This window comes from Methylobacterium sp. Leaf87 (assembly GCF_001422775.1).
Classification (GTDB): Bacteria; Pseudomonadota; Alphaproteobacteria; order Rhizobiales; family Beijerinckiaceae; genus Methylobacterium.
The window spans coordinates 227,522-268,984 of sequence record NZ_LMMI01000034.1 but is presented as its reverse complement, the minus strand read 5'-3'; the positions used below and the strand labels follow the sequence as shown (position 1 = coordinate 268,984).

Below are 41,463 nucleotides of genomic sequence, written 5' to 3'. Positions count from 1 at the left end.
GTTGAGTGGCCGGGATGGCGGTGATTCCAGAAGGGTGCTGAAGCCTCATCTGGACGTGCCATGTGGACCCCGACCACTCGCCGGCAGCATAGCCGTGCGCGCCTGCGCTACGAAACCGACCTGACGGATACGGAATGGGCGGTGATCGCGCCCATGATGCCAGAGCCTGCCTCGCGTGGYCGCCCGCCCGTCTGGACCATGCGAGAKGTGCTGAACGCGATCTTCTACGTGCTGCGCGGCGGGATCGCGTGGCGGCTGATCCCAAAGGATCTCCCTCCGCGCAGCACGACGTTCGGCTACTTCAGCCGCTGGCGGGACGAGGGATTGTTCGGGCGGATCAACCACACCCTGGTTATGGCCGACCGGGAGCGGGCCGGGCGCGAGGCYTCGCCGACGGCGGCCGTGCTCGATAGCCAGAGCGTGAAGACCACCGAGAGCGGCGGCCCGCGCGGCTACGACGCTGGAAAGAAGGTCAAAGGCCGCAAGCGTCAGGCGCTCGTCGATACGGACGGACGCGCCCTCGTCCTCGATCCGCAGCCCGCCAGCATCCAGGATCGCGATGGAGCCGGACCGGTGCTATGCCTGTCGCGTCGCACTTTCCCGTTCATCGTCAGAGCCTTCGCCGATGCMGGCTATGCGGGTGACAGGCCGGCCACGGCCACGATCATCACCGTCGACATCGTGCGCAAACCCAAGGATCAGGTCGGGTTTGCCGTGCATCCGCGCCGMTGGGTGGTCGAGCGCTTCTTCGGCTGGATCAGCCGCAATCGCCGCCTCTGGAAAGACCCGGAAGCGACCCTCGCCTCAGCTCAGGCCTTCCTCTACGCCGCCGCCATCATGATCCTCGTCCGAAGGCTGGGCCGAGCGTCATGACTTATCGGACGGACTCTNCCGGAAGCGACCCTCGCCTCAGCTCAGGCCTTCCTCTACGCCGCCGCCATCATGATCCTCGTCCGAAGGCTGGGCCGAGCGTCATGACTTATCGGACGGACTCTTAGCGTCACGATGTGTCATCATGAACTCGTCCATGGATTGCGAAAGACTTCCAGAAAAATTTTCCCACGATTGACGAAGCGTAAGGAATCGCAGAACGTACTCAGCGTCCTGCATCTGCTGAAAAGCCGCAGATTTGGGTCCGTCTATTTTTAAAGCAGATCTTAGAAGGACGTTTTCTCCAGCAGTATAGATTGCATCATTTGCGTTTCCTCTAAAGGAAACGTTTCTTATCTCCTGATTGTTTAAGCGAATACCTCCTCGATTCAATCGAATGAAAACTTCATATTTCAATCGAGGGTGGGACTGTTTTAATAAAGTAATCACTCTCAAATAAGGTCGAACGCGAAGGGCGCTTTGAAGCGCTTTTGGGAGATCGCGAAAACGAGCACCGTTTAATTCAGGAAATTCGGTCAGGCCTTTAATTGCAAAGGCATTATTCAAGTAATCTGAAACAGCCGAAATTCTTTGCTTTCCATCAATAATAGAGTAAACGCCATACTCCTCTTCCGCAAGATATATTGGCGGGACGGGAACATTCAAAAGAAAAGACTCAATTAATTCAGATTGTCGTTCAGCTTCCCAGCTTTCTCTTCTCTGATATTTTGGAGACAAATCAATAATATCGCTGTCAACCATCTCTTTCAAGCCTTGGAGCGAGAAGTCGGATGTTTGCAAAACTAGATCATTTTGGGATTGCTCAAATCGACGTTCGATTTCTGACGCGCTTCCGAGTGCCAAAGCTCTCTCCTGCCTATTTGGTTAAAGCATCTTCTAATTGTATTTTCTTAAAAATTCATACCAAGCGAATCATTCGACGACTGAAATAGTGTCAGCCCGTCCTCTCCGCGACGAACGCCCGATACCCCTTCGCCCGCAGGTCGCAGGCCGGGCAGGTCCCGCACCCGTATCCCCAATCATGCCGCGCGCCCCGCTCGCCGAGGTAGCAAGTGTGGCTCTCCTCCACCACGAGGTCGACCAGGGGTCGGCCGCCGAGGGTTTCGGCCAGGGCCCAGGTCGCGGCCTTGTCGATCCACATGAGGGGCGTGTGGAGAACGAAGCGGCGGTCCATGCCGAGGTTGAGGGCCACCTGCAGGGCCTTGATCGTGTCGTCGCGGCAATCGGGGTAGCCGGAATAATCCGTCTCGCACATGCCGCCGACGATGTGGCGCAAGCCCCGCCGGTAGGCCAAAGCCGCTGCGAAGGTGAGGAACAGCAGATTGCGGCCCGGCACGAAGGTGTTGGGCAGGCCGTCCGCCGCCAGGGCGATCGCGGTGTCGCGGGTGAGCGCCGTGTCGGAGACGGCGCCGAGCGCCGCGAGGTCGAGGGTGTGGTCGTCGCCGAGGCGGGACGCCCAGCCCGGGTTCAGGGCCGTCATGCCGTCCCGCAGGGCGGCCCGGCCGTCGAGTTCGATCCGGTGGCGCTGGCCGTAGTCGAAGCCCAGGGTCTCGACGCGGGGGAACCGGTCGAGCGCCCAGGCGAGGCAGGTGGCCGAATCCTGGCCGCCCGAGAACAGGACCAGGGCGCCGTCGTGGCTCACCGGGTCTCGCCTTCGTATTCCGCCCAGGACATCGGCGTCTCGTAGACCTTCACCGAGGACAGGGCCGGCAGGGCCGCCTTGGTGCGGCCCCAGATCCAGGCGGCGATGTGCTCGGCCGTGGGATTCTCCAAGCCTTCGATGTCGTTGAGGCAGTAATGGTCGAGCTGCAGCAGCACGGGGGCGAAGGCGTGCTCCACGTCGAAGAAATCCACCACCCAGCCGGTGTCGGGATCGACGGCGCCGGTGAGCGTCAGCTCAACCCGGTAGGAATGCCCGTGCATGCGGTGGCAGCGATGCGTCTCGGGCACGTTCGGAAGGCGGTGGGCCGCCTCGAAGGTGAAGGCTTGGGTGATCTTCATGGGTCGCAGTCTACACGGCTCGCTAGGGGATTCCGATGATCTTGTGGGTCTGGAGCGAGAGCCGCCAGCGCGCGTCGCTCCGACAGTACGCGACGGCCGCCTGCGTGTTGGCGCGGCGCGCCGGCCCGTCCATGGGCTGGAGCCAATGGTGGCGGAAGGGCAGATCCGCGAAATGCGCGGGATCGGCCGCGGCCTCCGCCTGTGGATAGACGAGCTTGAGTTCATGGCCCGTGCGCTGCACCAGGGGATTGCCGGCCTTGGGACTGACGCAGATCCAGTCGATCCCCTCGGGCGCGGCCAGGGTGCCGTTGGTCTCGACCGCGATCTCGAACCCACGGGCATGCACCGCCGCGATGAGGGCGGGATCGAGCTGGAGCAGGGGCTCGCCGCCCGTGAACACCACGTAGCGATGGTGCGGCCCGCCGGTCCAGGTCGCGGCGATGGCGTCCGCGAGGGCGTCCGGCGTGGCGAAGCGTCCGCCGCCCTCGCCGTCCATGCCGAGGAAATCGGTGTCGCAGAACCGGCAGGCCGCATCGGCGCGGTCCTGCTCGCGGCCGGACCACAGGTTGCAGCCGGTGAACCGGCAGAACACCGCCGCCCGGCCCGCCTGCGCGCCTTCGCCCTGGAGGGTGTGGAAGAGTTCCTTGACCGCGTAAGCCATGCTGTTCCGGGGCGCCCCTCGCCAAGCGCCGCGCCCGATGTTCCCGAATGAGGCCCTGCACATAGGCCCGCCGCGCCCGCGAGGCCACACCGAACCGCGCGGATGCCGTATCGCGGGAAGACGGGCCGGCCGTCGGCCTCACGATCGCTGCGCCTGCTTCATGGAAAACACCCAGCCCATCCACGCGAGCGCGGCTGGCCTGTGCGCTGCGAAACCCTTCGCCATGCTCTCGCCACGGAGGCCGGGTTGGTGGCATCCGAATGGCGGGGACCCTCGCCCGAGCTTTGCCGTTGCCCCCAACATGTCCGCCGGGTTCGATGTCCATCGAGCCGGACTGGACCTTTCCGAGACAGGCCCGATGTCGAACCCGTTGTTGAGGCGTCTCGCCTTTGGTTTCACGGCGTGCGTGGGACTGCTCGGTGCGAGTTCCGCCGGCGCGGTGACCGCGCCGATCCTCGTCGTCGAGGTGGATTCCGGCAAGGTGATCTACGCGCAGGGTGCCACCGACCCGTGGTTTCCCGCCTCCATCACCAAGCTGATGACCGTCTACGTCGCCCTCGACCTCGTGCGCCAGGGCAAGGTCTCGCTGGATTCGCTCCTCACCATCTCGCCCGCCGCCGCCGCCGAGCCGCCCTCGAAGATGGGCTTCCGGCCGGGCACGCAACTCACCCTCGACAACGCCCTGAAGATCATCATGGTGAAGTCGGCCAACGACGTCGCCTGGGCCATCGGCGAGAATCTCGGCGGCTCCATCGACGGCTTCTCCGCGATGATGAACGAGACCGCTCAGCGCATCGGCATGCGCGAGAGCCGGTGGACCAACCCCAACGGCCTGCCCGACGCCCGTCAATGGACCACGGCCCGCGACATGGCGATCCTCGGCCGCGCGCTCATCCGCGACTTTCCCGACAATCGCGGTCTGTTCTCCATCTCGGCGATCCAGTTCGGCAAGTCGATCATGGCCAACCACAACGGCCTGCTCGGGCGCTACGCCGGGGCCGACGGCATGAAGACCGGCTTCATCTGCGCGGGTGGGTTCAACGTGGTGTCGAGCGCCACCCGCAACGGGCGCCGCCTCATCACCGTGGTCATGGGCCAGCCGAGCGCCCGCGAGCGCGACCTCAAGGCCTCCGACCTGTTCGATTACGGCTTCGGCCAGTCCGCCGGCTGGACGGCCCAGACCCTCGACGCCCTGACGACCTCCGCCATCGCCGAGCCGCCGGACCTGCGCCCCTACATCTGCGACCGGAAGAAGCCCATGCCGGTGGACGAGGGCCCGGGCGCCATCGCGGGCAACACCGACAGCTCCAACGCCCAGATCCTCGCCGCGGCGGCGCTCCCCGGTTCGGCCCTGGCCCTCGCCACCCTCAACAACGGCGCCATGCGGGGCCGCGCCCTGCCGGCCCGCGCCCCGCTCCAGCCGATCCCCGTGTGGATCGGCCGCAATCCGGCCGAGGGCGCCATAGCGCTCAACGCCCAGGCGGAAGCCGACAAGGCCGAGCGCGCCCAGACCCTCGCGGCCGCCCGCAAGGCCCGCCTCGACACCCTGTCGGCCCGCCGCGAGGCGGCGAAGGAGGCCCGTCAGGCGCAAGCGAAATCGGACCCGAAGCACCCCGACGCCAAGAAGGCCAACGGCAAGACGCCCGAGTCGAAGAAGGCCTTGGCGCGCGGCAAGTCCACCGTCCCGTCGACGGCGAGCGCCTACGCCCCCGTCGAGTCGACGCCGGTCTTGGAGGGCGCGCCGAAACTCAAGGTGACCACCCCCGCCGGAAAGACGGCGCCGAAGGGGGGCAAGCCCGAGGCGAAGGCCGAGATTAAGCCGGTCGTCAAGCCAGCGGCCAAGCCGGTCGTCAAGCCGAAGCAGGCGGCCCGCCCGGCGAAGGCCGGCGACGACGAGTAACGCCGGGGGCTTCCCCCACGGCTGGGGCCAAGCCCCGGCATCGGAGCGGTCGAGCCTCGGTATCGGGGCGATTGAGCCCCGGCGCGCGCCGGGTTAGGCCATCCCCATGACTGCATCCCCCGCTTCCGTCCTCTCGCCCACCGATCCGCGCGCGCCCGCGCCGATCCCCCTGACAGTTCTCACGGGCTTCCTCGGGGCCGGCAAGACCACCCTGCTCAATCGGATGCTGCGGGATCCCGCGCTCGCCGACACCGTGGTGATCGTCAACGAGTTCGGCGAGATCGGCCTCGACCATCTCCTCATCGAGACGGTGGACGAGGACATGATCCTCCTCGGCGCCGGCTGCCTGTGCTGCACCGTGCGGGGCGACCTCATCGCCACCCTCGAAGACCTGCTGCGCAAGCGCGACAACGGCCGCATCCCGCCGTTCCGCCGCGTGGTCATCGAGACCACGGGCCTCGCCGACCCGGCCCCGATCCTCCACGCCCTGATCTACCATCCCTACCTGGTGATCCGGTACCGCCTGCAGGGCGTCGTCACGGTGGTGGACGCGGTCAACGGCGACGCGACCCTCGACGCGCACCCGGAGGCCGTCCGGCAGGCGGCGGTGGCCGACCGGCTGGTGCTGACCAAGGCGGACCTGGCGGAGGGAGGCACCGACGCCCTCGTCGCCCGCCTGCGTGCCCTCAACCCGGCCGCCCCCATCGACGGCGCCGACGTCGCCCCGGCCGACCTTCTCGGCGGCTTCTTCGGCCTCGCCGGCAAGAGCGCCGATGTGGCCGCGTGGCTCGGGGTAGAGGCCGTGGCGGCGCACCACCACCATGATCACGCGCACGACCACGGGCACGGCCATCGTCATCACGACGTGAACCGGCACGACGCGGCGATCCGGGCCTTCACCCTGACCCACGACGTGCCGGTGCCGCGCGCCCGGTTCGAGATGTTCCTCGACCTCGTGCGCTCGGCCCACGGCCCCAAGCTCCTGCGCCTCAAGGGGCTGGTGGCCCTCTCCGACGCGCCGGACAACCCCGTGGTGGTGCACGGCGTGCAGCACATCGTCCACGCCCCCGTGCACCTCGACGCCTGGCCCGACGACGACCGGCGCTCGCGCCTCGTCCTCATCGTGCGCGACCTCGACCCGGCCTTCGTCACCGGCCTGTGGGACGCCTTCCTCGGCCGCCCGCGCATCGACGCGCCCGACATGACCGCGCTCACCGACAACCCCCTGGCGATCCCGGGCGGCTGAGGCCCCGCGGCCCGATCCGGGGCACATCCGCACGGCATCGATCTTGGAGCGATCGACCAAAGGGCGCCCTGCGGGGTGCCGGTTCGTCCCGAAACGGGACGCCGCGTGGGATCGGTGCGAAATGGTGAAACGGCGCTTCACGGTGATCATGGGCGGGGCGGGCATGGCACCCGAGGCCGGACCCTGGCAGGTCGATCTGTGCCGGCCGGGAGAGGTCGCGCCCGAGGCCGTGGCGGGCTGGCGCGCCCTCCTGACCCGGACGGGCGCGGCGGACCCGGTCTTCTCCGATCCCGATTATCTCCTGACCGCGGCCCGGCACCTTTCCGACGGACGCACGGTGACGGTCGCCCTGGTCTCGGCCGGGGAGGGCGTGCGGCGTACGCTCCATGCCGCGATCCCCCTCACGGTGCCGCATCCGGTTTGGGGCAAGGGGCGGTTCGCCGTCTGGCAGCCGCACGGGCACGCGGGCGCCCCGGCCCTCGACCCCCGGTTCGCCGGGGCGATCCGCGCCGCGTTGGTGGAACGCCTCGGGACCCTGCGCCGCGGCGCCAGCCTCGACCTCGCTTCCACGGGTCCGACAACCGTCGGTCCGGCCCTCCGGCCGGTGGCGGAGGCCGTGCGGATCCCGGCGCACCACATCCTCGCTGTCGGCGGAGCCGGCGCGTCGGTGCGGGAGCGCATCGCCGAGCCGCACCGCATCCGCGACGCCGTGGAGGAATTCTTGGGCCTCGATGCCGCCCATGCGGCGGCGCCGATCATCGGCGACCCGTGCGAGGCGACCCTGGTCCGGGTGGTGACGCGCCTGTTCGCCGAGCGCCGTCAATGCGCCGTCGACCTCACCCGCCGGGACGGCCAAGTCGTCGCCGCCAGCCTGATCCTCGGAACCGGCCTTCAGGCGGTGGTCTGGCGGCGTGCGGCCGAGGGCATGGCGGGGCGCCGGCGCCTCGACCGGTCGGCGTGAGGGCCAAGCCGCTGCAGGCACCTGCTCGTGAGAGCCGGGCGCCGCAGGCGCCTACTCGTAAGGACCAAGCGCCGGCGGCGCCTACTCGTCCTCGCCGAACTTGTTCGCCAGGAGGTCGGTGATGGCCTGGAGGCTGGCATCCGCGTCCGGGCCGGAGACCACCACCGCGATGGTGGTGCCCTGGGCGGCGCCGAGGGTGAGCAGGCCCATGATGGAGCGCCCGCCCACGGTCTCGCCCGAGCGGGTGACGGTGACGACGGCGTCGTAGCGCTCGACGGTCTGGACGAACTTCGCGGAGGCTCGGGCGTGCAGGCCGCGCCGATTGACGATGGGCAGCACCCGCAGCAGGCCGCCCTCGGGGACGGGGGGAAGGGCCGCGTCGGAATCCTCGTCGTCGATCATGCGCTTGGTCGCCATTCCCGATCCGCCGCGCCCCGTTGGCCGGCACCGGATCCGTCACGATGGCCTGTAGGCCCTTGTGAAGGCGTTAGGAAGGCAAGCCGATGTTCGAATCGGCCTCGACCCGTGCTCGGCCTACTTGCCCGCCAGGACCCGCGAGGCGACATTGATGTACTTGCGGCCCGCCTCCTGGGCGTGGAGCACCGCGTCGCCGAGGGGTTCGGCGTCGCGCACGCTGGCGAGCTTGATCAGCATGGGCAGGTTGATGCCCGCCACCACCTCGACCTGACCGCCGTTCATACACGACAGGGCGAGGTTCGAGGGCGTGCCGCCGAACATGTCCGTGAGCACGACGACGCCCTTGCCGGAGTTCACCCGGCCGACGGCGGTCATGATGTCGAGCCGCCGCAATTCCATGTCGTCCTCGGGCCCGATCGTGATGGTCTCGATCTGCTTCTGCGGCCCGACCACGTGTTCAAGGGCAGCCTTGAACTCCGTCGCGAGCAGCCCGTGGGTGACGAGCACCATTCCAATCATCGACGCGGATTCCAACGCCCTGTGAGCGGAGCCGCCATCTTGTGCAGCGCAAGGTCGAGCGCAAGGTGATCGCGACGTTTTGTAGGCCCGAACGTCATGATCATGCCACGATGGTGGCCCCCGCGCTACGGTTCGCTTGGCCTCGGCATCCGAAGGATCGCCCCGGGGGCTCCGATCCCGAGCTCCGCCAGGGCGTCGAGGACGAGGCGGGGGCCGAGGCCGGAGCGCAGGTGCCGCCGGTCGAGGACCAGGCGCGGGAGCGCGAGGCCGAGGAGCCGGGCCGGGGCGGCGGGCTCCGGCAGGCGCGGTTGGCGCGCCACGAGGTCGACCACGAGGCGGACCGGGGCCTCCGTCACCGCCACGGCCCGGCACAGGCCGAGGCCCCGCACCTCGATCCCGTCGCCGAGCGCCGGATGCCGCCGGGCCAGGAGGGTGTCGCCGTCGCGGGCGAGCCGGATGCGGTCGTCGCCGATGAGGGCCGCCGGCAGGGAGAGGGTGGCCGCCCGGTCGAGGAGCAGCAGGGCGAGGGTCGATTTGCCCGATCCCGACGCGCCCCGGACGATCACGCCCGCGCCCCGGAGGGCGAGGCCGGTGGCGTGGATCGTCTCCCCGTCCAACGCGCGGCTCAGCGCACCGCCGGCAGGCGCACGATGAAGCGGGCGCCGCGCACCGTCGGCTCGCCGTCCTCGTCCGCCGGGCCGGGGCGGTTCTCGGCCCGGATCGTGCCCCGGTGCGCCTGGACGATCTGGCGCGAGATCGAGAGACCGAGGCCCGAATTCTGGCCGAAGCCCTGCTCGGGCCGGTCGGTGTAGAAGCGCTCGAAGATGCGCTCCAGGGCGTGCTCGGGGATGCCCGGACCCTCGTCCTCCACCACCAGCTCCACGTCGGCCCGGACCCGGCGCAGGGCCACCCGCACCTTGGCGTCGGGGGGCGAGAACGAGCGGGCGTTGTCGAGGAGGTTGTTCACCACCTGACCCAGGCGCGAATCGTGGCCGAAGATCGCGAACGGCGCCTCGACCTCGCCGGGCGGCACGGCGACGTCGAACAGGATCACCGCGTCCTTCGGGCGTCGGCGCTCGTTGGCCACCGAGACCACGGTGGTCATGAGCTTGTGCATGTCGACCTTGCGGGCCTCGGCGCGGGCGAGCTCGGCGTCGAGGCGCGAGGCGTCGGAGATGTCGGAGATCAGCCGGTCGAGGCGCTTCACGTCGTGCTGGATGATCTGGAGCAGGCGCGCCTTGGACTCGTCGGATTTGGCCAGCGGCAGGGTCTCGACGGCGCTGCGCAGCGAGGTCAGGGGGTTCTTCAACTCGTGGGAGACGTCGGCCGCGAAGCTCTCGATGGCGTCGATGCGCCGGTAGAGGGCCTGGGTCATGTCGCGCAAGGCCCCCGAGAGGTGGCCGATCTCGTCCGTGCGCCCGGTGAAGTCGGGGATTTCCTCGCGCGACTTGATGCCAAGGCGCACCTTCTCGGCGGCGTCGGCGAGGCGGCGCACCGGCCCCGCGATGGCGCCGGCGAGCAGGATCGACAGGACCAGCATCACGGCCGCCGCCACCAGGAACACCTGAAGCAGGCCGAAGCGCTCCGAGGCGATGACGCGGTCGATGTCGCCCCCTTGCGTCGAGAGCAGCAGGGCGCCGCGCACGGACGTGCCGCGCTGGATCGGCACCGCCACGGACACGATGGTCTCTCCGACCTCGTTGCGGCGCACGATGGTGCCGCGCGAGCCGCCCAGCGCCACCTGCACCTCTTTGAGGCCGTGCCCGCTGGTGGGGCCGACCTCCTCGGCCGGCACCGCGCGTTGCCCGCCGAGGATGCGGGTCTGAACGAAGTCGAACGCCTGTTCCAGGGCGGTGCGCTTGCTCTCGCGCAGGACGGACTCGCCGCGCCCGATCTCGCCCCGCCCGATCTCACCCCTTGCCGACAGGGTGCGGGAATCGAACAGCAGGCCGCCGTCGCCGTCGTAGACCCTGGCGCGGTTGCCCGTCGGGGTGATGAGGCGGCGCAGGAGCGGGGCCACGCGCTCCGGGTTCAGGGAGAAGGCCAGGGGCGAGGGGGCCTCCTCCGCCTCGCCGGCCTGGAGTTCCAAGAGCTTGTCGGGGTCGATGCGGATCGCGCCCGTATCCCCGGAGGCCGAGGCCGAGGCCGCGATGGCGCCGGCGATGATCTCCCCCTGGATCAGCAGGCTCTGCACCCGCGCCTGGATCAGCCCCTGGCGGAACTGGTTGAGGTAGAGGAAGCCGAACAGGAGGGCGAAGAGCCCCACGAGGTTGAGCACGACGATCCGTCGCGTCAGGCTCGACGAGGCCCTCTGGCCGATGGCGTTCCACAGGGCGCGGGGCCACTCCACCAGACGGAGGGGACGGTCTTCGGCTTGATCTGTGGTGGCCACGTCTGTCCGGTTCGGTGGGATTGCGGAAGGGGGGCGGCGAGCCGCCCGGTGCCGGGCCGGTCTCAGCCTTCCTTGAAGCGGTAGCCGACGCCGTAGAGCGTCTCGATCATGTCGAAGCTTGTGTCGGTGACCTTGAACTTCTTGCGCAGGCGCTTGATGTGGCTGTCGATGGTGCGGTCGTCGACGTAGACCTGGTCGTCGTAGGCGGCGTCCATGAGGGCGTTGCGGCTCTTCACGACGCCGGGGCGGTGGGCCAGCGCCTGCAGGATGAGGAATTCGGTGACCGTCAGGGTCACGGGCTCGCCCTTCCACGTGCAGGTGTGGCGCTCCGGGTCCATCATCAGGAGGCCGCGCTCGAGGGAGCGGGCGGCGGCGTCGGCCTCGCGGGCGGCGGCCCCCGGGCCGTCCTTCGGGGCGAAGCGGCGCAGCACCGCTTTCACGCGCTCGACGAGGAGGCGCTGCGAGAACGGCTTATGGATGAAGTCGTCGGCGCCCATCTTGAGGCCGAACAATTCGTCGATCTCCTCGTCCTTCGAGGTGAGGAAGATCACCGGAAGGTCGGATTTCTGCCGCAGACGCCTGAGAAGCTCCATCCCGTCCATACGCGGCATCTTGATGTCGAAGATCGCGAGATCGGGCGGGGAATGCTTCAGGCCGTCCAGCGCCGAGGCGCCGTCCGTGTAGGTCTGGATGCGGTAGCCCTCGGTCTCCAGCGCGATGGAGACGGAGGTGAGGATGTTTCTGTCGTCGTCCACGAGGGCGATGGTGGGCATGCGCGTTCCCTACTGCTCGGATGCGGTCCTCGCGGCCGAAGGTTCGCCCGCATCCCCGCATCCCACCCCGAACACACCGGAGCCGGCGAAAAACGCGCTGGCGGCCGGGCCCCGAGGGGCGAGGCCGCATTCGCGCGGAGAGTCAGGCTGTGTAAAGGCTCCCTTCCGAAAAAGCGAGCCGTGTTGGATTGGCGCTTGACTGAGGCCAACGGGCCGCACTCTCTCCACCTCGCAAACCGGACCGTGCCACCGCTATCATCGCGTGTCTGAACGAGAGCCGAGACGGGGACGAGACCATGGCGGACGCTGGCGAGAAGACCGGGGACAACACGCCCGCGCGGCGTGGGCCGGCGGTGCCGCTGCCGGCCGCGGAGGCGCCGTTCGACGCCATCGGCCTCGCCCGCCATCTGCTGCGCACGATTCGATCGGGGGCCCTCGCCACCCTCGATCCGGAGGACGGCACGCCGTTCGTCTCCCTGGTGACCATCGCCACCGACGTGGACGGCACACCCCTGATGCTGCTGTCGCGGCTCTCGGCCCACACCCGCAACCTGCTGGCCGATCCGCGCGCCTCCCTGCTGTTCAGCGCCGGCGGCAAGGGCGACCCCCTGGCCCATCCGCGCCTCACGGTGACCGGGCGGGTGGCGCAGACGGCCGAGCCGCGGGCCCGCGCCCGTTTCATCGCCCGGCACCCGAAGGCGAAGCTCTACGCGGATTTCCCCGATTTCGGATTCTTCGCCCTGGAGCCGAAGGCCGGCCACCTCAACGGCGGGTTCGCCAAGGCGGCGGTGCTGACGGCGGGCGAACTGCGCCTCGACCTCACGGGCGCCGAGGGCCTGGTGGCGGGCGAGGCCGGCGCCGTCGAGCACATGAACGCCGACCATGCCGACGCCCTGGCGCTCTACGCCGCCGGCACCGGCGCCGAGCCCGGGCCCTGGCGCCTCACGGGCCTCGATACCGAGGGCATGGACCTGCTGACGGGAGACCGGACCGCACGGGTCCTGTTCCCGGCGCCCATCCGTGAGATGGGGGGCCTGCGCAAGATCCTGGTCACCATGGCGGCCGAGGCGCGCGCGGGGGCGGCCCCCAAGACCGAGTGAGCGCGGCTCCGGACCGATTCGCAGGAGCGTAAGTCCGAAGGCATCGGCGCGTCGGGGCTCGCCGCGCAGATGCCGCTCCGGTGGCCTACTTCTTGTCGCGGGTGTGGCCGTGGGCGTGCCCGTCATTGGCGGAATGCACCGGCTTGCCGTCGCGGGTCACCTCGCGGTTCTCGCTGACGTGCGGGTCGTCGCGGTGGGCCGGGCCGCCCGAGACGCTGCCGGTGTTCGGGACGGCCTGCGACGGGTTGGCGGCGTTGCCGTGGCCGTCGATGGCGGAGGCCGGGCCGGCGAGCGCGGCCATAATGGCCAGGGAGAGCAAGCTGAGCGTGGTGCGTGTCATGCCGTTGTCCTCGTGTCTCGCAGCCCCATCGGCCGCGTCGAGGATGGAGATAGCGAGGCTGTTCGACTGCCGGATGCCGGCTTCGTGACGAAGTGTGCCGGACCCGGTCCGTGCGATCCCTTCGCGATACCCGCGCCCGAGGAGTCCGGCCCGGTCAACCCGCCGGGCGGGGCAGGCGGATGCAAACCCGTAGGCCGCCGCCGGCCCGGTTTTCGAGGTCGATGCTCCCGGCCTCGCCCTCGATCACGCGCCGGGCGATGGTGAGCCCAAGCCCGGTCCCCCCGGTGTTCCGATTCCGGGAGTTCTCCAGGCGGGTGAAGGGCGCGAAGGCGAGGCCGACCGCTTCGGGCGCGATGCCGGGGCCCTCGTCCTCGACCCACAGGACGAGGGTCGCGGCCTCCAGGGCGAGACGAAGATCGGCCCGACCTCCGTAGCGCACGGCGTTGTCGACGACGTTGTCCAGAGCCCGCCGCAGCGCGACCGGGCGGACGACCGCGAGGGCGCGGCCCGGCCCGTCGTAGCGGACGGCGTGCCCCGCATCCTGTCCCGCATCGGCGATGCTCATCAGGAGGCTGGCGACGTTGGTGACGCGGCGCGCCTCCGGGTCGGCGTCGCCGCGCAGATAGGCCAGGGTCGAGTCGATCATCGCCAGCATGTCGTCGAGGTCGGACGCCATCGCCCGGCGTTCGGCGGCGTCGGCGAGGCCGTCGAGGCGCAGGCGCAAGCGCCCGATCGGCGTGCGCAGGTCGTGGGAGACGGCGGCGAGCGCCTGGGTCCGCTCGGTGAGGAGGCCTTGAATCCGCCCCTGCATGCCGTTGAGGGCGCGCGCGATCGCGCGGGTTTCGTCGGGGCCCGCCTCGGGCACGGCAACCACTTGCCCGTGACCGATCAGCCCGGTCAGGCGCGTCAGCGTGCGAAGCGGACCGGCGATCCCGTGCATCAGGATCACCGCCGCGAGCCCGACGAGGATGGCCATGGCGGTCGCGAGGAACGCCCAGGGATTCCGCAGGGCCAGGCTCGGCGCATGGGCGGACCGGAAGGTCAGCGTCGTTCCGTCCGGCAGCACGAGGCTGCCGGCGAGATCGTTCGCGTGCAGCGGGTCTTCGCCCTCCATCGCCAGGGAGAGGCCGGGGCCGAGGCTCGGGTCGAACGCCCGCAGGCGCTCGCTCAGGGCGAAGAGGGCCGGATCGTTCCGCGCCCCGGCTGGCGCGGTGGCTTGTGACCACCCGATCTCGAAATGCAGATTGGACAGGGCCTTCGCCTCGGCGTCCCGCTCGGCGGGCGGCCGCCGCATCACGGCCTTGCGGGCCAGGGCGAGATGCGTGGCGGTCTGGCTCGCGAAGGCCTCGTCCGCCGCCGCCGCGGCCGACTGGCGGTAGAGCAGCACGGCACCGCCATGGACCGCCAGGATGGCCACGAGCAGGACGGCGACCGTCCGGACCTCCAGGCTTCGCGCCAGGACGCGCCAGCGCCTCATGCGCACGCGACCTGCGCCGCCAGCATGTAACCCGAGCCCCGCACCGTCTTGATCACCGGCACGCCGCCCTCGGGTGGATCGAGCTTTCGCCGGAGCCGGCTGACCAGGGTGTCGACGCTGCGGTCGGACGGCGAGCCGAGGCGGGCACGCGAGAGTTCGAGGATCTGCTCGCGGCCGAGGACGCGCCCGGGATGGTCGAGGAACACCAGGAGGAGGTCGTATTCCGCACCCGAGAGGTCGACGCCGGCGCCCTCCGGATCGACGAGCGCCCGGCTGCGCAGATCGAGCCGCCAACCCGCGAAGGTAAGGATCTCGCTGGCGCGTGCGGCAGAGGGAGCCGGTGCCAGAACGGAGCGCCGCAGCACGGCCCGGACCCGGGCGAGAAGCTCGGGGCGCCCGAACGGCTTGGCGATGTAGTCGTCGGCGCCGAGTTCCAGGCCCAGGACGCGGTCGGCCTCCTCGCCCCGCGCGCTGACCATGATCACCGGCACCCGGGAGCGGGAGCGCAGCGCGCGCAGGAGATCGAGGCCCGAGGCGCCGGGCAGCATCACGTCCAGGAGAATCAGGTCGACGCCCCCCTCCGGCAGCAGCAGCCACATCTCGGCGCCGCTCCGGCAGCCGGTGACGCGGTAGCCGCTCTCGCGCAGGCAGCGGGTCACCAGCAGGCGCATGCCGTCATCGTCCTCGACGAGGAGGACGTGACCCGCGTCGGGGAGGAAACCGGCGCTGTCCATCGGGATCCTCCTTCGGCCTCGGCTGCGCGGATCGGGAGCGCCCGACGAGACGCCGGGGCTGGGCGTGACACCGGGAGCATCGGGAAATCAAGCTCGGCCGCAAGGTCGGGTCGCGCGCGTCCCGTTTGCGGTGGCTCGCCCTCGCGGCAGGGGTGCGAAAGGCCGCGGCCTCCGGCCGGCCGATCCATCGCGGCCGCTCCCCCGCGCTTGGCGCAAGGGGCCCGCACTGCTATCTGCGGCGTTCCAGTTTTCTCAGCCCTTATGACCGTGCGCCGGGTTCGTCCTCAGACGACGCGCCGCGCCGCGCCGGAGATCGCACCCTCGATGACCACGTCCCCCATCGACAACATCCGCAACTTCTCCATCGTGGCGCATATCGACCACGGCAAGTCGACGCTGGCCGACCGGCTGATCCAGACCACCGGCACCGTGGCCCTGCGCGACATGAGCGAGCAGATGCTCGACTCCATGGACATCGAGAAGGAGCGCGGCATCACCATCAAGGCGCAGACCGTGCGCCTCGAATACAAGGCCCAGGACGGCAAGACCTACATCCTCAACCTGATGGACACCCCCGGCCACGTCGATTTCGCGTACGAGGTCTCAAGATCGTTGGCCGCCTGCGAGGGCTCGCTGCTGGTGGTCGATGCCAGCCAGGGCGTGGAAGCGCAGACCCTCGCCAACGTCTACCAGGCGCTGGACGCCAACCATGAGATCGTCCCCGTCCTCAACAAGATCGACCTGCCGGCCGCCGAGCCCGAGCGCATCCGCGCCCAGATCGAGGAGGTGATCGGCATCGACGCCTCCGAGGCGGTGGCGATCTCGGCCAAGAGCGGGCTGAACATCGAGGCGGTGCTGGAGGCCATCGTCACCCGCCTGCCGCCGCCCAAGGGCGACCGCGACGCGCCCCTGAAGGCGCTCCTGGTGGACAGCTGGTACGACGTCTATCTCGGCGTCGTGGTGCTGGTCCGCATCGTCGACGGCGTGCTGAAGAAGGGCATGAACATCCGCATGATGCGGGCCGACGCCGTGCACGGCGTCGACAAGATCGGGGTGTTCCGGCCCAAGATGGCCGATATCGGCGAACTCGGCCCCGGCGAGGTCGGGTTCTTCACCGGGTCGATCAAGGAGGTCGCCGACACCCGCGTGGGCGACACGCTCACCGAGGACAAGCGCCCCTGCAAGGAGATGCTGGCGGGCTTCAAGGACGTGCAGTCGGTGGTGTTCTGCGGCCTCTTCCCGGTGGATGCGGCCGAGTTCGAGACCCTGCGCAGCGCCATGAGCAAGCTGCGCCTCAACGATGCGTCCTTCTCGTATGAAATGGAGACGAGCGCGGCGCTCGGCTTCGGCTTCCGCTGCGGCTTCCTCGGCCTGCTCCACCTCGAGATCATCCAGGAGCGCCTGGAACGCGAGTTCAACCTCGACCTGATCTCGACGGCGCCCTCCGTGGTCTACCGCCTGCAGATGACGGATGGCACCATCAAGGAGCTGCACAACCCGGCCGACATGCCGGACGTGATGAAGATCACCGCCATCGAGGAGCCGTGGATCCGTGCCACCATCCTCACCCCCGACGAGCATCTCGGCGGCGTGCTTAAGCTGTGCCAGGACCGGCGCGGCGCCCAGGTCGACCTCAACTACGTCGGCAAGCGCGCCATGGTGGTGTACGACCTGCCCTTGAACGAGGTGGTGTTCGACTTCTACGATCGACTGAAGTCGATCTCGAAGGGCTACGCCTCGTTCGACTACCACATCTCCGACTACCGCGAGGGGGATCTGGTGAAGATGTCGATCCTGGTCAACGCCGAGCCCGTCGACGCCCTCTCGATGCTGGTCCACCGCACCCGCGCCGAGCATCGCGGCCGGGCCATGTGCGAGAAGCTGAAGGACCTCATCCCCCGCCACCTGTTCCAGATCCCGGTCCAGGCGGCGTTGGGGGGCAAGATCATCGCCCGCGAGACCATCAAGGCCCTGTCCAAGGACGTGACCGCCAAGTGCTACGGCGGCGACATCTCGCGCAAGCGCAAGCTCCTCGACAAGCAGAAGGAGGGCAAGAAGAAGATGCGCCAGTTCGGCAAGGTCGAGATCCCGCAGGAGGCGTTCATCGCCGCCCTGAAGATGGACGATTGATCCGAGCGCGTGCAGATCGATTCCGCGGAAGAGGCGGGCCGGGCCGCCTGGGGTCTCGGCGCCTCCCACGCTCCACCTCTTTGAGCGGGGCGTCCGGCGGGCGGCCAGGACCGCCGATGGAAAATCCCGGTGCATGCCGGGCGGCCGGCCGCTCGAACGCCCAGATCCTAGATTGTAAATCAACCTAAGGTAATGATACTCGGCCTCGCCTTCAGCGGGACAGCCGATGCCGATCGACGCAGACATCCTCGCCGCCATCGTGGCGGAACTGACGAGCCGCCCGGGTCACGAGAAGGTTCGGGCCCTCCTGCACCGGCTCCTCACCGATGCGCTCGGCGCTCGCAGCGAGCAGATCGCGTTCGAGCGAAAGATACCTGAGGTCAACGGGCGCGTGGACGCCCTCCTCGGGCGTACGATCATCGAGATCAAGGCGGACCTGCGCCGGGAGCGGCCGGCCGCGGAGGCGCAGCTCGCCCGCTACCTGCCCGAGCGCGAGCGGGCGACGGGCCAGCGCTACGTCGGCCTCGCCACGGACGGCGCCACCTTCACCGCCTACGAGATGCGCGACGGCGTCCTGGTGGCGCTCACCGGCCACGACGTGCGCGTGGCCGAGGCGGCCCGCCTCGTCGCTTGGCTCGAAGGCGTCATCGCCGTGCGCGACTGGCTGCCCGCCGACGCCATCGGCATCACCGGCGAGCTCGGGCGCGAGAGCGCCGCCTTCGCGCGGACCCTCGGCCTCCTCGCCGCGGCCTGGGACGCCCTGGAGCGCCACCCGGAGGCCGTGCTCAAGCGCCAGCTGTGGTCGCGCCACCTCGGGATCGTCTACGGCCGAACCATCGACGACAGTACCCTTTGGCTCCAGCACACCTACCTGGTGATCCTCGCCAAGGCCATCGCGGCCGGCACCATGGGGTCGGGCCGCTACACCCCGGCCGACCTCCTCTCCGGGCGGCAGTTCCGGGAAGCCGGCGTCCACGGCGCCGTCGAGACCGACTTCTTCGGCTGGGTCCTCGACGCGCCGGGGGGCGAGGCCATCGTGGCGGGCCTTGCGGCCCATGCCGCCCGGTTCGATCTCGGCAGCGTCGACGTCGATCTCCTCAAGGTTCTCTACGAATCCCTCATCGATCCCGAGCAGCGCCACGATCTCGGCGAATACTACACACCCGACTGGCTCGCCCGGAAGGTCGTGCGCCGCGCCCTCGACGCGCCGGCGGACCAGAGCTGCCTCGATCCGGCCTGCGGCTCGGGCAGCTTCCTGTTCCACGCCGTGCGCCTCAAGCGCGAGGCCCTGCTGGCCGCGGGCGTCGAGCCCGGCGCCGTGGCGGCGCGCTGCTGCGCGTCGGTGACGGGGTTCGACGTCCATCCCGTCGCGGTGATCTTCGCCCGGGTGACCTATCTCCTGGCCCTCGGCGAGGCCCTGCCGGCCCGGTCCGGAGATATCTCGCTCCCGGTCTACCTCGGCGACGCCCTGCAATGGAACGTCACCCGCGACGGCCTGATGCGCGACCTCGTCGTCGAGGTGCCGCGCGATCCCCGCGAGGGCCGCAAGGGGGCGCCGCTCCTGCGCTTTCCCCTCGATCTGTGTGCCGACCCGGCCCTGTTCGACCGGGTGGTCACCGCCCTGCACGCGGCGAGCGAGGCCGGCTGGCGGGTCGAGGCCTTCGTGGCGAGCCTGCCCGGCCTCGGCGTGCCGCCCGGGCAGGTCGAGACCCTGCGGGCGACCTACGTCACCTACGACCGCCTGCGCCGGGCCGGGCGCGACCACGTCTGGGGGTTCGTCGCGCGCAACCTCAGCCGGCCCGTGGCGCTCTCGGACGGCGCGCGGGTGGACGTGGTCATCGGCAACCCGCCCTGGCTGTCCTATCGGTACATGGCCCGGTCGATGCAGTGCCTGTTCCGCGACACCGCCCGGCGCCTCGGTCTCTGGGTCGGGCCCGACGAGGCCCGCCTCGTCACCCAGACCGATCTCTCCGGCCTGTTCTTCGCCCGCGCCGCCGAGCTCTATGCCCGCCGCCCGGCGGGACACCGCGCCGGCGGGCGCGTCGCCATGGTTCTGCCCCTGGCGGCCCTGAGCCGGGGCCAGTTTCGCGCCTTCCGCACCGGGGACTGGACCGGCCTCACCGTCGCCTTCACGGAGGGCTGGGTGCTCGACAACCAGGCGGTCGCGCCGGTCTTCCGCGTCCCCACCTGCGTGCTGTTCGCCGAGGTCACCGACGGCCGGGCCCGGGCGACGCCGGCGCGGGTCACGGCCTTCGCCGGCCGCCTGCCGTCGAAGGATGCGCCCGAGGCCCTGGCCGACCGTCATCTTGTCCTGCGCGACGCACCGGCGCCGGAAGCGGCGAACTTCGCCGCCGTCTCGCCCTACCGCGACCGCTTCCGCCAGGGGGCTTCCCTGGTCCCCCGTGTGCTCTGCCTCGTCGAGCGCGTGCCCGTGGGCCGTCTCGGCGCCAATCCGGGCGCGCCCCTGGTGCGGAGCCGCCGCTCGTCCCTGGAGAAGATGCCCTGGCGCGACCATCCGGGACAGCAGGGCGCCATCGAGGCGCGCTACCTCCGCCGCGTCCACCTCGGGGCGACCATCGCCCCGTTCCGCGCCCTGGACCCGGCCGAGGGCGTGATCCCGGTGGCGGATGGCGTCCTCCTCGATGCGCGTCAGGCGGCCGGAGCGGGCGCGCCGCGCGCCGCCGCCTGGCTGCGCGAGGCCGAAGCGGCATGGACCGGGAAGAGCGCCGGCACCATGACCCTCAAGCAGCAATGGGACTATAACCGAAAACTCACGGTCCAGTTTCCCATCGCCCCCCTGCGGGTGGTCTTCGCGAAGGCCGGCACCCGCCCGGCGGCCTGCCTCCTCGACGGTGACGAGATCATCGATCACAAGCTCTACTGGGCTTCCGTGGAGAGCCGGGCCGAGGGCCTCTACCTCCTCGCCCTGCTCAACAGCGAGGCGGTGCGTCGGCGGATCGCGCATCTCCAGAGCCGGGGCGAGCAGGGCGCCCGCGATTTCGACAAGCTCATGTTCACCCTGCCGATCCCGCTCTTCGACGCGCGCCTGCCCCTCCACGCCGAACTGGCGCGGTATGCTGAGACCGCCGAGGCCGTGGCCGACGGGGTCGCGCTCGTGCACGACCTTCCGTTCCAGAAGGCCCGCGCCCTGGTGCGGGCGGCCCTCCAGGCGGACGGCATCGCGGCGCGGATCGACGGCGCCGTCGAGACCCTGCTCGGGCCGGTGGTCGGCGGGCTCGTCGTGCCGGTCGAGGCCAGGCTCCCGGAACCGGCCGAAGTCTGACCATCGTCCGCTCCCCCGAGCGCGGAGCAGTACGGCCAAGCTTTCGCCGGTGCGACTCTGCGATGGGTGGCCGGTTCGGTGCGTGCGGAACGAGGTTTCCTCACGCAAAACGCGATCTTTCGCCGAGAAAGACGTTTGCCGGTCGCACAGAACACTGGCAGCGGCAGACTATTTTTTTGGCGTATTGAACGACATTGCGCCGACTGCGTTGCCAATCCAAGACGAACACATTGGATGGAACGCACCATGCGCACGACGACACTCGCCCTCGCCGCCACCCTCGCCCTGTCTCTCACCGGAGCGGCTCTCGCCCAGACTCCGGCCGGCGGTGGAAGCGCCACCGGCAACATGAACAATCCCGGCAGCGTGAAGAGCAACGGCGAGAAGATGAACGAGCGCGCGACGGGCTCGGCCACGGGCGACACCACCGGTACCGTCGGCGGTGCCCCGGGGGCTGCGGGCGGCGCCGGGAACATGGGTGGCGGCACCGGTGCGAGCTCCAACACCGGCGTCGGCCTCGGTGCGGCCGGAAACACCCAGGGCCCGCGCCAGTAACATCGGCGCAGGTTCGGACCGAAGGGCGAAGCGCCGTTCGGTCCGGGCCGTTCTCCACGAGCGATCGACCGCAAGGGCTGGGGGTTTCCCCGGCCCTTTTCGTTTGGCCGGGGCCGGCTTCGTCCCACCCGTCGTTCGATCCCGTACAGCCCCCGTACAGCCCCCTGATCCGCGTCGGCCTGTACTTGTTGCGTTAGCTATGGGGTGCGCTAGCCACGCGGAAGAGCGTCTTTACATTTGATCAAGCAAGGCGGGGCACGGTTTTTTCATTTCTCTCCGTCAATCAAGAGAAGAACGAGCGACACGTTATTCGGTGCAGGCAACGATGGTTTCGATTTTCCGCACAACAAGAGTTCACACCAACACCGCCGTCGACTGCGCTGACTTGGGCCATGTCTCGCGCACCGTAGAGTTGGGAACATCGACTCGACGGCCGGGCGTCGACTTCGTCGCTGCGCGCGACCAAAGCAGACGGACGCGCGGAGCGGGCGTCCGGAACGCCCGAGTGATGGCCGCCCGAGTCCTGGCAGCCCTGGCCGCCCTGGCGCTTGCGACGCCGCTCGGCTCCGTTCGCGCCGAGCCCGCGCCCAGCGACCTCGAGACCCTGCTGAACTGGTCCGCCGATCTGCCGCCCCGGGGGACCGCGCGCGACGGCGAGAACCCGCTGCACGACCGAGTGGTGTTCGTGTCCTTCGTCAGCGCCGGCTGCACCATCGGGTGCGTCGTCCGAACCCGCGACTTCGACAAGGCCGCCCGCGCGCTCCCCGAGGCCCTGCGGACCCGCGTCGCCTTCCTGGCCATCGGCACCGATCCGGCCGGCGACGACGCCGGACGCCTGCGCGCCTTCGCGGACGGCTTCGTCGGCCGGGAAACCCCCTTGCGCTTCCGCACGGGCGACGCGGCCGGAACGGCGGCGCTGGCGGCCCGGCTGCACTACCCGGCCGCGTCCCTGCCCGAACCGCCCCCGACGATCCTCGCCTTCGACCGGCGCGGCCGGATCGCCATGACCTACGCGGGGGACAGCGTCGACGGGGACCGCCTCCTGCGCGATGCGGCCCTGCTCGACACCTTCGCGGACGGCATCGGCCGCCCGCCGCGCGTCGCCCCCGACGCCGCCCCCTTCTGATCGGCTCCCGCCCCGGCGCGCCGGGGTCCTGCCCGTTCGGTTCCCCCCGATGCGACACCGGTCCCCGCGACGGGGACCGGCGCCCATCGTCATCCAACCTGCCGAGGAGATCTTCGTGACGACACCGACCCTGGACGCGGTTCGAGACCGGGCCTGCGCCCGCAGGACCTCGCTCCTTTCCGCCACCATCCTGGCGAGCTTCGTGCTGCAACCGGCGCAGGCGGCCCGCTTCGGCGTCGTCGTCAACCCGGTGGCGGACCCGCTCCTCGCCGGCTTGGCGATCCCCGACAACGCACCGACCGCCGGGATGTGGTCGGGCGTGCGCGACTGGCCGATGAACGCGATCCACCTCGGCCTGCTGCCGAGCGGCAAGGTCGTCTCCTTCGGCACCGCCGGCGGCAATCCCGGCGTGCAGGACGGCCGGACCTTCGACATCTGGGACCCCTACCGCGGCCTCGCGCGGGAGAGCCACCTCACCCTGCGGGGGCCGGGCGGCGTCAACAGCTTCTGCGCCACTGATGCCTTCCAGGCCGACGGCTCGCTCCTGATCTCGGGCGGCATCTTCGAGGCCGGCAACGACAAGGGCAGCGCCATCCTCAACATCACGGCCAACACCGTGACGGCCGCCGGGGCGCGGCTCGCCAACGATCGCTACTATTCCACCATGCTGACCCTGCCGAACGGGCAGCAGATCATCATGGGCGGTTCGTACCCGTATCTCGGCGGTTACGCCGATCCGCAGGGCAGCATCGACCGCGGCTGGATGACCGGCATGACCCCGGAGGTCTACGATGGCGGGGCCTGGCGCAGCCTGTTCGGCGCTACGAGCCGCGAGGCGTTCGGCCCCGATTTCGGCCGCTTCTGGTATCCGCGTGCCTGGGTCGCCCCCAACGGGCGGATCTTCGGCATCTCTTCCGAGCGGATGTGGACCCTCGATCCGGCGGGGAACGGGGCTGTCACCACCATGCCGTTCCGCGAAGCGCAGCGGAACGCCGGCACGGCGGCGGATGCGCCGAACGTCGGCCCCTCCTCGACGGCGGTGATGTACGAGCCCGGCAAGATCCTCCAGGTCGGCGGCAACAGCTACGACAACGGCAACGGCTTCCTCGCGAGCAGCCGCGCCTCCCTCATCGACATCAACGGGGCGGCTCCCGTGGCCACCGACGCCGCGCCCATGAGCACCGGGCGCGCCTGGGCCAACGCGACGATCCTGCCCAACGGGATCGTGGCCGTGACGGGCGGCAGCAAGTGGAACGACCGCGGCGGCGGCGACGTGGTGCTGGCCTCCGAGTTCTGGGACCCGAAGACCGGCCGCTGGTCCGTGGGCGCGTCCGGGGCGGTCTATCGCGGGTACCACTCCACCGCGATCCTGATGCAGAACGGTGCCCTGCTCATCGCCGGCGGCGGCGCTCCGGGCCCCGTCGACAACCAGAACGCGGAGTTCTTCTATCCGCCCTACCTGTTCACCACGGTCGGCGGCCGAGCGGCCCTCGCGCCGCGGCCGCAGATCATCAGCCTGAGCACCAACCGCCTGCAGCACGGCCAGGCGATGCAGTTCGAACTCGCCTCGCCGAACGGGGTCGCGCAGGTGGTGCTGATCGGCCTGAGTCAGGTCACGCACAGCTTCAACACCACGCAGCGCCGCTACCCGGCGAGCTTCACCCAGACCAACGGGACCGTCACCCTGCAGACGCCCCCCAACACGGCGATCGCGCCGCCGGGCTACTACCAGCTCGTCGCCATCGACGAGAAGGGCGTGCCCTCGCCGGGCGTGATCGTCGCCCTCGGCGCCGTCGCCGCACCGCCGCAATCCGCGGCACCCATCGTCGGCACACCGGCGACCGCCGGGGGAACCGGCACGGCCGGCGGCGGCACCACGGCCGGCGGGGGCGGCACGGGGACTGGCACCGGCACCGGCGGCACCGGTGCCAATCCGGGCACCGACACCGGCGGGGGAACCGGGGGCCTCGGCACCGGTGGGGGCGGCCCGCTCAAGGCGGCGAATTCCGGCCTGTGTCTCGCCATCCCGGCCGGTGACGTCAGTGACGGCGCGCTCGTCACCCAGCAGCCCTGCTCCGGTAAGGCCGAGCAGAACTGGAAGATCCAGGCCGTCAACGGCGGGTCCGCCCTCGTCAACGCCGCCACCGGCAAGTGCCTCGATGCGAGCCTCGCGACACCGCTCGCCAACGGAAGCCGGGTCTACCAGTGGGGTTGCCACGGCGGCACGAACCAGGCGTGGACCCCGCGGGCGCAGGGCGGCGGCAACGCCTACGTCTCGGTGGCGGCCAATCTCTGCCTCGACGTCTTCGGCGCCACCACGCAGGCCGGTGCCGGAACGGTGGTGTGGGCGTGTAACGGCGGCGGCAACCAGACCTTCACCAGCCCTGTCACCGCGACGGGCGGCGCCACGGGACCGGTGGCGGGCGCAGCTTCGGCCTTCACCCAGCCGGGCACCGGAAACTGGACCGAGATCGGGGTCGGCGCGAGCAAGATCGCAACGGCTGCCGATGGGACAACCGTTACGATCAACCGGGACAACGGAACCGTTTGGCAGTACGTCGCCGACAATGTCTGGAAGCAGCTGCCCCTGGCCATGAAGGACGTGGCTGTGGTCAAGGCCAACAGCATCTACGGGATCGGCATTGATGAGAAAGTCTATCGCTACGACGGGACGAAGTGGACGCTCCTTGAGGGTGCCAACAACGTCACCATAGCGGCGGCGGCCGATGGGACAGTGGTGGTCGTCAACCGCAACAACGAAGTCTGGGTCAAGCCCACGGACGATACCCAGGTGAACTGGCGGCGCCTGCCAGGCACCGCCCGCAAGGTGGTTCCGATGAATGGCAGGAGCTTCTGGTCCATCGGCCTCGACAACAACGTCTATCGCAGCGACGGCGTCGCCGGCTGGGTCTATGTCGGCAACGCCGTCAGTGACATCGCCGCCTCCGCCGATGGCAGCGTCAGCGTGGTGAACCGGAACAACGGCATCGTCTGGCGCAAGATCGGTGACAATACTGTCGAGGCCTGGGCGCCGATCCCGAACTCCAAGGCGGTATCGGTGGCGATTCCCAACAGCCAGCGCGCCCTGGCCATCGGTCCGGACGCGAAGGTCTACCGGTACTGAGTGTTCGTAACCGAGCCTCCGTCGCGCGTGCCCCCGGGCTTCCGCGACGAGGGCCGATTGGCCGGGCGGGGACCCGCTCCAAGCACGCGGACGGCTTCGCCGTCCGCGTGCAACCCTGTATGAGAAAGCGCCGCATGCATAGCGACGGCGCCAACGTCACCTTGCTTCGCGAAAGAAGGCAGGGAATGGATAGGGTCTCGGCTGCCGTCTCAACCAGGGGTGGTAAGACCGCCGGCGGTACGGACGGCTTCACCCTCGTGGAGATGCTGGTGATCCTCGCGATCATGGGCATCGCCGTGACCATGGCCGCCCGCTCCATGGGCGGCGCCGCCGACCGGCGCGCCCTCCACGTCGCCGACGCCATCGCGACCGAGATCGGCCGGCTGCGGGCCGATGCCCTGCGCTCCGGCCGCAGCGGGCGCCTGGTGTTCGAACCGCCGACCGGCCGCTTCCTCAGCTCCCGGGCCGGCATGGCGCCCATCGGCGCCGCCGCCCTGCGGGTGAGCGTGGAGGCCGACGGGCCGGACCGTGCGGTGCCGGGCGAGATCCGCTTCCTGCCCGACGGCAGCTCGACGGGCGGCCGCATCGTCCTCGACACCGGGGCCGCCCGCCTCGTCGTCACGGTCAGCGCCCTGACCGGCCGCGTGCGCCGCGACGAGGTCCGATGACGACCGGGACGCCTCGGCCGGGCGATCGCCCCGAGGCCGACGCGGACGCGGCCGGCTTCACCATCGTGGAGGTGCTCGTCGCCTTCGCGGTCACGGCCCTCGCCACCCTCGTCGCCCTCGAGACCGGGGCCGGGCTGGTCGCGGGACTCCGCCGCGTCGATGCGGTGCGGGTCGCCGTGGACGAGGCCGAGGGCGTCGTCCTGCGGCGGCTGTCGCAGGGGCGCCTCGCGCCCGGCCTGACGCAGGGGGCCTTCTCCAACGGTGCACCCTGGACCCTCGCGGTGAGCGATGCCCGCCCGGCCCTCGGCCTCGTGCGCGCGCCGCCGCTCTGGCGCATCCGGGTCACCCGGGGCGGCCCCGACGGCGAGCCGGTCTTCGCGACGGTGGTCACGGGGGATCCCGATGGCTGACATGGACGCGGACGCCCGCGCCGACGAGAGCGCCGATGCATGGGTCGATGCATGCGTCGATGCGCGCCGGGCCGGCTTCACCCTGGTCGAGATGATCGTCTGCCTCGCCCTCGCGTCGCTGATCGGCGTTCTCCTGATCAACACCATGCGGATCGCCGGCTCGGCCTCCGTCGCCGCCGCGACGGCTGCCCGGGCCGAGGACGTGCAATCCGTCCGCGATCACCTGCGCCGGACGTTCGGGGGCCTCGCCCGGCGCCGCGTCGACGGCCGTCGCCCGCCCCTGCGCGGCGGCCCCGACGGGCTCACCGCGGTGATCGGCGCCGACGCGTCCCTGGAGCGGACCGAGGAGATCGCCGTGTCCCTGAGCGGGCGTCCGCGCGCGGACGGCACCGTCGATCTCGTGGAAGCCCGCGCGCCGTCGGAGGCCGCGCCCGGCGCCGGCGCCCGCACGGAGGTTCTGCTGGAGCGCGTCGCCGGCTTCGAGATCCGCTACTTCGGCGCCCAGGCCGAGGGAACCCGCCCGTCCTGGCACGCGACCTGGCGGCCGAACGAGCGCCAGCCCACCCTCATGGAGATCTCGGTGGCGTTCCCGCCGGGGGACCGGCGCCGGTGGCCGCCCCTCCTCGTCGCGTTCGGGGACCGGCCGTGACGGCGCGGCGCGAAGCGGCGGAGGTCCGGCGAGCCGGCTCCGGGGCCGAAGGCGGACGGGCGGGCTTCGTGCTCGTCTCGGTTCTGGTTCTCCTCGCGGTGGTCAGCGCGATCCTCACCACCGCGATCCTGCAGGCCCGGTCCGGCACGGCGTTGACCCAGGCGCGGGCGGCGAGCCTTCGCCTGCAGGGCGTGGCCGACGGGATCGCCCGGTTCCTCGCCTACGATCTCGCCATGCAGCGGACCTACCGGGCCGCCGGGCTGGCGCTGCCCGAGGACGGGACCGTCGTGGTCTGCCGGCTCGCGCCGGGGCGGACGGCGTGGCTGTCGCTGCAGGACCAGGGCCGGCTCATCGACGTGAACACCACGCCGCGCCCGGCCATGGAGGAGGCCTTCCGCCTCCTCGGAATCCCCGACGCCACGGTGCTCGCCCTCGCCGCCGAGATCGTCGACTACCGTGATGCCGACGACGTGCCCGAGCCGAACGGCGGAGCGGAGGCGCCGCAGTACCGCGCCCGCGGCCTGGCGCGAGGTCCGAAGAACGCCCCCTTCGCCAGCCCCGACGAGATCGAGCGCCTGCCCTCCATGACGCCCGAGATCGCCGCGACCCTGGCCCCCGTCCTCACGGTCTACAACGAGGGCGGGCGCTTCGATCTCGCGGCCCTGATCGGGACGGTGAAGCCGTCGGCGCTGCGCTCGCTCCCGCAGGCCTCCGGGCCGGTGCCCTCGCCGCGCCAATACTACCGGATGCAGGTGGTGGTGGCGGGCCGGCGGGCGCGGGCCGGGCGCTCCGCCCTCTACGCCATGGGCGGCAGCCGGACCGGCACCGACTTCCTCGTCTGGCAACAGGCGGCACCGCCCCTGGCCGCATCCGGACCCGACCACCCGGCCTGCCGGACGATCGTGGCGGTCCTCGGTCCCGAGGCCATCGGGTCGGAGGCCGGTCCGGCCCTCCCGTGACGGCGCGGGAGGTTCTGTCGCAGGCTCCTCGCGGCCTCCGCCGCGTTGCCTGCCGCGAACCCAATCACGCACGCGCACCCGCCAGCTGGAGATCACATGGCCGCCACCGAGAAAGCCGCAGTCTACACGCTCAAGCAGGCCATCGCCGCCAAGGTCGACGACCATGTCGAGATCGCCGTCGAGGCCGAGGACGGCACCAAGTTCAAGATCGTGGCCACGCCCGAGCAGCTCGAAGCCCTGACGGGCGACCTCGAAACCATCCTCGACGCTGACGACGCCTGACCGCCCGGCGCCACCCCCTCGGGGGTGCCCGAGGGAATTTCGCCGCGCCACCCGCCCCGGGCATCGGGGCCGGGTGGCGCGGGTTTCCGTGCGTCGTCGCTCGGCCGATACGTCCCGTCACGCCTCGGACATCAGCCGGACCGAGAAGGCGGCGAGCAGGCTGCCCATGAGCCGCCACTGCGCCAAGAGCCAGCGTCGCGCCAGGAGCCGGGACGGGCGCCTAGCGAGCGCCTTGGTCTGGTCGACGGCGCACCACAACTCGTTGGTGGATGCGGTGCTTGCGTTGGTGGGGGAGGGTTCCGACCGGCCGTCGGCGGATCCGGGATGAACGTCCCACGCGGCTTCCTTGATGTACGGCTTCCGGTGCGAGACCGACGGGCTTCGACGGCGTGCCCCGGGGAGCCGGCCCCGCCTCTCACCTTCCGGCGATCCGCGTGATCGATGGCACCGCCACGGCCGCCCCGTCGCCGAGGTGTCAGCCGGCGGGGGCCGACTCCGACATCCGTGGAAAAAAACTCCGGTGGGTGTTCCGGCCCGTGGCCTTGGCGGCGTAGAGCGCCCCGTCGGCGCGGTCGAACAGTTCGGCCGCGCCGCAGCTGCCGGTCCGGGCGATGCCGATGGAGGCCCCAAGGTGGACGACGCGGCCGTTGCCCTCAATCCGGGTGCCAAGGGCGGCGATGATCCGGTCGGCGCAGGCCTCGGACCCCTCGGCTTCGAGGGGCCCGTGGAGCAGGACCGCGAACTCGTCGCCGCCGATCCGGGCCACGAGGTCGCCGGGCCGGCAGGCGTCGTGCAGGCGCGCGGCCGCCTCCGTCAGGCAGGTGTCGCCCCGCGCGTGCCCGAAGGTGTCGTTGACGGCCTTGAACCCGTCGAGGTCGATGAGCAGCAGGGCCGCGAAGGCAACCGCGTCGGCACCGGGCCCGTCGAGGGCGGCGAGGCCGGCCTGGAACACGCTGCGGTTGGGAAGCCCGGTCAGGTCGTCGAACTCGGCGCGGTGCCGGGTGCGGTCCGCCTCGCGCTTCTCCTCGGTGATGTCCTGCTTCATGCCGAAGATTCGCACGGGCACGCCGTCCACGCACTCCACCGTGGCGGTGAGGCGCATCCAGCGCCGCCGGCCCCGCGCCGTGACGATCTCGGTGTCGAGGTGGAAGCCGCCGCCCTCGGCGATGGCCCGGCTCCGCAGCGTCTGCATCGTCGCGAGGGACCCCGGCGGGTAGCAGCGCAGGGTGGCTTCGCGGTCGAGACGGTCGCCGCGCGGTATCTCGAAAAGGTCGTAGACGCCGTCCGTCCAGGTCAGGCGCTCGTCGGACAGGCGGCACTCCCACACGCCGATCCGGGCGCCCCGCGCCGCGCCCTCGAAGGTGTTTCGCGATTCGGCCAGGGCCGCGCCCTGGTCGCGGACGATGGCGGTGAGAAGGGCGCACTCGGACTTCGCCCGCGCCAGGGCCGCCGTGTCCTGCCGCCGCGCGAGGGTGAGCGCCACCGCGAGGGCGTAGCCCGACAGGCACGCGCCCTGGGCCTCGGACAGACCGGGCAGGCTGGGATCGAACAGGCTCAGGGTGCCAAGGTCCCCGTCGGGTCCGAGGGGAATGTCCACGAGCCATCGCGGCTCGGCCCGACCGGTCCCGCTGCGCACCAGAACCCCGTCGGCGAGGCGGACCTCCGCGCACGCGACACCCACCGCACCCCGCAGGGTGTCGAGCAGACCGACGAGGGGGTCCGCCGCCGTGGAGGATACGCCCCACGGCCCCGCCGGGATCGGCTCCGAGGGAAAATCCGGTTCGGACCACCGTGCCACGAACATGAAGGGTCGCTCCATCCGTGCAACGCTGCACCGATGCCGTACCCTATCGCACGAACCTGAAGGAAAAACCCCGGTCCGCGTCCTATTCGGTCGTCCGGCTCACCGCGAGGATGTCGGCCGTATCCAGGGCGGCCTCCGCCCGCTCGAAGGCGGGTTCGGCGCTGGCGACATCCTGGCGCGTCAGCACCGGCTGGAGTTGGCCGGCGAGCTGCTCGCCGAGGTGGCGGGTGTAGGCGGTGCGGAAGAACCGCTCGCCGCTGCCGCGGCCGTAGAGTCCGTCATGCGCCCGCACCATGGCGTCGACCTCCGGCCGGCACAGGAAGCCGATGACCCCGGCGGCCTCGTACCAGCGCCCCGCCCGCGCATGCTTCATCGCGGTGGGATTTGCCAGGATGGTCTCGGCGAAGCACGCCGTCGCGGTGGTTTCGAGGGGGGACATCACCGCGTGCGGTCGGGCCGGATTCCGGGGCGCGGCCCCGGCCTCGGACCCGAAGCCCGTCAGGACCGCGATGGCGCCCAACAGCCGAATCGTCCCGAGCAAGCCAGTCTTCATCGCGCCACGCCCCGATCGAACCCTGCTTCGAATCCGAACGAGTATTCCGTGGGAATTTCGGCGGGAACAGGGCCGGGATGCCGATCAGCGCGGTTTGCGCCCGTCGTGTGACCAGCGCATCACAGGAGAGGACCGGTCCGCGCGACGGCGCAGGGCGGGATGCGCCGTTCCACGCTGCGTCACCTGCGCCGCTCGGCGTTCCAGCGTCCGCTGCAGCCGATGAGACCCGTGGTGTTCCAGGTTCCGCCGCCCGTGCCCTGGCGCCCGAGCCGTCCCACCACGTCGGCCTTGTCCGAACCCCGGCTGATCACGGCACGCACGGAGCCGTTGCCCGAGACCCGGCCGTTGATGCTGAACTCGCCGCCCGCATAGGTCGCCTCGCCCCGGCGGATCTGGACGCCGTAGCGGTAGGCGCGGTCGCACGGCCCGTCGAGGGTGACCACCTCGATGCTCCACGCGCCATCGTACCGATGCGGCACCTGGACCTTCTTGGTGGCGGCCGTCGCAGGTCCCGTCAGAACCAGGAGGGCAGCGGTAAGAAGTTGAAGGCGCATGGTTTTCCGCTCCGGAGACAGTACGGCAACGCTCGTAGAACGCCCCGGACGCCGGTTCGGTTGCGGCTTCGGCGTACCGCGGTCTGGTCGTCAGCGCCCCGCAGCTTGGTCTTCAGCGTGCCGCAGCTTGCGCCTCCGTGAGCAGGGCCAGCAGGTCGCAGCCGGCGAACAGGAAGTCGTGGACGCCGGCCGCCTTCAGCGCGTCGTTCAGCTCCCCGGGCTTGCCCGCGAGGTAGATCCGCTCGGCGCCGGCCGCCTTCAGGGCCTGCGCCACCGCCACCGCCCTGGCGGCGTAGACCGCGTCCGACGAGCATAGGCAGGCGATGCGGGCCTCCGATTTCGTGAACGCCTGCGCCGCGGCCTCGGCCTCCTCGAACCCGTCCTCGTTCACCGCCTCGATGCCGCCGGCCGCGAACGCATTGGCGGCAAACGTCGAACGGGCATTGAACACCGCCACCGCGCCGAGATTGGCGAGGAACACCCGCGGTCGCTTGCCGGTCGCGGCGAGGTGCGCATCGGACGCATCGCGAAGCGCCTCGTAGGGCTCGGCCAGACGGCGCGAGGGCAGGGGCGCGCAGGTGAGTGTCTCGCCCGCGCCGAACGGAACGGCCTCTCCGGGCACTGGTGCGACGTCCAGAACGGTCACCGGCTTCTCGGCCAGGAACGGGAATTCGCTTGCCCCGGTCAGGGCTTCACGCCGGGTGGCGACGTTCCGCGTACGGGTCTCGGCGGTCTCGGCGATCCGGGCCTGGAGGGTGCCGGCGCGAAGGCTCGCGACGATGCCGCCCTCGGCCTCGATGGCCTGGAACGCGCTCCAGGCAGTCCGGGTCAGCTCGTCCGTCAGGGTCTCGAAGCTGCCGGCCCCCGCCGCCGGATCGGCGACCCGGGCGAGGTTGGATTCCTCGATCAGGACGATCTGGCTGTTGCGCACCACCCGGCGCGCGAAGGCGTCGGCGAGCCCGAGGGCCGCCGTGTAGGGCAGGGCGGTGACGCTGTCGGCGCCGCCGAGGCCGGCCGACCCCGCCGCCATGGAGGTGCGGAGGATGTTCACGAACGGATCGTTGCGGTTCATCATCCGCCACGCCGTTTCCGCGTGCAGCCGTAAGGGCTTGGGGTCGAGCCCGCAGGCCGCCTCGACCCGGGCCCAGAGCCGGCGCATGGCCCGGAATTTGGCGATGGTCAGGAACTCGTCGGCATCGGCCACCAACAGGATCGCGATGGCGTCGCGGGCACGGGCGAGATCGTGGCTGCCGGTTTCGAGCGCGCGCAGGTAGGCGACCGCCGTGGCGAGGCTGGCTGCGAGTTCCACCGCCTCGCTGGCGCCGGCCTCGTGGTAGGGGCGCCCATCGGCGAGGCCCACCCGGCCGTCGAAACCCGCTTCGTCGAAGCGCGCGAGCGTATCCGACAGGTCCTTGGCGAAGTCCGCGCCGAGGCGGCCCGTCGCCGCGAAAGTGCCGATGGGATCGAGACCGAGATCGAGGTCGAGGCCGGCCAGGGCCTCGCCCCGCCGCTCGGCCACCCCCTTCAGCAGGGTCGCGGCCTCGACACCCCGGCCGCCCGCATCGAGGCGAATGGCGATGAGGGGCAGCATCACGCTGGCGAGCGCCGCGTCCAGATCCTCGACGGTGGCGGCGCTCAGTCCGTAGCCCCTGGCCGAGGGGGCGCCTGAAAAGACGAGGGTCAGGGCATCGGCGCCGCCTTCGAGATCGGCGAGCGCCAGCGCCTGGGCAGGCTCCGCCTGCGGGTGATCGACCCGTTGCGCGATGCGCCAGGGCCCCGGCGCCCGCATGGGCTGGGCTACGGGGGCTGCCGGTTCGTAGAGGGGTTCGACCCGGATGCCGTCGGCGGTCTTCGAGACGAGGCGCTTCTCGAAATCCCCGCCTTTCAGCACGCCGTCGACGAGGCCGAGCCAGCGCTCGCGGGTCGCAGGCGGAAACAGGTCGGCGAGGGGACGGTCTTCCATCGTTCGGGCCTTCGATCGGGGCACCGGCCGCAGAGGGCCGGTCACAGCATCAATGTCCGGAAAAGCCCTTGCACGGTGGCGCACGCCGAAGCAATCGCCCCCGATCCCGGATATCGAATACGCCGGCCCGGTCTCGGAATTGCCCTCCGGTCCTCGCCGGCGTGGCGCGCCTCAACCGAAGACGATCAACCCGAAGAAGCCGAGGGACCCGACGATGATGCGCCACCATGCGAACAGGCGAAAGCCGTGGGCGGAGACGTAGTCGAGCACCGTACGGACCACGAACAGGGCGGAGAAGAACGCGACGATGAAGCCGATGACGATGAGGCCGGTGTCGTCGCGGGAGAGGTTCTTGTAGTTGTCGAGCAGGTCCTTTGCGAAGGCACCGGCCATGGTGGGGATCGCGAGGTAGAACGAGAATTCCGTCGCGGAGCGCTTGTCGGCACCCATGAGCATCGCACCCACGATGGTGGCGCCGGAGCGCGACACACCTGGAATCATCGCGATGCACTGGAACAGGCCGATCTTGAAATCCATCGGCAGGGAGAAGTCGAACACGTCGCGCTTCTTCACCTCGAGATCCGTCTCGTCGAGCACGAGGAGGACGAGGCCGCCCGCCACGAGGGTCGCGCACACGATCCACGGATTGAAGAGGTAGTACTTGATGTACTTGGAGAAAAGGCCGCCGACGATGGCCGCCGGCAGGAACGCGAGGAGGATGCCGAACACGAAGCGGCGGGCGTTGGGATCGCTCGGGAGAGCTTTGGCGATGCCGAGCAGACGCCCGAAATAGACCGCCAGGATCGCCAGGATCGCACCGAGCTGGATCAGCACCTCGAAGGTGTTGTTGGGCGACTGGAAGCCGATGAAGTGGCCGACCAGGAGCTGGTGCCCCGTGGACGAGACGGGGATGAACTCCGTCGCGCCTTCCACCACGGCGAGGACGACCGCCTTCGCGATGCTCATCGCATCCATCATCGTATCGCCTCGCTTTAAGTTGTAGAGCATTGTGTCGGGGCGTGGCCACGCAGGTCACGCGCCGGGCACGGCCTCGGATTTAATCCGAGCCATCGACCATGACGGTTGACGGATGGTTACCGCCTTTGGCCGAGCGTGTTAATGAGGCGGCAACGATCGAGCAATATGTCTGGAGGGGCGACCCTCTGCGAGGGGCCCGATACGGCTCGTCCCCGGCAGCTTCCCCCGTCCGAACGGCCTCGATGGCGACGCTTCACCACTCCCCCTTCTGCCCCCATTCGCGCTTCATCCGCCTCGTGCTTGCCGAGATGGGGATGGAGCCCTCCCTGCTGGAGGAACGCCCGTGGGAGCGGCGCGACGCCTTCCTGATCATCAACCCGGCCGGCACGACGCCGGTGCTGGTGGAGCAATCGGGGCTGGCGATTCCGGGAGCCGGCATCATCGCCGAGTATCTCGACGAGACGCGGGGGCTCGGCCTCAGCGGCCGGCGCCTCTTGCCCGAGACCACGGCGGCCCGGGTCGAGGTCCGCCGGCTCCTCGACTGGTTCCTGGTCAAGTTCGATGCGGAGGTGACGGGCTACCTCGTCACGGAAAAGATCTTCAAGCGCTTCATGAACAGTGCCGCGGGTGGCGGGCCCCCGGACATGAACGCCATCCGGGCGGCGCGCACCAATGTGCGCTATCACCTGAAGTACATCGGCTACCTCATGTCCCGCCGCAAATGGATTGCGGGCGACCATCTGACCTATGCGGATCTGGCGGCGGCCGCCCACCTCTCCTGCGTGGATTACCTCGGCGACGTACCATGGGACGAGGACGAGACGGCGCGGGACTGGTACGCACGGGTGAAGTCGCGCCCGTGCTTCCGCACGCTCCTGGCCGATCGGGTGCCGGGCATGGCGCCGGCCGACCACTACGCGGACCTGGACTTCTGACCGACGGCCCGACGAAAGTCCGTCCACCGCGCAAGATTCTGGCGGGGGACGACCTGCGCCGGGCCGTGGAGACCCGCGCCCGGCACCTCGGCTTCGACGATGTGCGCGTGACCCGGCCCGATGCGGTGCCGGCCCTGGTCGAGCGCCTGCCGACATGGCTCGCCGCCGGCCATCACGGCGACATGGCCTGGATGGTGGACCGGGCCGACCAGCGCGCCGACCCGGCGACCCTGTGGCCGGGGGTGCGCAGCGTGATCATGCTCGGCATGAGCTACGGGCCGGAGGAAAATCCCCTCGCGGCGTTGGACCGGCGCGACCGGGGCGCCATCGCGGCCTATGCGCAGCGGCGCGACTATCACGAAGTGCTGAAGGGCAAGCTCAAGGAACTCGGGGGCTACCTCTCGGCCAAGGGCGACGTGCGCGTGAAGGTGTTCGTGGACACCGCGCCGGTGATGGAGAAGCCCCTGGCCGAGGCCGCCGGCCTCGGCTGGCAGGGCAAGCACACGGTCCTCGTCTCGCGCGCCCACGGCAACTGGCTCCTGCTCGGAGCGATCTACACCTCGGCCGATCTCGCGGCGGACGCGCCCGAGACCGACCATTGCGGCTCGTGCCGGCGCTGCCTCGATATCTGTCCGACCGACGCGTTTCCGGCGCCCTACCAGCTCGATGCCAGACGCTGCATCTCCTACCTCACCATCGAGCACGAGGGTCCGATTCCCCGCGCGTTTCGCGCCGCCATCGGCAATCGCATCTTCGGCTGCGACGACTGCCTCGCGGTCTGTCCCTGGAACAAGTTCGCGGCGATCGCGGGGGAAGGGCGGCTCGCCGCGCAGGCCGACCTAGCGGCTCCCCCCCTCGCCGATCTGGCCCGGCTCGACGACGCAGGGTTCCGGACGCGGTTCGCCGGGACCCCGATCAAGCGCACGGGCCGAGACCGATTCCTGCGGAACGTCCTCATCGCCATCGGCAATTCCGGATCGGCCGCGCTCGCACCCGAGGTGGTACGCTGCCTCAGCGATCCCGCGCCCCTGGTGCGCGGCATGGCGGTCTGGGCTGCCACCCGCCTCTTCGACGCGGACGCCCTGCGGGCCGCATTCGAGGAGCACGGTCGGCAGGAAACGGATGACGCGGTCCGGGCTGAATGGCAGAACGGCTTGGCTCAGGACGGCCCGTCGGGATCGATCATGCAGGAACTACGAGACTCATGAACCTCTTCGTCTTCGGCCTCGGCTTCACGGCTCGCCGGTTCGTCGAACGGGCCTCGGGCCGCTTCGCCGAGGTCCGTGCCACGGTGACCGATCCGTCGCGGCCCGGGGCCGGCCTCGCCGGCGTGGCACTTCGGACGTTCGGGCCGGACGGCGACGACGACCGCATCGCCGCCGATCTCGCCGATACCGATGTGCTCCTCGTCTCGGCTCCCCCCGGGCGGGAGGGCGACACGGTTCTGGCTGGCTACGGCGATGCCATTCGCAGGAGTCGCATCGGCTGGATCGGTTACCTCTCGACCATCGGCGTCTACGGTGACCAGCAGGGTGCGTGGATCGACGAGACGACGGAGCCGCGTCCGACGAGCCAGCGCTCGCACGGGCGCCTCGCCGTGGAAGCGGCCTGGCTCACCCTTGGGCGCGAGTCCAACAAGGCCGTTCAGGTGTTCCGCCTGGCCGGCATCTACGGGCCTGGCCGAAACCCGATCGTCAAGTTGCGCGAGGGGAAGTCGCAACGGATCATCAAGGCCGGACAGGTCTTCAACCGCATCCATGTGGACGATATCGCGACCACGCTGCTCGCCTCCCTCGACCGGCCCCGGGCCGGGGCGGTCTACAACGTCACGGACGACGCACCGACCCCGCCACAGGTGGTGACCGAGCACGCAGCCAGCCTCGCGGGCCTGCCCCTGCCGCCGGAGATCGATTTCGAGACCGCGGATCTCAGTCCGATGGCGCGCAGCTTCTACGGCGAGAACAAGCGGGTGCGGAACCGGCTGATCCGCGAGGAACTCGGCGTCGATCTCGCCTATCCGACCTACCGCGAGGGACTGGCCGCCCTCGTGGCGGATGCGCGCGCGTCTTAGACTTCAGGCCCGGCCCTGGGTCGGCTGCGCCCATCCGAGCCGCGACAGAGCGCCGAAGAGGGCCGCCCGTGCCGGCTTCGGACGCTCCACGGCACGGGCGGCGGCGATCGCAACAGCCTGGGCCACGAGCCACGCCGCCGCGAAGGTCGCAACATCGCCGGTCCGACCCGACGCCCAGCCGAAGTGGGCGCGAACGGAGAACACCAGGACCAGGATCGGCATGTGCACCACGTAGAGGGTGTAGGAGAACGAGGCTGCGCCTTCCCAGCGCGCGAAAGTCCGTGCGGCGGGCGCCTCGTTCGTCGCCAGACCGAGCAGAGCGACGGCCAGGGGCAGTCCCAGTGCAGCTTGGTAGGCAAGGAACGGCCCCCACGCGCTCATGGCATCGACGAAGCCGGGGTTCGCCGCGAAGGCCAGGGGTGCGCCGAGCGCGAGCCCCGCGAGGGGGAGAACGACCGGTGTCGCCGCCAGCCGGCGTAGACCGGGATGTCCCCCGAGCCGGGCCGCGCCCACGCCCGCCCCGAACAGGGCCAGGGATTGCAGGTAGAAGAACCGATTGGCCGTCACGAGAACGAGCCCCGAAGCGAGGACGATCCCCGTGGCGCGCCAGGCTCCACGCCCGACGATGGCCAGGGTGGCGAAGGCGGCGACCGCGTAGAGGTAGACCTCCTGGCGCAGGGACCAGAGCGGATTGTCGATGACGAAGGTCGCGTCGCTGGGGGCGAACGTCAGGGTGATGCCCCGCAGGAAGGCGAGGACGCCCATGGTGTAAGGCTCCCCCGTCCGGGTCAGGAGGGGGAGGCCGGCCCGGCCGAGGATGCCCACCGCGAAGGTGAGGGCGATGGCGAAGATCAAGGGGGGCGCGATGCGGGCCACCCGGTGGACCGCGTAGGGCACGAGGAAGCGGCCATCCCGCCCGGCCATCCGGCTGAGACTCGTCGCGATGACGAACCCGCTGAGGGCGAAGAAGATCATCACCGAGACTCGGCCGATCCAGCCGGTGATGGCCGCTCCTGTCCCATGGGTGGGCAGGAACGCCATCTCCACCGCGTGGGTGAGCACCACCGCCTGCGCGGCGAGACCCCGCACACCGTCGAGCGCCTCGTATCGATAGCCCCGCATCCGTCCCGCCCCTCCGGCCCGCGGGACCGGGTTGCCGGAGGGATACGGTTCCCGCAAGCGGCGTTACGCGGCCTTGCGGTTCGCGGTGGGGCCGAAATGATCGATGTAGCGCGCGGCGATGGCCGAGACCGGCAGGACCACGAATACGTCGGTGGTGCCGAACTGATGATCGACCACGGCCCCGTCGCCGAAGGTCGCGCCGACCCGGAGGTAGCCCTTGATCAGGGGCGGCAGGGATTGAAGGGCGGCTTTCGGGTCCACGGCTTCGCGGGCGAGGCGGTCCATGGCGACGTAACGTGCGGGCAGGGCCGTGGCGCCCCAGCCTTCCGGCGCGCGGGCGTGATGATGGAGGAAGCTCAAGGGGAGGGCGAGGCGGTCCGGATCGGTGCCCTCCAGGCTGGCGCAGCCGAGCATGGCATCGATGCGGTGGTGTTGGACGTAGGCCCAGATTCCGGCCCAGAGCAGTTCCACCGTGCGCTTGGTCCGGTAGGGCTTGAGGACACAGGAGCGGCCGAGTTCGAGGAAGCGCTCGCCCGGATGCGCGGCGAGGAGGGGCGCGATGTCGTACTCGGCCTCCGTGTAGAAGCCGAAATGCCGGTCGGCCGTCTCCTGGCGAAGGAGGCGGTAGGTGCCCACCACCTTCGGGCGGGGGCGCCGGAACGGGGTCTCGTCCGTGGCTGCGTGATCGATGACGAGGAGGTGGTCGCAGACCGTGTCGTAGGCATCGATATCCCGGCGCGAAAGCAGGGACAGGCCGGTGGCCACCGCCTGCATCTCCTCGAAGAACACCCGGTAGCGCAGGCGCTGCGCCCGGCGAATCTCGGACACGGAAGTCGCCAGCCGAACCTCGAGATTGCCGATGCGTCCGAGGCTCGGATCGAGGCCTGGGGCCGGGAACGGCTTCTTCAGGCGCGGCGTGAACTTGATCGGTACGGAACCGGGCGGGATGAGCGCCCGCCCGTGTGGGGTGGGCACTCCCAAAAGGCCTGCTTCGCTGCGCTTGCGCTTCATTCGGGTGAAGGGCGCATGAACGTGCGTCTCCCAACCGGTGAGCCACGCCGCGGATGCCTCTCGCGCGAAGTTCGGAACCATGGTCGAATCCGCCTGTCGGGATCGCGAGACGGGCTCACCCCGGAGCCCTGAACCTCACGCCTTCGGGACGCCACAACACCATGCGGCGCACACGCTTTTATGACACGGATTCGCCAAGTGCGAGAGGGAGTTGAGGCGCTTAGCCGACACCTCTCCGGCAGCCCGCACGTGCGTAGCCGCCGAAGTGGATCGAATGGATGGTCAGACGAACTGGTTCAGGCCAGGGATCGAGCCGACGATGGGCCCCATGACGTCCTCGCCGGCCTTCTCGCGGCCGTAGGCGAACAGCTCCCGGCCGAGCGGCTGCATCTGGCCCATGGGGACACCGGCCGCCATGAGTTTCTGACCCAGCGCCATCACGCCGCCGCCCATCATGCCACCGAGCATGCCCATCAGACCGCCGCCGCCTTCGCCCGCATTGGACTCCGCGATGGTAGTCTCAGAACCGGGAAGGGTGGCGAGGAGCTGGCTGACTTCGGTGGCGGGCCCTTCCTTCTGGAGGAAGGCCAGAATGTGGCCGATGGCCGTCTGGGCGGTCGCGGCGTCCAGCCCCGTCACGGTGGTGACGCGGGCAATCAACTCTTCCATCTCGGGTCGCTCCAGAGCATTCGGGATTTTGTCTGTCCGGCCTTGCCGCGGGTAAATCAAGGGTGGCAGCCGCGTCAGGCCTCTGTTGCTGGAAAATGCCGCGCCCAGGCCGCATAACCCACCTGAGCGAGGCGGCACGCCGCTTCTCAGCATCGGGGAGTGGGCGATCATGCAGGGCGACGGCACAATCCTCGTGGGCAAGAGTCTCCTGAAGGGGGGCGGCACCAAGCCGGAGGCACTCACCCTGCGGCTCGCCAACCGCCATGGCCTCGTGGCGGGCGCCACCGGCACCGGCAAGACCGTGACCCTGCAAGTGATGGCCGAGGGCTTTTCGAATGCCGGGGTCCCGGTCTTCGCCGCCGACATCAAGGGGGATTTGTCCGGGCTCGCCGCCGCCGGGGAAGCGAAGCCTCAATTCGTCGAACGTGCCGAGCAGCTTGGTATTCCGTACGAGCCCGACCGCTTCCCGGTGGTGTTCTGGGATCTGTTCGGCGACCAGGGGCATCCGATCCGCGCGACCGTGATCGAGATGGGGCCCCTGGTTCTCGCCCGCCTGTTGGAACTCAACGACACCCAGGAGGGCGTCCTCAACATCGCCTTCCGGATTGCCGATGACAACGAATGGCCGGTTCTCGACCTCAAGGATCTGCGTGCCCTCCTGCTCTACGTCTCGGAGAACCTGAAGGCGATCTCGGGCCAGTACGGCAACGTCTCGGCGGCGAGCGTGGGGGCCATCCAGCGTCAGCTGCTGATGCTGGAGAATCAGGGTGCAGACCAGTTCTTCGGCGAGCCGGCCCTGGACCTCAACGATTTCATGAAGACCGACCGCGAAGGGCGCGGCATCGTCAACATCCTGGCCGCCGACAAGCTCATGCAGCGGCCCCGGCTCTACGCCGCCTTCCTGTTGTGGATGCTGTCGGAGCTGTTCGAGCAATTGCCCGAGGTGGGAGACCTCGACAAGCCCAGGCTCGTCTTCTTCTTCGACGAGGCCCACCTGCTGTTCGACGATGCGCCCAAAGCGCTTCTCGATGCCGTCGAGCAGGTGGTGCGGCTGATCCGCTCCAAGGGTGTCGGCGTCTACTTCGTCACCCAGAACCCCCTTGATGTCCCCGAGTCGGTTCTCGGTCAGCTCGGCAACCGGGTGCAGCACGCATTGCGTGCCTTCACGCCGCGCGACCAGCGTGCGGTGAAGTCGGCGGCCGAGA

The 41,463-nt window shown here is 70.1% G+C and carries 39 protein-coding genes (1 of these 39 running past the window's edge); 19 read left to right on the top strand and 20 right to left on the bottom strand.

Going from position 1 to position 41,463, the window contains the following annotated elements; all coding sequences use genetic code 11:
• The first annotated feature begins 60 nt into the window (after positions 1-60).
• Entirely contained in the window at positions 61-873 is an 813-nt protein-coding gene (locus tag ASF22_RS16080) for an IS5 family transposase (protein ID WP_056266134.1), read from the top strand.
• Positions 874-972: 99 nt separating this feature from the next.
• Here the strand turns inward: ASF22_RS16080 and ASF22_RS23265 are convergent, their stop codons facing one another.
• The 4 genes from ASF22_RS23265 to queE all read right to left on the bottom strand — a co-directional run bounded on the left by ASF22_RS23265 (position 973) and on the right by queE (position 3,553).
• Positions 973-1,734 carry a DUF262 domain-containing protein gene (locus ASF22_RS23265; RefSeq protein WP_156647793.1) on the bottom strand — a complete coding sequence of 254 codons (762 nt, stop codon included), beginning with the start codon at positions 1,732-1,734 and terminating at the stop codon, positions 973-975.
• Between the two features lie 91 nt (positions 1,735-1,825).
• On the bottom strand, positions 1,826-2,533 hold the full coding sequence (queC, locus tag ASF22_RS16075) for a 7-cyano-7-deazaguanine synthase QueC (protein ID WP_082483751.1): 708 nt from the start codon (positions 2,531-2,533) through the stop codon (positions 1,826-1,828).
• On the bottom strand, positions 2,530-2,892 hold the full coding sequence (queD, locus tag ASF22_RS16070) for a 6-carboxytetrahydropterin synthase QueD (RefSeq protein ID WP_056266129.1): 363 nt from the start codon (positions 2,890-2,892) through the stop codon (positions 2,530-2,532). The genes queC and queD overlap by 4 nt, the downstream gene beginning before the upstream one ends.
• A gap of 22 nt (positions 2,893-2,914) precedes the next feature.
• The gene (gene queE / locus ASF22_RS16065; RefSeq protein WP_056266126.1) at positions 2,915-3,553 is read right to left on the bottom strand and encodes a 7-carboxy-7-deazaguanine synthase; all 639 of its coding nucleotides are present in this window, start codon (positions 3,551-3,553) and stop codon (positions 2,915-2,917) included.
• Positions 3,554-3,911: 358 nt separating this feature from the next.
• Here queE and ASF22_RS16060 point away from each other — a divergent pair, with 358 nt between their 5' ends.
• The 3 genes from ASF22_RS16060 to ASF22_RS16050 all read left to right on the top strand — a co-directional run bounded on the left by ASF22_RS16060 (position 3,912) and on the right by ASF22_RS16050 (position 7,660).
• The gene (locus tag ASF22_RS16060) at positions 3,912-5,453 is read left to right on the top strand and encodes a D-alanyl-D-alanine carboxypeptidase family protein (protein WP_056266123.1); all 1,542 of its coding nucleotides are present in this window, start codon (positions 3,912-3,914) and stop codon (positions 5,451-5,453) included.
• 106 nt (positions 5,454-5,559) lie between these two features.
• On the top strand, positions 5,560-6,699 hold the full coding sequence (locus ASF22_RS16055; RefSeq protein ID WP_056266120.1) for a GTP-binding protein: 1,140 nt from the start codon (positions 5,560-5,562) through the stop codon (positions 6,697-6,699).
• Between the two features lie 121 nt (positions 6,700-6,820).
• Positions 6,821-7,660 carry a hypothetical protein gene (locus ASF22_RS16050; protein ID WP_056266116.1) on the top strand — a complete coding sequence of 280 codons (840 nt, stop codon included), beginning with the start codon at positions 6,821-6,823 and terminating at the stop codon, positions 7,658-7,660.
• 81 nt (positions 7,661-7,741) lie between these two features.
• Here ASF22_RS16050 and ASF22_RS16045 read toward each other — a convergent pair whose 3' ends face one another.
• The 5 genes from ASF22_RS16045 to ASF22_RS16025 form a co-directional block, all read right to left on the bottom strand.
• Positions 7,742-8,062: an HPr family phosphocarrier protein gene (locus ASF22_RS16045; protein WP_056172198.1), complete on the bottom strand. Its 321-nt coding sequence runs from the start codon at positions 8,060-8,062 to the stop codon at positions 7,742-7,744.
• Positions 8,063-8,194: 132 nt separating this feature from the next.
• The gene (locus tag ASF22_RS16040) at positions 8,195-8,596 is read right to left on the bottom strand and encodes a PTS sugar transporter subunit IIA (RefSeq protein WP_056087142.1); all 402 of its coding nucleotides are present in this window, start codon (positions 8,594-8,596) and stop codon (positions 8,195-8,197) included.
• 125 nt (positions 8,597-8,721) lie between these two features.
• Positions 8,722-9,213 (bottom strand): hypothetical protein, encoded by a 492-nt coding sequence (locus ASF22_RS25215; RefSeq protein WP_156647791.1) that lies wholly within the window; start codon positions 9,211-9,213, stop codon positions 8,722-8,724.
• An 8-nt stretch (positions 9,214-9,221) separates the two neighbouring features.
• A complete protein-coding gene (locus ASF22_RS16030; protein ID WP_244473795.1) occupies positions 9,222-10,946 on the bottom strand; it encodes a sensor histidine kinase in 1,725 nt (574 codons plus the stop codon).
• A gap of 104 nt (positions 10,947-11,050) precedes the next feature.
• The gene (locus ASF22_RS16025; protein WP_056171906.1) at positions 11,051-11,761 is read right to left on the bottom strand and encodes a response regulator transcription factor; all 711 of its coding nucleotides are present in this window, start codon (positions 11,759-11,761) and stop codon (positions 11,051-11,053) included.
• 296 nt (positions 11,762-12,057) lie between these two features.
• Between ASF22_RS16025 and ASF22_RS16020 the strand changes: the two genes are divergently transcribed.
• Positions 12,058-12,861, top strand: coding sequence for a DUF2470 domain-containing protein (locus ASF22_RS16020; RefSeq protein WP_056266114.1), 804 nt, complete (start codon positions 12,058-12,060; stop codon positions 12,859-12,861).
• Between the two features lie 85 nt (positions 12,862-12,946).
• Here the strand turns inward: ASF22_RS16020 and ASF22_RS16015 are convergent, their stop codons facing one another.
• The 3 genes from ASF22_RS16015 to ASF22_RS16005 all read right to left on the bottom strand — a co-directional run bounded on the left by ASF22_RS16015 (position 12,947) and on the right by ASF22_RS16005 (position 15,412).
• Positions 12,947-13,201: a hypothetical protein gene (locus tag ASF22_RS16015; RefSeq protein ID WP_056266110.1), complete on the bottom strand. Its 255-nt coding sequence runs from the start codon at positions 13,199-13,201 to the stop codon at positions 12,947-12,949.
• A gap of 154 nt (positions 13,202-13,355) precedes the next feature.
• The gene (locus ASF22_RS16010; protein WP_056266108.1) at positions 13,356-14,678 is read right to left on the bottom strand and encodes an ATP-binding protein; all 1,323 of its coding nucleotides are present in this window, start codon (positions 14,676-14,678) and stop codon (positions 13,356-13,358) included.
• Entirely contained in the window at positions 14,675-15,412 is a 738-nt protein-coding gene (locus ASF22_RS16005) for a response regulator transcription factor (protein WP_056266105.1), read from the bottom strand. Before ASF22_RS16005 ends, ASF22_RS16010 begins: the two co-directional genes overlap by 4 nt.
• A 324-nt stretch (positions 15,413-15,736) precedes the next feature.
• Between ASF22_RS16005 and lepA the strand changes: the two genes are divergently transcribed.
• From lepA to ASF22_RS15955, 10 genes are all read left to right on the top strand, one after another.
• Positions 15,737-17,542, top strand: a complete 1,806-nt coding sequence (lepA, locus tag ASF22_RS16000; RefSeq protein ID WP_056266103.1) for a translation elongation factor 4 — start codon at positions 15,737-15,739, stop codon at positions 17,540-17,542.
• A gap of 226 nt (positions 17,543-17,768) precedes the next feature.
• On the top strand, positions 17,769-20,825 hold the full coding sequence (locus ASF22_RS15995; protein WP_056266100.1) for an N-6 DNA methylase: 3,057 nt from the start codon (positions 17,769-17,771) through the stop codon (positions 20,823-20,825).
• Between the two features lie 246 nt (positions 20,826-21,071).
• On the top strand, positions 21,072-21,380 hold the full coding sequence (locus ASF22_RS15990; RefSeq protein WP_056266189.1) for a hypothetical protein: 309 nt from the start codon (positions 21,072-21,074) through the stop codon (positions 21,378-21,380).
• Between the two features lie 508 nt (positions 21,381-21,888).
• Positions 21,889-22,506 carry a hypothetical protein gene (locus ASF22_RS15985; RefSeq protein ID WP_056266097.1) on the top strand — a complete coding sequence of 206 codons (618 nt, stop codon included), beginning with the start codon at positions 21,889-21,891 and terminating at the stop codon, positions 22,504-22,506.
• Positions 22,507-22,621: 115 nt separating this feature from the next.
• Positions 22,622-25,630 (top strand): RICIN domain-containing protein, encoded by a 3,009-nt coding sequence (locus ASF22_RS15980; RefSeq protein ID WP_056266096.1) that lies wholly within the window; start codon positions 22,622-22,624, stop codon positions 25,628-25,630.
• Positions 25,631-25,815: 185 nt separating this feature from the next.
• On the top strand, positions 25,816-26,298 hold the full coding sequence (locus tag ASF22_RS15975; RefSeq protein WP_056266093.1) for a prepilin-type N-terminal cleavage/methylation domain-containing protein: 483 nt from the start codon (positions 25,816-25,818) through the stop codon (positions 26,296-26,298).
• Complete coding sequence (locus ASF22_RS24405; protein WP_056171885.1) at positions 26,295-26,708, top strand: prepilin-type N-terminal cleavage/methylation domain-containing protein; 414 nt, start codon at positions 26,295-26,297, stop codon at positions 26,706-26,708. Before ASF22_RS15975 ends, ASF22_RS24405 begins: the two co-directional genes overlap by 4 nt.
• Complete coding sequence (locus tag ASF22_RS24020) at positions 26,701-27,357, top strand: prepilin-type N-terminal cleavage/methylation domain-containing protein (protein ID WP_162239574.1); 657 nt, start codon at positions 26,701-26,703, stop codon at positions 27,355-27,357. Before ASF22_RS24405 ends, ASF22_RS24020 begins: the two co-directional genes overlap by 8 nt.
• On the top strand, positions 27,354-28,316 hold the full coding sequence (locus tag ASF22_RS24015; RefSeq protein ID WP_156647785.1) for a type II secretion system protein GspK: 963 nt from the start codon (positions 27,354-27,356) through the stop codon (positions 28,314-28,316). Before ASF22_RS24020 ends, ASF22_RS24015 begins: the two co-directional genes overlap by 4 nt.
• Positions 28,317-28,412: 96 nt before the next feature.
• Positions 28,413-28,598: a hypothetical protein gene (locus tag ASF22_RS15955; RefSeq protein ID WP_056171881.1), complete on the top strand. Its 186-nt coding sequence runs from the start codon at positions 28,413-28,415 to the stop codon at positions 28,596-28,598.
• 475 nt (positions 28,599-29,073) lie between these two features.
• On the opposite strand, the gene ASF22_RS15950 is transcribed toward ASF22_RS15955, so the two are convergent.
• The 5 genes from ASF22_RS15950 to ASF22_RS15930 all read right to left on the bottom strand — a co-directional run bounded on the left by ASF22_RS15950 (position 29,074) and on the right by ASF22_RS15930 (position 34,447).
• Positions 29,074-30,402 carry a diguanylate cyclase gene (locus tag ASF22_RS15950; RefSeq protein WP_082483758.1) on the bottom strand — a complete coding sequence of 443 codons (1,329 nt, stop codon included), beginning with the start codon at positions 30,400-30,402 and terminating at the stop codon, positions 29,074-29,076.
• A gap of 82 nt (positions 30,403-30,484) precedes the next feature.
• Positions 30,485-30,955, bottom strand: a complete 471-nt coding sequence (locus ASF22_RS15945) for a hypothetical protein (RefSeq protein ID WP_056266089.1) — start codon at positions 30,953-30,955, stop codon at positions 30,485-30,487.
• 179 nt (positions 30,956-31,134) lie between these two features.
• Positions 31,135-31,509: a hypothetical protein gene (locus ASF22_RS15940; RefSeq protein ID WP_056266086.1), complete on the bottom strand. Its 375-nt coding sequence runs from the start codon at positions 31,507-31,509 to the stop codon at positions 31,135-31,137.
• Positions 31,510-31,621: 112 nt separating this feature from the next.
• Positions 31,622-33,472, bottom strand: a complete 1,851-nt coding sequence (locus tag ASF22_RS15935; RefSeq protein WP_056266083.1) for a methylmalonyl-CoA mutase subunit beta — start codon at positions 33,470-33,472, stop codon at positions 31,622-31,624.
• A 171-nt stretch (positions 33,473-33,643) separates the two neighbouring features.
• The gene (locus ASF22_RS15930; RefSeq protein WP_056266081.1) at positions 33,644-34,447 is read right to left on the bottom strand and encodes an undecaprenyl-diphosphate phosphatase; all 804 of its coding nucleotides are present in this window, start codon (positions 34,445-34,447) and stop codon (positions 33,644-33,646) included.
• 245 nt (positions 34,448-34,692) lie between these two features.
• On the opposite strand from ASF22_RS15930, the gene ASF22_RS15925 reads away from it, so the two are divergent.
• From ASF22_RS15925 to ASF22_RS15915, 3 genes are all read left to right on the top strand, one after another.
• Positions 34,693-35,385 carry a glutathione S-transferase family protein gene (locus ASF22_RS15925; RefSeq protein WP_056171871.1) on the top strand — a complete coding sequence of 231 codons (693 nt, stop codon included), beginning with the start codon at positions 34,693-34,695 and terminating at the stop codon, positions 35,383-35,385.
• A 65-nt stretch (positions 35,386-35,450) separates the two neighbouring features.
• Positions 35,451-36,593: a tRNA epoxyqueuosine(34) reductase QueG gene (gene queG / locus ASF22_RS15920; protein WP_277996222.1), complete on the top strand. Its 1,143-nt coding sequence runs from the start codon at positions 35,451-35,453 to the stop codon at positions 36,591-36,593.
• Complete coding sequence (locus ASF22_RS15915) at positions 36,590-37,456, top strand: SDR family oxidoreductase (protein WP_056266078.1); 867 nt, start codon at positions 36,590-36,592, stop codon at positions 37,454-37,456. Before queG ends, ASF22_RS15915 begins: the two co-directional genes overlap by 4 nt.
• A 3-nt stretch (positions 37,457-37,459) precedes the next feature.
• Here the strand turns inward: ASF22_RS15915 and ASF22_RS15910 are convergent, their stop codons facing one another.
• From ASF22_RS15910 to ASF22_RS15900, 3 genes are all read right to left on the bottom strand, one after another.
• On the bottom strand, positions 37,460-38,578 hold the full coding sequence (locus ASF22_RS15910) for an acyltransferase (RefSeq protein ID WP_056266075.1): 1,119 nt from the start codon (positions 38,576-38,578) through the stop codon (positions 37,460-37,462).
• A 63-nt stretch (positions 38,579-38,641) separates the two neighbouring features.
• A complete protein-coding gene (locus ASF22_RS15905) occupies positions 38,642-39,670 on the bottom strand; it encodes a GNAT family N-acetyltransferase (protein WP_056171865.1) in 1,029 nt (342 codons plus the stop codon).
• A gap of 201 nt (positions 39,671-39,871) precedes the next feature.
• On the bottom strand, positions 39,872-40,258 hold the full coding sequence (locus ASF22_RS15900) for a hypothetical protein (RefSeq protein ID WP_056171863.1): 387 nt from the start codon (positions 40,256-40,258) through the stop codon (positions 39,872-39,874).
• A gap of 169 nt (positions 40,259-40,427) precedes the next feature.
• On the opposite strand from ASF22_RS15900, the gene ASF22_RS15895 reads away from it, so the two are divergent.
• Positions 40,428-41,463 carry the 5' portion of a helicase HerA-like domain-containing protein gene (locus ASF22_RS15895; RefSeq protein ID WP_056266072.1) on the top strand. The gene runs 497 nt beyond the window's last position, so 1,036 of the gene's 1,533 nt are visible here — the first part of the coding sequence; its start codon is at positions 40,428-40,430; the stop codon falls past the right edge of the window.

What these genes read in the sequence shown, in the direction of transcription:
- ASF22_RS15905 (WP_056171865.1), bottom strand. Translation starts at nt 39,670, where the DNA reads ATGGTTCCGAACTTCGCGCGAGAGGCATCCGCGGCGTGGCTCACCGGT.
- ASF22_RS16015 (WP_056266110.1), bottom strand. Translation starts at nt 13,201, where the DNA reads ATGACACGCACCACGCTCAGCTTGCTCTCCCTGGCCATTATGGCCGCG.
- ASF22_RS15940 (WP_056266086.1), bottom strand. Translation starts at nt 31,509, where the DNA reads ATGCGCCTTCAACTTCTTACCGCTGCCCTCCTGGTTCTGACGGGACCT.
- ASF22_RS16040 (WP_056087142.1), bottom strand. Translation starts at nt 8,596, where the DNA reads ATGATTGGAATGGTGCTCGTCACCCACGGGCTGCTCGCGACGGAGTTC.
- ASF22_RS15915 (WP_056266078.1), top strand. Translation starts at nt 36,590, where the DNA reads ATGAACCTCTTCGTCTTCGGCCTCGGCTTCACGGCTCGCCGGTTCGTC.
- ASF22_RS16010 (WP_056266108.1), bottom strand. Translation starts at nt 14,678, where the DNA reads ATGAGGCGCTGGCGCGTCCTGGCGCGAAGCCTGGAGGTCCGGACGGTC.
- ASF22_RS16045 (WP_056172198.1), bottom strand. Translation starts at nt 8,062, where the DNA reads ATGATCGACGACGAGGATTCCGACGCGGCCCTTCCCCCCGTCCCCGAG.
- queD (WP_056266129.1), bottom strand. Translation starts at nt 2,892, where the DNA reads ATGAAGATCACCCAAGCCTTCACCTTCGAGGCGGCCCACCGCCTTCCG.
- ASF22_RS15985 (WP_056266097.1), top strand. Translation starts at nt 21,889, where the DNA reads ATGGCCGCCCGAGTCCTGGCAGCCCTGGCCGCCCTGGCGCTTGCGACG.
- ASF22_RS15955 (WP_056171881.1), top strand. Translation starts at nt 28,413, where the DNA reads ATGGCCGCCACCGAGAAAGCCGCAGTCTACACGCTCAAGCAGGCCATC.
- ASF22_RS15900 (WP_056171863.1), bottom strand. Translation starts at nt 40,258, where the DNA reads ATGGAAGAGTTGATTGCCCGCGTCACCACCGTGACGGGGCTGGACGCC.
- ASF22_RS15950 (WP_082483758.1), bottom strand. Translation starts at nt 30,402, where the DNA reads ATGTTCGTGGCACGGTGGTCCGAACCGGATTTTCCCTCGGAGCCGATC.
- queE (WP_056266126.1), bottom strand. Translation starts at nt 3,553, where the DNA reads ATGGCTTACGCGGTCAAGGAACTCTTCCACACCCTCCAGGGCGAAGGC.
- ASF22_RS16005 (WP_056266105.1), bottom strand. Translation starts at nt 15,412, where the DNA reads ATGGACAGCGCCGGTTTCCTCCCCGACGCGGGTCACGTCCTCCTCGTC.
- ASF22_RS15945 (WP_056266089.1), bottom strand. Translation starts at nt 30,955, where the DNA reads ATGAAGACTGGCTTGCTCGGGACGATTCGGCTGTTGGGCGCCATCGCG.
- ASF22_RS15990 (WP_056266189.1), top strand. Translation starts at nt 21,072, where the DNA reads ATGCGCACGACGACACTCGCCCTCGCCGCCACCCTCGCCCTGTCTCTC.
- ASF22_RS15975 (WP_056266093.1), top strand. Translation starts at nt 25,816, where the DNA reads ATGGATAGGGTCTCGGCTGCCGTCTCAACCAGGGGTGGTAAGACCGCC.
- ASF22_RS16025 (WP_056171906.1), bottom strand. Translation starts at nt 11,761, where the DNA reads ATGCCCACCATCGCCCTCGTGGACGACGACAGAAACATCCTCACCTCC.
- ASF22_RS24020 (WP_162239574.1), top strand. Translation starts at nt 26,701, where the DNA reads ATGGCTGACATGGACGCGGACGCCCGCGCCGACGAGAGCGCCGATGCA.
- lepA (WP_056266103.1), top strand. Translation starts at nt 15,737, where the DNA reads ATGACCACGTCCCCCATCGACAACATCCGCAACTTCTCCATCGTGGCG.
- ASF22_RS15910 (WP_056266075.1), bottom strand. Translation starts at nt 38,578, where the DNA reads ATGCGGGGCTATCGATACGAGGCGCTCGACGGTGTGCGGGGTCTCGCC.
- ASF22_RS24405 (WP_056171885.1), top strand. Translation starts at nt 26,295, where the DNA reads ATGACGACCGGGACGCCTCGGCCGGGCGATCGCCCCGAGGCCGACGCG.
- ASF22_RS15995 (WP_056266100.1), top strand. Translation starts at nt 17,769, where the DNA reads ATGCCGATCGACGCAGACATCCTCGCCGCCATCGTGGCGGAACTGACG.
- ASF22_RS16020 (WP_056266114.1), top strand. Translation starts at nt 12,058, where the DNA reads ATGGCGGACGCTGGCGAGAAGACCGGGGACAACACGCCCGCGCGGCGT.
- ASF22_RS15925 (WP_056171871.1), top strand. Translation starts at nt 34,693, where the DNA reads ATGGCGACGCTTCACCACTCCCCCTTCTGCCCCCATTCGCGCTTCATC.
- ASF22_RS15935 (WP_056266083.1), bottom strand. Translation starts at nt 33,472, where the DNA reads ATGGAAGACCGTCCCCTCGCCGACCTGTTTCCGCCTGCGACCCGCGAG.
- ASF22_RS16050 (WP_056266116.1), top strand. Translation starts at nt 6,821, where the DNA reads ATGGTGAAACGGCGCTTCACGGTGATCATGGGCGGGGCGGGCATGGCA.
- ASF22_RS16060 (WP_056266123.1), top strand. Translation starts at nt 3,912, where the DNA reads ATGTCGAACCCGTTGTTGAGGCGTCTCGCCTTTGGTTTCACGGCGTGC.
- ASF22_RS15930 (WP_056266081.1), bottom strand. Translation starts at nt 34,447, where the DNA reads ATGGATGCGATGAGCATCGCGAAGGCGGTCGTCCTCGCCGTGGTGGAA.
- ASF22_RS16055 (WP_056266120.1), top strand. Translation starts at nt 5,560, where the DNA reads ATGACTGCATCCCCCGCTTCCGTCCTCTCGCCCACCGATCCGCGCGCG.